The 56109-nt window shown below is 63.7% G+C and carries 55 protein-coding genes and 1 tRNA gene (2 of these 56 only partly in view); 21 read left to right on the top strand and 35 right to left on the bottom strand.

The window, feature by feature from the left end:
- From DMR_RS25010 to DMR_RS03405, 9 genes are all read left to right on the top strand, one after another.
- Positions 1-20, top strand: partial view of a hypothetical protein gene (locus tag DMR_RS25010; protein ID WP_012750282.1) — the end only. Its footprint begins 121 nt before the window's first position; the window shows 20 of its 141 coding nt (coding positions 122-141); the start codon falls outside the window, past its left edge; it ends in the stop codon at positions 18-20.
- 253 nt (positions 21-273) lie between these two features.
- Positions 274-489 (top strand): hypothetical protein, encoded by a 216-nt coding sequence (locus DMR_RS03435; protein WP_043599993.1) that lies wholly within the window; start codon positions 274-276, stop codon positions 487-489.
- Positions 482-751 (top strand): hypothetical protein, encoded by a 270-nt coding sequence (locus DMR_RS03430; RefSeq protein ID WP_012750281.1) that lies wholly within the window; start codon positions 482-484, stop codon positions 749-751. Before DMR_RS03435 ends, DMR_RS03430 begins: the two co-directional genes overlap by 8 nt.
- Before the next feature lie 201 nt (positions 752-952).
- Entirely contained in the window at positions 953-1210 is a 258-nt protein-coding gene (locus DMR_RS03425; protein ID WP_043599991.1) for a hypothetical protein, read from the top strand.
- Positions 1211-1602: 392 nt separating this feature from the next.
- Positions 1603-1899, top strand: coding sequence for a hypothetical protein (locus DMR_RS03420; protein WP_043599989.1), 297 nt, complete (start codon positions 1603-1605; stop codon positions 1897-1899).
- 198 nt (positions 1900-2097) lie between these two features.
- Positions 2098-4404: an AAA family ATPase gene (locus tag DMR_RS03415; protein WP_158304237.1), complete on the top strand. Its 2307-nt coding sequence runs from the start codon at positions 2098-2100 to the stop codon at positions 4402-4404.
- A gap of 359 nt (positions 4405-4763) precedes the next feature.
- Positions 4764-5165 carry a hypothetical protein gene (locus DMR_RS03410; protein ID WP_012750279.1) on the top strand — a complete coding sequence of 134 codons (402 nt, stop codon included), beginning with the start codon at positions 4764-4766 and terminating at the stop codon, positions 5163-5165.
- A 1-nt stretch (position 5166) separates the two neighbouring features.
- Positions 5167-5454: a hypothetical protein gene (locus DMR_RS24215; protein ID WP_148208347.1), complete on the top strand. Its 288-nt coding sequence runs from the start codon at positions 5167-5169 to the stop codon at positions 5452-5454.
- 17 nt (positions 5455-5471) lie between these two features.
- The gene (locus DMR_RS03405; RefSeq protein ID WP_043599983.1) at positions 5472-5921 is read left to right on the top strand and encodes a hypothetical protein; all 450 of its coding nucleotides are present in this window, start codon (positions 5472-5474) and stop codon (positions 5919-5921) included.
- Between the two features lie 378 nt (positions 5922-6299).
- Here the strand turns inward: DMR_RS03405 and DMR_RS03400 are convergent, their stop codons facing one another.
- The 4 genes from DMR_RS03400 to DMR_RS03390 form a co-directional block, all read right to left on the bottom strand.
- Positions 6300-6512, bottom strand: coding sequence for a hypothetical protein (locus tag DMR_RS03400; RefSeq protein WP_012750278.1), 213 nt, complete (start codon positions 6510-6512; stop codon positions 6300-6302).
- A gap of 307 nt (positions 6513-6819) precedes the next feature.
- Positions 6820-7038 (bottom strand): hypothetical protein, encoded by a 219-nt coding sequence (locus DMR_RS25190; protein WP_012750277.1) that lies wholly within the window; start codon positions 7036-7038, stop codon positions 6820-6822.
- 85 nt (positions 7039-7123) lie between these two features.
- Positions 7124-7297, bottom strand: coding sequence for a hypothetical protein (locus DMR_RS25005; protein ID WP_012750276.1), 174 nt, complete (start codon positions 7295-7297; stop codon positions 7124-7126).
- Positions 7298-7300: 3 nt separating this feature from the next.
- Positions 7301-7513 (bottom strand): hypothetical protein, encoded by a 213-nt coding sequence (locus DMR_RS03390; RefSeq protein WP_012750275.1) that lies wholly within the window; start codon positions 7511-7513, stop codon positions 7301-7303.
- 143 nt (positions 7514-7656) lie between these two features.
- Between DMR_RS03390 and DMR_RS03385 the strand changes: the two genes are divergently transcribed.
- On the top strand, positions 7657-7836 hold the full coding sequence (locus DMR_RS03385; RefSeq protein WP_148208346.1) for a hypothetical protein: 180 nt from the start codon (positions 7657-7659) through the stop codon (positions 7834-7836).
- 648 nt (positions 7837-8484) lie between these two features.
- On the opposite strand, the gene DMR_RS03380 is transcribed toward DMR_RS03385, so the two are convergent.
- The 4 genes from DMR_RS03380 to DMR_RS03365 all read right to left on the bottom strand — a co-directional run bounded on the left by DMR_RS03380 (position 8485) and on the right by DMR_RS03365 (position 9696).
- Positions 8485-8667: a hypothetical protein gene (locus tag DMR_RS03380; protein WP_012750274.1), complete on the bottom strand. Its 183-nt coding sequence runs from the start codon at positions 8665-8667 to the stop codon at positions 8485-8487.
- A 4-nt stretch (positions 8668-8671) separates the two neighbouring features.
- Positions 8672-8878 (bottom strand): hypothetical protein, encoded by a 207-nt coding sequence (locus DMR_RS03375; protein WP_012750273.1) that lies wholly within the window; start codon positions 8876-8878, stop codon positions 8672-8674.
- A gap of 87 nt (positions 8879-8965) precedes the next feature.
- Positions 8966-9367 carry a bacteriohemerythrin gene (locus tag DMR_RS03370; protein WP_012750272.1) on the bottom strand — a complete coding sequence of 134 codons (402 nt, stop codon included), beginning with the start codon at positions 9365-9367 and terminating at the stop codon, positions 8966-8968.
- 242 nt (positions 9368-9609) lie between these two features.
- A tRNA-Leu gene (locus tag DMR_RS03365) sits at positions 9610-9696 on the bottom strand.
- 218 nt (positions 9697-9914) lie between these two features.
- Between DMR_RS03365 and DMR_RS03360 the strand changes: the two genes are divergently transcribed.
- The 7 genes from DMR_RS03360 (at position 9915) to DMR_RS03335 (ending at position 18745) form a co-directional block, all read left to right on the top strand.
- Positions 9915-11234 carry an alkaline phosphatase family protein gene (locus tag DMR_RS03360; protein WP_012750271.1) on the top strand — a complete coding sequence of 440 codons (1320 nt, stop codon included), beginning with the start codon at positions 9915-9917 and terminating at the stop codon, positions 11232-11234.
- A 48-nt stretch (positions 11235-11282) separates the two neighbouring features.
- Positions 11283-12551 (top strand): glycosyltransferase family 87 protein, encoded by a 1269-nt coding sequence (locus tag DMR_RS03355; RefSeq protein ID WP_012750270.1) that lies wholly within the window; start codon positions 11283-11285, stop codon positions 12549-12551.
- Positions 12552-12736: 185 nt separating this feature from the next.
- Positions 12737-14956, top strand: a complete 2220-nt coding sequence (locus tag DMR_RS03350) for an ATP-dependent helicase (RefSeq protein ID WP_012750269.1) — start codon at positions 12737-12739, stop codon at positions 14954-14956.
- A gap of 129 nt (positions 14957-15085) precedes the next feature.
- The gene (locus tag DMR_RS25540; protein WP_012750268.1) at positions 15086-17275 is read left to right on the top strand and encodes a SpoIIE family protein phosphatase; all 2190 of its coding nucleotides are present in this window, start codon (positions 15086-15088) and stop codon (positions 17273-17275) included.
- Between the two features lie 14 nt (positions 17276-17289).
- Positions 17290-17466: a hypothetical protein gene (locus tag DMR_RS25000; RefSeq protein ID WP_173362473.1), complete on the top strand. Its 177-nt coding sequence runs from the start codon at positions 17290-17292 to the stop codon at positions 17464-17466.
- Positions 17467-17582: 116 nt separating this feature from the next.
- Positions 17583-18011, top strand: coding sequence for a response regulator (locus tag DMR_RS03340; protein ID WP_012750267.1), 429 nt, complete (start codon positions 17583-17585; stop codon positions 18009-18011).
- Entirely contained in the window at positions 18008-18745 is a 738-nt protein-coding gene (locus DMR_RS03335; protein WP_012750266.1) for a DUF2231 domain-containing protein, read from the top strand. Before DMR_RS03340 ends, DMR_RS03335 begins: the two co-directional genes overlap by 4 nt.
- Before the next feature lie 370 nt (positions 18746-19115).
- Here DMR_RS03335 and DMR_RS03330 read toward each other — a convergent pair whose 3' ends face one another.
- The 7 genes from DMR_RS03330 to DMR_RS03300 form a co-directional block, all read right to left on the bottom strand.
- Entirely contained in the window at positions 19116-21221 is a 2106-nt protein-coding gene (locus DMR_RS03330) for a PAS domain-containing sensor histidine kinase (RefSeq protein WP_012750265.1), read from the bottom strand.
- Between the two features lie 87 nt (positions 21222-21308).
- Positions 21309-22253: a UbiA family prenyltransferase gene (locus DMR_RS03325; RefSeq protein WP_012750264.1), complete on the bottom strand. Its 945-nt coding sequence runs from the start codon at positions 22251-22253 to the stop codon at positions 21309-21311.
- Between the two features lie 4 nt (positions 22254-22257).
- Positions 22258-23256 carry a cytochrome d ubiquinol oxidase subunit II gene (gene cydB / locus DMR_RS03320; RefSeq protein ID WP_232502870.1) on the bottom strand — a complete coding sequence of 333 codons (999 nt, stop codon included), beginning with the start codon at positions 23254-23256 and terminating at the stop codon, positions 22258-22260.
- A gap of 64 nt (positions 23257-23320) precedes the next feature.
- On the bottom strand, positions 23321-24706 hold the full coding sequence (locus DMR_RS03315) for a cytochrome ubiquinol oxidase subunit I (protein WP_012750262.1): 1386 nt from the start codon (positions 24704-24706) through the stop codon (positions 23321-23323).
- Between the two features lie 129 nt (positions 24707-24835).
- Entirely contained in the window at positions 24836-25438 is a 603-nt protein-coding gene (locus DMR_RS03310) for a class I SAM-dependent methyltransferase (RefSeq protein ID WP_012750261.1), read from the bottom strand.
- Positions 25439-25524: 86 nt separating this feature from the next.
- Positions 25525-26214 (bottom strand): ubiquinone/menaquinone biosynthesis methyltransferase, encoded by a 690-nt coding sequence (locus DMR_RS03305; RefSeq protein ID WP_043599971.1) that lies wholly within the window; start codon positions 26212-26214, stop codon positions 25525-25527.
- 119 nt (positions 26215-26333) lie between these two features.
- Positions 26334-27716: an MATE family efflux transporter gene (locus DMR_RS03300; protein WP_043599969.1), complete on the bottom strand. Its 1383-nt coding sequence runs from the start codon at positions 27714-27716 to the stop codon at positions 26334-26336.
- Between the two features lie 150 nt (positions 27717-27866).
- Here DMR_RS03300 and DMR_RS03295 point away from each other — a divergent pair, with 150 nt between their 5' ends.
- The 3 genes from DMR_RS03295 to DMR_RS22885 all read left to right on the top strand — a co-directional run bounded on the left by DMR_RS03295 (position 27867) and on the right by DMR_RS22885 (position 30731).
- On the top strand, positions 27867-28286 hold the full coding sequence (locus DMR_RS03295; protein ID WP_043599966.1) for a hypothetical protein: 420 nt from the start codon (positions 27867-27869) through the stop codon (positions 28284-28286).
- A 3-nt stretch (positions 28287-28289) separates the two neighbouring features.
- Positions 28290-29570, top strand: coding sequence for a ParA family protein (locus tag DMR_RS03290; RefSeq protein ID WP_012750258.1), 1281 nt, complete (start codon positions 28290-28292; stop codon positions 29568-29570).
- A 216-nt stretch (positions 29571-29786) separates the two neighbouring features.
- On the top strand, positions 29787-30731 hold the full coding sequence (locus tag DMR_RS22885; RefSeq protein ID WP_173362472.1) for an IS110 family transposase: 945 nt from the start codon (positions 29787-29789) through the stop codon (positions 30729-30731).
- Positions 30732-31119: 388 nt separating this feature from the next.
- Here DMR_RS22885 and DMR_RS03280 read toward each other — a convergent pair whose 3' ends face one another.
- The 11 genes from DMR_RS03280 to DMR_RS03230 form a co-directional block, all read right to left on the bottom strand.
- Positions 31120-31965, bottom strand: coding sequence for a polysaccharide deacetylase family protein (locus DMR_RS03280; protein WP_012750256.1), 846 nt, complete (start codon positions 31963-31965; stop codon positions 31120-31122).
- Between the two features lie 75 nt (positions 31966-32040).
- Positions 32041-33183, bottom strand: coding sequence for a lytic murein transglycosylase (locus DMR_RS03275; RefSeq protein ID WP_012750255.1), 1143 nt, complete (start codon positions 33181-33183; stop codon positions 32041-32043).
- A 12-nt stretch (positions 33184-33195) separates the two neighbouring features.
- Complete coding sequence (locus tag DMR_RS03270) at positions 33196-34149, bottom strand: nucleoside recognition domain-containing protein (protein ID WP_012750254.1); 954 nt, start codon at positions 34147-34149, stop codon at positions 33196-33198.
- A gap of 115 nt (positions 34150-34264) precedes the next feature.
- A complete protein-coding gene (locus DMR_RS03265) occupies positions 34265-34750 on the bottom strand; it encodes a hypothetical protein (protein WP_043599963.1) in 486 nt (161 codons plus the stop codon).
- A 96-nt stretch (positions 34751-34846) separates the two neighbouring features.
- Complete coding sequence (locus DMR_RS03260; protein ID WP_012750252.1) at positions 34847-35191, bottom strand: carboxymuconolactone decarboxylase family protein; 345 nt, start codon at positions 35189-35191, stop codon at positions 34847-34849.
- A 187-nt stretch (positions 35192-35378) separates the two neighbouring features.
- Positions 35379-35930, bottom strand: a complete 552-nt coding sequence (locus tag DMR_RS03255) for a lytic transglycosylase domain-containing protein (protein WP_012750251.1) — start codon at positions 35928-35930, stop codon at positions 35379-35381.
- 41 nt (positions 35931-35971) lie between these two features.
- The gene (locus DMR_RS03250) at positions 35972-37372 is read right to left on the bottom strand and encodes a hypothetical protein (RefSeq protein ID WP_012750250.1); all 1401 of its coding nucleotides are present in this window, start codon (positions 37370-37372) and stop codon (positions 35972-35974) included.
- A gap of 159 nt (positions 37373-37531) precedes the next feature.
- Positions 37532-39100: a hypothetical protein gene (locus tag DMR_RS03245; protein WP_012750249.1), complete on the bottom strand. Its 1569-nt coding sequence runs from the start codon at positions 39098-39100 to the stop codon at positions 37532-37534.
- A 17-nt stretch (positions 39101-39117) separates the two neighbouring features.
- Entirely contained in the window at positions 39118-39618 is a 501-nt protein-coding gene (locus tag DMR_RS03240) for a type II secretion system protein (RefSeq protein ID WP_043599959.1), read from the bottom strand.
- Positions 39615-40034 (bottom strand): type II secretion system protein, encoded by a 420-nt coding sequence (locus DMR_RS03235; RefSeq protein ID WP_043599956.1) that lies wholly within the window; start codon positions 40032-40034, stop codon positions 39615-39617. The genes DMR_RS03240 and DMR_RS03235 overlap by 4 nt, the downstream gene beginning before the upstream one ends.
- Positions 40035-40042: 8 nt before the next feature.
- Positions 40043-40618, bottom strand: coding sequence for a prepilin-type N-terminal cleavage/methylation domain-containing protein (locus tag DMR_RS03230; RefSeq protein ID WP_012750247.1), 576 nt, complete (start codon positions 40616-40618; stop codon positions 40043-40045).
- A gap of 79 nt (positions 40619-40697) precedes the next feature.
- On the opposite strand from DMR_RS03230, the gene DMR_RS03225 reads away from it, so the two are divergent.
- The gene (locus tag DMR_RS03225; RefSeq protein ID WP_012750246.1) at positions 40698-42911 is read left to right on the top strand and encodes a tetratricopeptide repeat protein; all 2214 of its coding nucleotides are present in this window, start codon (positions 40698-40700) and stop codon (positions 42909-42911) included.
- 205 nt (positions 42912-43116) lie between these two features.
- Here the strand turns inward: DMR_RS03225 and DMR_RS03220 are convergent, their stop codons facing one another.
- From DMR_RS03220 to DMR_RS22260, 9 genes are all read right to left on the bottom strand, one after another.
- Positions 43117-43524, bottom strand: a complete 408-nt coding sequence (locus tag DMR_RS03220) for a pilin (protein WP_012750245.1) — start codon at positions 43522-43524, stop codon at positions 43117-43119.
- Between the two features lie 192 nt (positions 43525-43716).
- Entirely contained in the window at positions 43717-45042 is a 1326-nt protein-coding gene (locus DMR_RS03215; protein WP_232502869.1) for a sigma-54 interaction domain-containing protein, read from the bottom strand.
- Between the two features lie 25 nt (positions 45043-45067).
- Positions 45068-46297 (bottom strand): type II secretion system F family protein, encoded by a 1230-nt coding sequence (locus tag DMR_RS03210; protein ID WP_012750243.1) that lies wholly within the window; start codon positions 46295-46297, stop codon positions 45068-45070.
- A gap of 207 nt (positions 46298-46504) precedes the next feature.
- Positions 46505-48214, bottom strand: coding sequence for a GspE/PulE family protein (locus DMR_RS03205; RefSeq protein WP_012750242.1), 1710 nt, complete (start codon positions 48212-48214; stop codon positions 46505-46507).
- 31 nt (positions 48215-48245) lie between these two features.
- The gene (locus DMR_RS03200; RefSeq protein ID WP_012750241.1) at positions 48246-50204 is read right to left on the bottom strand and encodes an ExeA family protein; all 1959 of its coding nucleotides are present in this window, start codon (positions 50202-50204) and stop codon (positions 48246-48248) included.
- Positions 50205-50294: 90 nt separating this feature from the next.
- Positions 50295-52385 carry a secretin N-terminal domain-containing protein gene (locus DMR_RS03195; RefSeq protein ID WP_043601475.1) on the bottom strand — a complete coding sequence of 697 codons (2091 nt, stop codon included), beginning with the start codon at positions 52383-52385 and terminating at the stop codon, positions 50295-50297.
- A gap of 29 nt (positions 52386-52414) precedes the next feature.
- Complete coding sequence (locus tag DMR_RS03190; RefSeq protein WP_012750239.1) at positions 52415-52924, bottom strand: hypothetical protein; 510 nt, start codon at positions 52922-52924, stop codon at positions 52415-52417.
- Between the two features lie 28 nt (positions 52925-52952).
- Positions 52953-53486, bottom strand: a complete 534-nt coding sequence (locus tag DMR_RS03185) for a hypothetical protein (RefSeq protein ID WP_012750238.1) — start codon at positions 53484-53486, stop codon at positions 52953-52955.
- On the bottom strand, positions 53483-56109 hold the 3' portion of the coding sequence (locus DMR_RS22260; RefSeq protein WP_012750237.1) for a hypothetical protein. It continues 523 nt past the right edge of the window; 2627 of the gene's 3150 nt are visible here — the last part of the coding sequence; its start codon lies beyond the right edge, outside the window — the gene reads right to left on this strand; its stop codon occupies positions 53483-53485. Before DMR_RS22260 ends, DMR_RS03185 begins: the two co-directional genes overlap by 4 nt.

Here is a 56109-nt window from a genome sequence, read left to right as displayed (position 1 = left end):
AAGATAAGCGAGATAAATAAGCAATTTCACCATGCTGGGCAGACAGAAAGAGCAGTATGGCCGTATTGCCCACAGAAGGCCTCCTGGCGCGTTTTTGTCCACAGGGTGACCGAACTATGGGCCGAGGCCCAAAAGCCCGCCAGCGGGCAGCGTGTAGCGTCGGATTTGATTGAGAGGCCGCCGAATGGCGGCGGCACAGATAAAAAACGGCCAAGCCGTGGGAACGCGATTCCCACAGCCCGGCCTAACCCTTCAGACCCCAGGAGGTCCGAAATGGCTGACCAAGTCTTAAACCCGATCCATCCCGTCTGCCAACCCGTATTCGACCGCGTCACCGACCTGACCGCGACCGTGCAGATCCTGCGCCTCTTGGCCGAAACGGATGACGAGCAGGACGCCCACCGTGCCGCCAGATATCTCGGGGCCGCTGTCGCCATGGCCGCCGAGGACATCAGCGCCATGACCCGCCAGGAGGCCGCCAATGTCTAGCGCCATCACCCTCGACGCCGATCAGGCCCGGAAGCTTCGCCGCAAGCTCGACAGCGCCATGTACCGAGTAGACGCCGCCCAGCGGGCCATCATGGGCCTTGGGGCGCTGCTGAAAACGGCCTTGCCCGATCCTACCGGCGACGGGTTGCGGGTGCTCCTCGACCTGTTGGCCGACGATCTGGACGGGGCTGAGCACCAGCTGGATCTCGTTTTCGAGGGCGTCGGCGGCCAGCATACCGAAGAAGGCTACCGCCTCAGTTAAGCCAGGACCGCACCTACGACATGAACGCCAGGGGGCGGTGCCGGCCATGCGGTCGGTGCCGCCCTTTTTCGTTGCGCGTTGCGCAAGCCAACAAAAAACTTTCCCCCGACGGGCGGCTGACCAGTACCATTCGCAGGCGTTTGGGTGCTAGGTTCTCCAGGCCACCCACGTGAAGGGCTGTGCGACCAAGGAGAAACACAAATGAATCCCGATAGCTCCGACGATTTCTTTGCGACTGCCCGCCGTGAATGGCCACCGGTATTCGGCGTGGCCGCGCTCCGAGAACTTGCGCCAGGGATCATCGCACCGGGCTCGGTGCACAACGCAATCTCGCTGGGCATCGGACCGCCCAACCGCAAGGTCAACTCCCGCGTCATTTTGGAGCGCGACAGCTTTCTGTCGTGGCTGCTCAACCGCCCGCGCGTCAGCAAGCGCGGCGGCAAGAACGCTGGCGAGTAATCGTGAACGCTCAAAAGATGGACGCCGCCTATTGCCCCCGCCCAGGCGGCGTCCATCGAAGCAGTCAGTTTCGCCGCCGATAGCCGAACACCGCCCCGCCGTCTCCTCCACACCGACCGTCCGCAGCTTCCAAGTCAAGTCCCTGCTACTCTTACGCCCCATCGGCAAACTCTTGCTCAGCTGAAAATTTCCGCAACACGAGAAATATCTCTCGCGCTGCGGGCCGTCTCTGTTCACGAATTACCCATTTGAAATGAAAGGGAAACTGAAGGCCGGAAGAGGCGACAAGCGGCGTGAAGGCGGAACTAAAACGCCGATAAATAACGATTTTTCACGGCAGTTGACTCTTTGGCTGTCTCGTCGGATTACTCGGGCCAGAGGAGGAGAAAACGATGCGGAACGAGATCAATGTGCGGTTGGCACAGGCAAAGGCGCACCCGATAAAGCAGCTTTTACGGAAGAGCGGTGTGCCACAATACCAGTTTGCTCTGGCGCTTGGCTGGTCGGAAACAAAGACTTGGAGAAAGCTTGCTGGATACCTGCCGTTCACGGCTGAGGAAGAGCAACGCGCATATCGTTTAATTTCTGGTGATGTGTCCAGAGCAGCAGAGACAAATGACCGCAACGTCCAAAAGTACGGCGATGTTTGCCAGGACCAACAGATCCACGCCGACCGCGTGGCCAGCTAAATGAAAAAGCCCCCGGTCGCACATACCGGGGGCTTCAAAAATGGGGCGGGTACAACCACCAGACGCAAGGTGAATGTACCTGCTCCAAGACACAGAGTCAAGGAGCAAAACATGTTGAATTGTGAATCCAGCCAGGACGTTACAGAAATCGAAATCACAACAGCGAGCACATGCCGAGAGTGGAACTGGACTCGGCGTATGAAGATGAGACCCGATCAACTCGGCAAGGTCTTAACCACAAGCAAGGTCGGCACCAAGGATGGCGACTGCTTCATCTTAGGCACTCTGTCAGGGTCTAAACGAACCGCTGCCAACATCGAGATGATGTATTGCGCCGGAAAGGACTTCGACAGTGGCGACCGCTTCGCCGATGGAGTCGCTGCTGCCGAAAGAGTTGGTGCCCAATGCTGGGTCTACACCACCCACTCGAACAAAAAGACAGAAACCGAAGTAAACCTTGAGGCCTGGGATAAGTTCCTTAAGTCCCGTCCTGGCGCTACAGTGTCCGAATTCCTCCGCGAGCATCACGGCCTGCGCCCTTGGGTCGTTGAAGGCGCGGAGTTCATCGGGGATGAAATCGCCGCGCCTGATGGACGCCGCACCCGGATTGCCCGGCACCAGCCATGCGAAAAATTCCGGCTGGTGTGGCCGCTGGCCAAGCCTTGGCGTCGGTCTGACTACAGCACCCTGGCCGAGGCGAAGGCGTCTTGGAAAGCCATCCACGCAGGGCTGACCCAGGCGCTGGGACTCGAGGATGACCCCACCGGCTGGGAACTGGCGCGCCTTTTTTACCCCCCGCGCCGGCCGGCAGAGGACTCGCCTTTCGAGTGCCGCGGGCTACCCGGGCCGGGTCTCGACGTGGCCAGCCTGCCTGTCGTGGAAGTGAAGGTGGAAACCGAGGTCGAACCGGAGTTCACCCCGAGCGGCGAGGCGTCGGACTACCAGCGGGCCGAGGCCCAGCGGATCTTGACGCTCGCCTGCGCCAGGATCGCGGAAAGCGCCCCCGGCCAGCAGCACAGTACCCGACTCCGCGAAGCGCGACTGGTCGGCGGCTACCTCTGGGCACTCGATCCCAACGAGGCCGTGGAGGCGCTGCAATCAGCGGTCATCGAGAGCGGTGCCGGGGATGTCGATGCCGCCATGCGGACCGTCAAGGACGGTCTGCGCTACGGACAGGCCAAGCTCCTGCCCATCGAAGACGAACTTTCCCCTGCGGAGCGCCACGCCGCCGCCATCGAGGCCTTCAAGGAAATCCTCGAGCAGATCGAAGCCGAGGGGGCCAAGGAAACCGGGCCTGACGATTCCTTGGTGAAACTGACCAAGGACAGGCTCCGCGCCGGGCGCTTTCTGGACGCCGCCCCACCACCGCTGAAATTCATCGTCGACGGTGTCCCCGAGAACGCCGTAGCCATCCTGGGCGGTCCGGAAGCCAGCCTGAAAACGGCCTTTGCCGTCAGTCTCGGCCTCGCCGTGGCGACAGGGCTACCGCTCACGAAGGGCATCCTCGAACCCATGACCCAAGGCCCGGTGCTTTTCATCGTGGCCGAAGACTCCGAGGCAGTAGTTCACAACAAGCTGCACGCCCTTTTCGAGGCTCAGCGGGCTGCCACTGTTGGCTTCGATGACGACCCGGCCCTGTCGGGCTGGCCGGAATATGAGAGGCGCTTTCGCGAAGACGTTTACGTCATGACCCGAGCTGATGTTGGCGGGCCGATCCACCTGGGCCTTCCCGAGAAAAACGACGTGCTCAAGGCCACGCCGCTTTTCGACCAGATATTGCGGGTGTCCAAGAGCATCGAAGGCCTGAAGCTGGTCGTGATCGACACGAGAAGCCGGGCTTGGCCTGGGGAGGAAAACTCGAACACCTTGGCCGCTCAGGTGATTTCCCAGGCCGAGCGCATCTGCGACGCCACCGGGGCGGCTGTCGTCCTGATACACCACGTTTCCAAGGCAGCCCTCCCTAGCCCGAACAGAAGAAGCGACAACAAGGACTCGTGGAAAGCGGCCCTGGACACTGCTGCTTTGCGCGGAGGAGTCGCCTTGGTGAACAACTCCCGGGGCGGCATCATGATGGCAAAGGTGCCGGCGGCCGTGGCCAAACGCCTGGGTCACGCCGGGGATCAGCCCCTGGCCTGCCTGCGGGTCGACAAAAACAGCTACGGCGTCGAGGGCTGGGAGGTCTTCATGGCCAGGACCGAGGGCGGCGGTGTGCGACACTTCCAACCGGCCAAAGGTGGGGCCGATCCGGGTGCTGTCGAGCAGGCCATAAATGTTGTGGTGGATGACATCCGGCAGTGCCAGCAGGAAGGCCGCCGTTTTACCAGCCGCGAACTCAAGCGCGACCGCGCGGCTATTTACAAAGAAAAACTCGGAAAGGCGACCCAGGCCGTTATTCAGTCCGCTCTCGCTGAGGCCATCCATCGAGGCCTGCTTGTCGAGGAAGCCGGCGTCGGTGGCAATGGACACAAGACAAAATATCTCACGGCGGTGGAGGTGACCGCCTGATGAAACTGCGCGCGGACACCTCATGCGAGGTGCTTCAGCGCCAAAACAGCGCCAGAGTTAGTAGCGCCACTCTGGCGCTGTTTTTAAAATTGGCGCTGTATCTTCAGTTATTTCGGAATGTTACGAAGCGCCAGAAATTTAGCGCCAAAAAAGGGCCTGGCGCTAAAAAGTTCAATGATTTCAGTCAGCGCGCAGCGCCAAAAATTCTCCCCTACGGGGAAGCCCCTTCGGCTGGCGCTGCTCGCGCCGCGCGGCCTTCGCTCCCTGGGTCGGTCCCAACGGGGAAATGTTTCTAGGGATCTTCTTGAACCGAGGGCTGACCAGACTGAGGCCGCCCGCAAAACGCCAAGGAGGGCAAAATGCCGACCACAATCCTGCAAGCCAACGTCATCGAGCGTGCGCTCAACGAAGCCGCCCGGCCATTCTTCTCCCATACGAGCCGGGACATCGACCCAACGAAATTCAAAAAGTCGGATGTCCCACATTGGGAGGGAGGCGCTATCAGTTGGGAAGAACTGGTCGAGATCGAACCGGATCTGCGCTGGATGCTTCAAGCCATCAAATTGATCCGCCGCCCCAAAGCACCGGCGTCATTTTGTGCCAACAGAATTTGGTACTGTTGTTTCAAGCCCCGGCTGTTGCAGCTTGTCGGCCACTCCTGCCGCCGCAAGAACTCGGCCCTGCGCTCCAGCGCGGCATACGACACCGCCTACCAAAAGCTCTACAACGCCTTGCCCGACTGCCGGAATTGCGGGTGTTGACATGGATAAGAAGGCGAAAGAAATCCAAGTCATCATGTCTTATCGCAACGCCGCCCTGATGAAAGCCGGTGTTAAAGATATTTTCTGCGGGGAATGCATCTATTTCCGGAATGGTGGTGATCAATACGGCGGTTGTGTCCGCAGACCTCCAGATCGTGAAGGCTGGCCGACTGTAAGGCGTTCTGATCGTTGTGGCGAATGGGAGCAGAAAATCTACACAGACTGCCCGTGTACGGATGATTACTACCAGAGATACGAGCAGACCGAGTTAACTGCTGAAGACTTGTAGGCCAAAGGAGGTTCTGTATGGCTGCCAAGACCAAGAATAAGCCCGCCGTGCCTGGATTCGACGGCCCGAGGAAGACCGCGCTGGAATCCATCCGCCTGCATTGCGTCCAGTGCCAGGGCGGATCGTTTGCCCTGGTCGCGGATTGCTCGTCCAAGGATTGCCTGTTTTACCCGTACCGGTCAGGATCAATCGAACCGGGCGCGTCCAGGCGGTTGCTCAAGGTCATCAGGAGCTATTGCGACACATGCGCCCCGGGCGGGAATGTGGCCGGCTGCACGGCGGGCCGGTGCTATTTGGACTTGTCGGCGTGCCCGATTTGGCCTTTCCGGTCTGGCCGGTCCCCGTACTACTCCGCCGAGGTCCGGGAGCAACGACGGGCGCGGGCTATTTCCCTCTTCGGCAACACCACACAGGAGGGCGATAGCGCCCCGAATTTCAACGAAAACACCCCGACCCATACTTCGTAGCCAGCCGGTCGCCATAGGCTGATAAAAAAGGAGCTATTGGCATGGCGTCAGAAGAGGCCGAAAAATACTTTCTAAAACAAACAGTTTGCCAAACTAAGTATTTTCGGTTTCGGCCCGGTCTCATTGCGGCCAGGACGGCATTGACGGCGATAATTATCTCCTCTGGTCGTTACTTATCGCCAAGTAGCGATATTTATCTCTCCTCCCCACAGTGGCCTAAACGCTTGGGACTCTTTGAGAAGATAATATCTTTGCGGGTGAGATAAATAACTTTTGGACCGGCGGCAAAGTTGAGAAATCTCGACTTTCGAGGATCATTCGCGTCATGCGCCTTAAGCCTGTTTTCTGTTCCGCTGCTCCCCAAACCCCAGACACTATCTATCTGGCCACCCGGCGCTCTGCGAACTCTTCCGCCCACTCAAGTGCTTCTTCGCGGGTGATCGGGTCGCCTGACGAACAGACCTTGGTGAAGCTGGAAAAGGTCTTGGGCGAGAGTTCTTCCATCTTGTCGCCCACCATGAGGAACAACTTAAACGCCTTCCTGTCGAAAGCGAAAGCCTTGTCGGCCCACTCCAAGTATTCAATTGCCATGATCGCACCTCCTTCCAGGGCTGTGTCTGGACGCCGCCCGGCACTGCAAGCGCCCGGAATTACTCAAAGCTAACGAATCGTTAGGTTTGGAAGTGCCGCCTCGCGGGCGCTCCTTGGCTTCAGCGAGGTGGTATTCCAGCGCCCTGGCTGCGACCATGCTCCGCTGCGCCTCCTGGCGTCATTATTTATCTTTCCTCCCCACAGTGGCCTAACGGCCTGGGACAATTTGAGAAGATAATTTCTTTGCGGGGTGAGATAAATAACTTTTAGCCCGGCGGCAAAGTTCAGAATCGTGAACTTTCGAGGATCAGCCACGTCCTCGCCTACAGGACTCCAGATCCACGTCCAGATATTCCCCGATCAACGCCAGCATGTCGTGCCAGGACGGCACGTCCATGCCGCGTTGCCGCAGTTCCCGGGCGTGATCCTCGAGGCCGGCTTTCCGCAAGGCGACGACGGCAGCAAGGTGCAGGTCGTACATGCTGGCGAACTGGCCGATGTGGATGGAGAAGATGGGCTTAGTCATGGTCGGAACCATCTCCTACGGGCCATGATGGCCAAGCCGATCAGCATGACGATGCCCTGGCAGAGGTAGGCAAGTGCCCGGCGCATCAATGCCATTGGGTCCGGTCGAGCAGGCCGCGCCGGCTGAGCTCACCTTCCTTGTGCCGGTCAAAGCGGAAGTCGCCATGGACGCTGCCGGGCCTGTGTTTGGCCTTCATGACGAAGATCGCCGCCGCGGCCAGGACAGCCCCCGCCAGGGCGGCAGCGATAATCCATTCCATGGTCTACTCAACCTTCCCGAAGATCGCTTCGACCAGGATGTCGGCTTCAACTTCGCGGTAAATGGCGTCGATGGCTTCGTCTGGGAAGTAGTCGAGGCCAGCCTCCCATTGCTCCCGGCTCAGACCGGACTTGGCCCAAGGGCGTTTTGCTTCGTACTGCTTGCGCGTCATGCGAAGCCTTGCCCAGGGCTTCTCTTTCTTCAACTGCTCGAACATGGCGACGCAGTATCACTGCGGCCTGTTGCGTTCAAGCCCTGTCTTTCGTAGGCAAGGCCATAGCCACGATGTTCGACCCGTTATCCTGGTTGGCGTCAAAGGGCGCAGTCGCCACCCTGGATGACGCCGGGGAAGTCCGGCTCTTGTTCGAACAGTACATGCCCAGGCCGATGCGGGAGCGGATCAGGCGCGTGGTCACGCCCTACATGGCCCTGCTCAAACTTCAGCTGGACGTGCCGCCGGGGACGCGGCCGAGGACCGTGCAGCAATTGGTGGCGGCTGGGCGGCTGAAGCTCGTGGCCGGGCAGTATCGGTTGGGGTGAGGTGGAGCCCGGTTTTCGATCACGGCCTGCGGCTTGCGTCCACAGCGGTGGTGCGGCCTCTCCGCGTGCGCTCTTCATTTAATAAACCGGAGGGCGCGGTGGTGGCGGCGGCCCCATGGGCACACACTCCCCAAATCGCCAAGCCATGTACGGCGGGCAAAGGGGCGGCACACGAGGGTCATTCGGCCAGCACCCACGCGGCCCCTCCCAGTGGTAACCCATCGGGCAAGGCGGCGGACCTCCCGGCCCAGGGCCATAGCCAGGACCGGGAAAAGGTTGCGCAAGCCCTAAGCCCGTCGAGGTACATACGAACGCTACCGACGCCAGGATCATCATGAAGACACTGCGCGGCATGAGCGAACCCCTTGCTGGTTAAGATGGTGACGCTACCCTATGAGCACTTCCACAAAAGCCATGATGTGCCGAACAGAGTCCTCGTCTGTTGTGGCGGACATCAACCTCGAATTTAACTCCATAGCGTTCGAATAATCGCCAGAGGCAAGTAATGCGTCCAGGGCATCGGACGCCAATTGATTCACCTTAGTTCCGTCAGCGGCGCGCACAACGGGTTTTTCCATGCTTGCGACGGTATCATATTGTCGAGGAGTCGCAAGGATGAGTTTGGATTTTGCCTGGGCCTCGGCCCTATCAATGCCACTTCGTCCGGTCGATGAGGCCGCGCTTGCCCAACTCACTTTCCTTGTAGCCGTCGGAGTCGAAACGCCCAGCCACCGGCGGCGACCTCCTGCGCTTGGCTCGAAGGATCGTGACGGTCACAGCCGCGCCGATGACGATGCCGGCGATGATGACGCCAAGGGTGAAGAGGTCCATGCGGCTATCCTCGAATGGTGATGTCCAGATCAACGTACTCGGCCACCAGCAGGGCCAAGGACCGCCAGCACGTCACACCGTGGCCCCGGCGCAGCAGTTCCCGCGCCTGGGTGTTTTGCCCTGCCCGGCGAAGGACGGCGGCGGCAGCCAGGAGAAAGCGCCGTTCGCGTTGGTCGGCATGAAGGCGAATCGCCAGGACGGGTTTGGTCATGCTCCACGATAACAGGCCCGCGCTGTCCTCGCCACCGTGGGGAAGCAAAATCACGACAGGCGCAGAGGCTTGTGACGTGGCTTAAGTCTACGAGTCACGAGAAAGGCACTGCCCGATCATTTTATCTTTGATTGAGATGTGGGTCACAAGCCACGAGGACAACCAATTGAGAATTTCAATATCAAGGGCTGACGTATCTTCTCGCGCTTTTATGGCAAGGGCGTCGAGGGTCGCGACAAACTTCTCATGCTCGTGCTTATGGTCATTGTAGTGAGGGAAGTTGTGCTTTCGCATCAGTACTTCCTCTTCATCAAAGTGAAACAAAGTATATTTGTATAGGTCAAGGAGCAAGAGCTTCAAATTTGCCTTGTCCCCACTGCCTAGGGCGATGTCGTAAAGTTTGGTTGTCAATTCGAAAAGCCGTTTATGTTGTGTGTCGATCAGATCGTGGCCGATGCAAAGATCGTTGTCCCATTGGATGACCGACATAAATTCTCCACTGCTTTGCGCGTTGCGCTATTCGGATGGCAATCTCCATTCAATATAGCACGAGAGAGCTTTTGGCGTCCATGGCCTGGAAGCGGTAGAAGCGGGGGCGCGGGCCTCGACTCGTTGTCCCCCACGGAGGAGTAGGTTTTGATAAGTGGGGAGAGAGTGGGGAGAAAACAACCTCCCAAAAAACAAAAGGTCGCGTCCGGCCGTCTTCAACCGTCGCAACCTCTTGGTTTTATTGGTGCCCGAGGCCGGAATCGAACCGGCACGTCCCGAAGAACAAGGGATTTTAAGTCCCTGGCGTCTACCAGTTCCGCCACTCGGGCACTGAAACCCGTTTCTTGCCCCGAATCCCGCGCCGCGTCAATTCCGACGCCACGCCGCCCACGACAATCACCCGACCACGGCCTTCCCGGCCGTTCGCCCAAGGCCAAAGCCTCGCCGCACGCAACAACCGCAGACCAGCAGGACATTGCCCGCCGCTGCTTGGCAGACCCCTCTCGCGCGTAGCCAGCCGGCCCCTTTCCTGCTACACCTCCCCACCATGTCGCAGCCACGCAAACGCACGGTCGTCCTCGGTCTCGACGGGCTTCCCCGCACCCTGGCCCAAAGCCTGGCCGCCACCGGCCGGCTGCCCAACCTCGCCCGCCTGCTCGCCATCGACGCGGCAAGCATCGAGGCCGAACTGCCCGAACTCTCGCCCGTCAACTGGACGAGCTTTTTGACCGCCGCCAATCCCGGCCGCCACGGCGTCTATGGCTTTGTCGGCATCGACCCGGCCAGCTATCGCCTGGGGCCCGTGGACGCCTCAACCATTGCCGCGCCCACTCTCATGACCCGCGCCACCCAGGCCGGACTGGTCGCCAAGCTGGTCAACATCCCCTGCGCCGCGCCGGTTTCGCCGCTGCGCGGGGCCATCATCGCCGGCTTTCCCGAGATCGACCTCGGCCGGGCCGTGTATCCGCCGGAGCTGGCGCAAAATCTGAAACTGGCCGGCTACCGCATCGAGGCCGACACCACCAAGGGCGCGGCCGATTTCGATACACTTGCCCGGGAACTGCGGACCACCCTGGCCTCGCGCCGGGCCGCCCTGGAAATGCTCTGGACCGGCGGCGACTTCGATCTGTTCATGATCGTCTTGACCGAAACCGACCGGCTGTTCCATTTCTTCTTCCCGGCCGTGGCCCGGCCCGAGCATCGCCTTCACGGCCCGGCCCTGGATCTCCTGGCCGACTGGGACAAGGTGATCGGGCTGGTTCTGGACCGCTACGAAGCCCTGCCCGAACCCAAGCGTTTTTTCGCCCTGGCCGACCACGGCTTCACTGAACTCGAAACCGAGTTCGACCTCAACGTCTGGCTGGCCGGCAAGGGGCTTTTGCGCCTCGAACCCGGGGCCACCGGCGAATACGACGCCCGCATCGTGCCCCACCACACCGCCGCCTTCGCCCTGGACCCGGGGCGGGTCTATATCAATATCAAAGAGCGCTTCGCCCGGGGCGTTTTCCACGAACACGTGGCCGAAAAGCTGGCCGAGGACCTGCGCGGCGAACTGCTGGCCATCGTCCACGACGGCCGTCCATTGATGGAAGCCGTGCGCCTGCGCGGCGAGATCTACGCCGGCCCGCAAGTCCGCCGCGCCCCGGACGTCGTGTGCGTGCCCCGGCCGGGCGTCAGCCTCACGGCCAAATTCAACCGCGCCGAGCTGACCGGGCACTACGGCCGGTTTGGCTGCCACAGCCCGCACGACGCGCTGTGGTGCGACTCCGAAGGCTCCCGCCCGCAGCGCACCTCCGACGCCGGGGCCGTGGTCGCCGCTTCCCTCGGTCTGCCCCTGAACGATCTTGAGGCAATGAGGCCCATTTAACCACCCGGCCGCACATCCTCTCTTCCCGAAGTCAAATGGACCGCATGCATGCAATTTGAGCGAAAAATAACCCTCGTCAATTTTAAAAATGCTTTCCTCATTTTTGTCTTGGCATACTTAACGATTCACACGTTATCTTTCATGGTCAACAGGTGGCAATGCAACGATTTCAATCACTACTACACATCAAGCCTCATGCTGAGCCAGGGCGTAAACCCATATGTGACACCGCTGAAACCCCTTATGGATCTCCTCAAGATGTACCACGACAGCGGTATCCCCTACGCCACGAATCCACCCCCCCTCATCTATTTGTTCATGCCCTTTGCACAATACGACCCATTGGCGGCGTTCAATTTATGGTCTACCCTACAACTCCTTTGTTTCGCGGCAAACCTGTACCTCGTAAGAAAAATCATCAACAACAAGTATTTCAATTCGATATTTCTGGAATTCACATGTCTCTTCGCCGCCTCCTTCCCTGTTTTCCTGCACTTCATCTCTGCGCAAGTTCAATTCCTCATTCTGCTTTTCATTTATCTGGCCTACCTTCTCTTTACGCAAAAAAAATACGCTCTCACGTTTCTTTTGCTCGCCACGGCGGGAGCGATAAAAATCTATCCGCTTTTCCTTGCCCCATGGTTCCTGCTCCGCGCCCAGTGCACGCTCTCTCGAAAAGCTCTCCATGCCCTCCTGATGGTTTCGTGGATCGCCTTTTTAGGCTACCTGACTGACCTTAATTTGTGGCGTGATTTTTTTCAATTTTCCACGCCGATCATCAAAAACTACATCATCGGCAAGGGCTGGAACTACGGCATCCCTTCATTCATTGGACATCTTGGCGTTTTTTTTGAATTCAACAAACTATTCAACTCCAACATCGACAAATTGACCACCACGGCAGATGTATTTGGCATATTAGCTCTCGCACTTTGCTTTATTTACATTTTGCGAAATAAACTTTCTCTCGTCACAGAATTTTCACTTGTTTTAATTTTTATGCTCTTGGCAACACCGAGCTGTTGGGCGCATTACGTCGTCGCCGCGATGCTTCCCATCGCTGTCATCATCACAAACATTCACCGCAACGGATCTTTTTCGCAAAAATGCGCACTAGGCCTCGCCCTGTTTTTCCTACTCATCGATGTCAGCGTATATGCGACAAAAAGCAGCATGATCGCCTACTTCACCTGCCTTCACATGCCTCTCTTTTCAATGCTCGCATTAGCCTATCTTCTCATAAGAACAGATTCGCCTGCGTTGCATGACACTGATTGTCCTCACATGCCCTCTTTCGCTAAGGCATGCGCACCCTAAACAAACTGATCACCACCTGTTGCAGGGATCTGGAAATCGGCATGCGCCGACCTCCCCCGGACATACCGCGACCAGCGCCCTAACGCGACAGCCACATAGCCACATGGCCAGCCTGCTCCGCGACACACGATCAGCGGCCAAACAGCCGCCGCAGGCGGGAACCTCGTACCCCAACAACGAAAATCATGGACTGCACAAACGAACTGAACCCCGCCCAGCTTGAGGCCGTCAGCACCACCGAAGGGCCGGTCCTGGTCATCGCCGGCGCCGGCAGCGGCAAGACCCGCACCATTGTCTACCGTCTGGCCCATCTGGTGCTCAAGGGCGTGGAGCCGGCCTCCATCCTGCTTTTGACCTTTACCCGCAAGGCCGCCCAGGAGATGCTGACCCGGGCCGGGCTGCTCTTGGCCCTTGGGGCCCAAGGCATCTCGGGCGTGGCCGGCGGCACCTTCCACGCCTTTGCCTTTGCCGCGCTGCGCCGCTACAGCGAGGCCGCCGGTTTTCCCGGCGGCTTCACCTGCCTCGACGCCGCCGACTGCGAGGACATCCTCGGCCAGTGCAAGGACCGGCTGGGCCTGGGCAAGGGCGACCGGTCGTTTCCCCGCAAATCGGCCATCCTGGGCCTGCTCTCCAAGGCCCGCAACAAGGAGTTGGAAGTCGGCGACGTCATCGCCCGGGAAGCCTTTCACCTGCTGCCCTACGCCGAGGCCATCACGAGCCTTGGACAGGCCTACGGCGCGTTCAAGGCCGAGCACAATCTCCTCGACTACGACGACCTGCTCTTCACCCTGGAGCGGCTCCTGGCCGACCCCGCCGGCCCCGGCGCGCTCATTCGCGCCCGTCACAGCCATGTCATGGTCGATGAGTATCAGGACACCAACAAGGTCCAGGCCAGGCTTACGCGCCTTCTTGCCCCGGAAGGCGGCAACGTCATGGCCGTGGGCGACGATGCCCAATCCATCTACGCCTTTCGCGGCGCGTCGGTGGACAACATCCTGGATTTCCCGAGCCTGTTCCCGGGCACCAAGCTCATCAAGCTGGAACGCAACTACCGCTCCACCCAGCCCATTTTGAATCTCACCAACGCCGTGCTGGCCGGAGCCGGACGCAAGTTCGAAAAACATCTCTTCACCACCCGCGAGGACGGCCCCCAGCCCCAGTGCATGCGGCCCTTTTCCGACCTCACCCAGGCGTCCATGGTGGCGGCCAAGGTCAAGGAACTCTCGGCCACCTTCCCGCTGCATGAGATCGCCGTGCTGTTTAGGGCCGGCTACCAGTCCTACGCCCTGGAAGTGGAGCTCGGCAAAGCCGGCATCCCCTTCCAGAAGTACGGCGGCCAGAAATTCTCCGAAGCCGCTCACATCAAGGACGTGCTGGCCTACCTGCGTCTGGCCCGCAACACGGCCGACTTTCCGGCCTGGTCCCGGGTGCTGGCCTTCGTGCCGGGCATCGGCCCCAAAACGGCCACCAGGATCTTCGAGGCCATCCGGGCCGGCGACCGGGCGATGCTCGGCAAGATGGCGGCCAAATCGGGCGAATTCAAGGCGCTGATCGAATTTCTCGACGCCCTGCGCGCCCTGCCGCCCTCGCCCCAGGAGCTGCTCTCCAAGGTCATTGAGGCCTATGCCCCGCTTTTGACCGAAAGATACCCCGACGACTATCCGCGCCGCCAGGCCGGCCTAGACCAGCTCGAACAGATCGCCGCCGCCTACGCCGACCTCGACGCCTTCCTGGCCGACCTTGTCCTGGAAAACCCGGACGAGGACCGCAAAAAGGCCCGCGAAGGCCATCTGGTGCTGTCCACGGTCCACTCCTCCAAGGGCCTGGAATGGTCGGCCGTGCTCATTATCGATCTGGTGGACGAACGTTTCCCCTCGCGCCACGCCCTGTCCCGGGCCGAGGACCTGGAAGAGGAACGCCGGCTGCTCTACGTGGCCTGCACCCGCGCCCGGGACTATCTCGGGCTTTTTTCCCCGGAGACGCTTTACCAGCGCCAGGGAGGCGGCTGCGCCCCAGCCATGCCGAGCATTTTTCTGCGCGAACTGCCCCAGGGCTTGCTGGCCGAGCGCCGCGAACGCCTGGGGGGCTCCGGCGCGGCCAGCTTTGCCTGCCCCGCGCCCACGGCCGCCAGTTCCTCCGCCCAATCCTTCACGCGCCAGCCCATGCGCCGGGCCACCTCGGCCCCGCTCTCGGCCCGGCTGCCGGCCCGGGAGGACGCCCCGGCCCCGCGCCCGGCCCCGGACCCGTCGACGCTGGGCTATTGCCGCCACAAGATTTTCGGGCGCGGCAAGGTCATCGGCGTCCTGGACGACGGCAAATACCGGGTCAATTTTCCCAATTTCGGCCCCAAGGTGATCCTGGCCGCCTTTTTGGAAATGGAGGGCGCCGCCTCCCCCGAGGCCTGACCGTCCGCGTAGTGTCGCGTCCGCGAAAAGCGTATAGGATATTTTGTAGTCAACGAGCTAAAACCATTTTTTTCTTAAAAAATACTCTCGTATTTTTTAAGGAACGCGACACTAGCCCCCGGAGTCGCCGTGCGCATCCGCTGGAAGCTCTTCTGGCTGCTGGCCGCCCTGTCGCTGGTCCCGTTGATCGTCCTTCGCGTCAACAGCCAGCTGGCCTTGTCGCGTCTGGCCGAACGCCTGTCGAGCCGGGTCGGGGCGCATCTGGTGGCCGAGGCCAAGACGCGCCTGGGCCGCACCGTGGAAGACCACGCCCGGCTGCTGGCCGCCCGCCGCCAGACCCTGGCCCTGGCCGCGGCCCTCCAGGCCGACGCCGTGGCCCAGGCCCTGGCCGCGCCGCCGGACAAGACCCTGGACCCTCACAAACAGGCCGTCATCACCACCGCCCTGCCGGCCATGCCCATGAACATGGGCATGGGCCGCGCCGACCACCCCGACCACGAAGGCTTTGTCGAAACGCCGGGCTATTACCGTGTCGATCTCGAAGGCCGCCGCCTGCCCCTGCCCATCGATCCCGGCCGGGTGCTCCTGCGTCTGCCGCCCGAAGCCAGCGCCGAAGCCCTCCCGCCGGACGCCGCCGCCCTGGCCGGCCTCGCCCGGCCGCTTAAGCGCATTGCCGCCCTGGTCGGCCCCCTGGCCCATTTTCAGGACACTATCCTGGCCGACGGCACGGTGGCCGTCTATCCGGCCGTGCCGGGCTGGCCCCGGCGGGCCAGTCCGTTAAGCGCCCCCTGGTATCAGGCCGCCATCGCCGCCGACGCGCCGGTCTGGGGGCAGCCCCAGGGCGAACCCGGCACCGGACGCGTGTCCGTGGTGGTGGCCGCCCCGGTGCGTCGCCCGGACGGCGGCGTCATCGGGGCCACGGCCATCTTCACCCCGCTGTCCGACCTGCTCGCCTCGGTCAGCAGCCCCGGCCACATTGCCCCGGACATCGAAAGCCTGCTCGTCGTGGCCGCGCCGGACGACAAGGGCGCGCCGCGCCTTCTGGTCGAGGCCGGCGAGGTGGTGCGCGCCGCCCGGGGCGGCCACGGCTGGCAGGCCTTTGTCCACCCCGCGCCCCTGGCCTCGCCGGACGAAGCCACCCTGGCCGTCATGGCCCTGGACGTGGCCGCCGGAACCTCCGGCGTGGTCCGCCTGCCCTACAACGGCCGCGAGGTTTTGGCCGCCTACGCCAAAACCGGCGAAAACGAAGCCCTGCTGCAGCTCGCCCCGGTGGACGACGTCCTGGCCGAGGCCGCGGCCGTGGCCGGCGACGTGGACACGAGCATCCGCCGCCTCTACATCATAGGCTCGTTTATCGCCGGCGCGGTCATGCTCGGCCTGGCCTTCGTCTCCCTGGCCGCCTCCCGGGTCGTCACCCGGCCCATCCTCGTGCTCACGGACATGGCCCGCCGCCTGGCCGCCCGCGACTTCACCGCCCGGGTTCCGGTCAAAGGTCACGATGAGATCGCCGAACTCGGCCGGGTCTTCAACGAGCTCGCCCCCACCCTCGACGCCCACGTGCGCCTGTGCGAATCCGTGGCCCTGGCCAGCGAGATCCAGCGCAGCCTGCTGCCCGGCCAGCCACCGGACATCGACGGCCTGGCCCTGGGGGCCGCCTGCCGCTACTGCGACGCCACGGGCGGCGACTATTACGACATCCTGCCCTTCGACGGTCCCAAAGCCGGCCTCGTCGGCCTGGCCGTGGGCGACGTCACCGGCCATGGCCTGGAAGCCGCCCTGCTCATGACCACCGCCCGGGCGCTGCTGCGGCCGCGCGCCGCCGCCCCGGGCACACCCGGCGAGATACTGACCGACGTCAACCGAGAGCTGGCCCGCGACACCATGGGCACCGGCCGCTTCATGACGCTCTTTTACCTGGAGATCGACCCGGCCGGCCGTCGCGCCGCCTTTGCCCGTGCCGGCCACGACCCGGCCCTGGTCCACGATCCGGCCACCGGCCAGACCTCGGAACTGTCCTGCAAGGGCCTGATCCTCGGGGCCATGGACGACGCCGTCTACGCCACCGGGCATATCGCCGACCTCGCCCCGGGCACGATCATCCTCATCGGCTCCGACGGCCTCTGGGAAGCCCGCAACGCCGAAGACGAGATGTTCGGCAAGGATCGCACCCGGGCCGTGCTGGCGAAATCCGCCCCCTTCGGCCCCCAGGCCGTCTGCCAGGCCCTCATGGACGCCCTCGACGCCTTCCGGGGCGAAACGCCGCTGGCCGACGACGTCACCCTGCTGGCTGCGGCCCTGAACTCCAAAACCCCAACCTGACCAAGGAAACCGCCATGCTCGTCAACGAAAACGACGCCAAGTTCAAGTTCTGTCCGCTGCTTAAAACCCACGACGACAAGATGAAATTCTGCCAGGGGAGCATGTGCATGATGTGGCGGACCACGGGCGGCGAGTCCGGCTACTGCGGCCTGGCCGGACACCCCGCGGCCGCCGCCGCGTTCGCGTCCTGAGCCATTAACGAAGCGCTGGCGTCGATAATCGCCCCCGGCTGTTGACGCCGAAGGCGTTTCTGGTAGGCTTCGGGGCCGGCTTTCGCCGAGCTCTGACCGCTTTATCGGGATATACCATGCTGCGCGCGCTCATCATCGACGACGACCCCGTGACCAAACGCTTCCTGGCGGAAATCCTTGCCCCGTTCGCGGCCTGCGAACTGGCCGCCAACGGCCGTGAAGGCCTCGACGCCTTCGCCCAGGCCCTTCGCGCCGGCACGCCCTACGACGTCATCTTCATCGACGTCATGATGCCGGCCATGGACGGACACCAGGCCCTGGAAGCCATGCGCCACCTGGAACACGAGCAGCACGTCGGCCCGGCCGACGCCGCCAAGGTCATCATGGTCTCCGCCGCCGACGACTCCAGAAACGTCTACCGGGCCTTCTTCCAAGGCCAGGCCCTGTCGTTTCTCCCCAAACCCTTCACCAGCGACGCCGTCCTGGCCGAACTGCGCAAGTTCGACATCATCGACCAGCCCGCCCTCCAAAGGAGCACCGCATGAGCCAGAACCCGGAAAAACGCTTCACGCCCCAGGAATTGGCCGCCTTCGACGGAACCGACGGCAAACCCACCTACCTCGCCTACAACGGCGTGGTCTACGACGTCTCCGCCAGCCGCCTGTGGAAAGCCGGCAAACACATGAACCGCCACCACGCCGGCGGCGACATGGGCCTCGAACTCTCCCAGGCCCCCCACAGCCCCGACGTGCTGGAACGCTTCCCCCGGGTCGGCCTCCTCGACGCCCCGGCCCTTAAGCCCGAGTCCGCCGCCGACCGCGTGCCGCCCTGGCTGGCCAAGTGCATGAAGCGCTTCCCCATGCTCAAGCGCCACCCCCACCCCATGACCGTCCACTTCCCCATCGCCTTTTGCACCGCCGCCCCCCTGTGCCTGCTGCTGGCGCTTATCACCGGCAAACAAGCCTTCGCCGCCGCCCTGCCCGTGCTGCTCGGCCTGGGCCTGGTCTTCACGCCCGTGGCCATCGTCACTGGCCTGTTCACCTGGTGGCTCAACTACGCCAGCGCCCGGGTAACCCCCATCATGATCAAACTCGCCGCCACGCCCGTGCTGTTCCTGGCCCTGCTGTGGACGTTTATTGAAAGCGTCAAGACCCCCGACATCATGGCCGAAGCCGGCAGCCACATCGGCTTCGTGCTGGTCGTGCTGGCGCTTTTGCCCATCGTCTCCGTCATCGGCTGGTTCGGCGCGGCTTTGACCTTCCCGCCCCACGACGATTAGTTAGGAAGTAGTAGAAGAGGAAGAAGAAAAAGAAGAAGATGCCTCCGGCGGCCGGGAGGCTCAGCCCCCCGGACCCCCGACATGGGGATGGTCGGTTGGTTGGTTCGGCGGACGGCACGCCAGCGAAGCGGCCGGATCGGCGCGATCAAAGCCTCGCGCCGATCCGGCCGCTTCGCCATGTCTTGCGCTTGATCAACAGGAGGGGACCGATATGCCCCTCTCGGCGGTCTTTCGCCAAAAGGGGTCTGCTCTCAGGCCTCTAGTGCAACCGGCCTGCCCCTTGCCGCGCCCATTCGGGGTTTCCAAAGGGGGTCACCCCCTTTGGCCGCCGGAAGCATTCTTCGCCTTCCACCCCCCTCATAACCCACCATCACTCCAAAGGAAACGTTACGCAAAACGTCGTTCCCTGGCCGGGTTCGGAGGCGAAGCGGATGTCGCCTTTGTGTTTCTGGACGATGGACAGAGCGATGGCCAGGCCTTGGCCGCCGCCTTTGCCGACGTCGCGGGTGGTGAAGAAGGGGTCGAAGATCTTGTCTTGGAGTTCGGCCGGGATGCCTTTGCCGGTGTCGGCTACGGTGATGGCGATGGCTTGGCCTTGGCGGCGGCTGACGATGTCGATGCGGCCGTTGGCATCGGGCTTGGGTTCGATGGCCTGGGCGGCGTTTATTAGCAGGCACAGCAGGAGCTGGTTGAAGTCGCCGGGCACGCAGGGCAGCGGCGGCAGGTCGTTAGCCAGGTCCGTGCACATGGTGATGGGGTATTCCTGGGCGCTTTTGGCGACTTCGACGGTGGCCCGGATGGCTTCGTTGACGTCGATGGCCCGGCGGCCGACGGATTCGGTCTGGGCGAAGCGTTTGATGGAGCGCACGAAAGCGGCCACGCGCTCGGCCCCGTGGCGGCTTTCGGCCAGGGCCTGGGGCAGCTCGGCCAGCAGCATTTCCAGGTCGTTGTCGCGGCGGAAGGCGTCGATGGCGGCCTTGGCCGCGTCCAGGCCGGGGCCGGCTTCAGCCTGGGCCAGGGCGGTTTCGTATTTGTCAAGCAGCGTCAGGACGTGGGCCAGGCCGTTTTGGGCGAAGTCGAGGTTGCCGGCCAGGTATTGCAGGGGGGTGTTGATTTCGTGGGCCACGCCGCCGGCGAGCTGACCGATGGCTTCCAGGCGTTTGGCCGTGGCGAGCTGGAGTTCGAGCTGGCGCAGCCGGGTGACGTCGGTAAAGACCTCAAGGGACCCCTGGTAGTCGCCGTCCGGCCCGACCAGGGGCGAGGGCGAGGCCATGATGACCACGGAGCGGCCGTCGGGCCGGCGCAGGCGCAACTCGTAGGGATCGGCCTGCCCCTGGGCCCGGGCGGCCAGGGATTCCATGAAGCGGCCGTGGTCTTCGGGGCGCAGGAAGGCGAATAATGGCTGGCTGATGACCGCGTCCATGGGCCGGCCAAGGAGGTCGCACAGGGTCTGGTTGGCGAAATCGACCCGGCCTTCGGGGGACAGCACGGCCACGCCCTGGTGCATGGCTTCCACCAGGGAGCGGTAGAGTTCCTCGCTACGGGCCAGGGCGTTCTCGGTGGCCCGGCGCTCGGTGACGTCACGGCAAAGGACCACCTTGCCGGCGAATTTGCCGGACACGTCGCGCAGGGTTTCGGCCACGACGCTGTAGTGGCGGTCCGCTTGGTCGATTTCCACGACGATCTCGACGGGCAGGCGGCTTGCCACCTGCCCGACCGGCGCGTCCAGGGCCGGGGCCAGCCAGGGAAGCAGCTCGGTCAGGGGCCGGCCGAGCAGTTCGGGGCAGGCGTCTTCGCCCTGGGGCGAGAAGCCGCCGTAATAGAGCGCGCCGCAGGCGGACTCCCGGCCGAGCAGGGCCAGGGCCAGGGCATTGGCGTTATCCAGCGCCCCGTCCGCGTCGAGGAGGAACAGGGCGTGGGGCACGGTCTCGAAGACGGTGAGGTATTTGTTCTTCTCGTTGGCCAGGGCGCGGTTTTCCCGGGCCAGGGCGTCGTGAAGGCCTTTTTCCGAGAGTTCCTCCCAGCGCAGGACAAAGGCGTATTCCATGCGCTCGAAGCAGGCGGCGACAAAGGATCGAGCCTGGGCCAGGCCCTCGCCCAGGACGTCGGCCCGGGCGTCCAGGAGTTCCAGATAGGCCTGCCGGTAATATTTGAGCAGCCCCCAGAACATGGCCAGGGAGATGCCGCGCTGGCGGTGCAGGGCGGCCTCGCGCACGGCAAAGGCGGTGACGGGATCGTCGGGATTGGAGGCGTCAGCCGGGTAGTCGGCCAGACGACAAGGGTCGCCGGCCAGAGCAGCGGCCACGGCGGCGGACAGTCCGGCCACGGACACGCGCCAGGCTTCGACCAGGGTGGAGGTGTAGGCCGTGTAGCCCTGGGCCTTGGCATGGACCAGGACGCGCTCCATGAGCCAAGGTTCTTCCCGGGCGAGCAACGGGGGCAACAGTTCGGTCCAGGCGGCGGATTCGGGCGGCATGGGCGCTCCCGGAACAGCGGGCAAGGGTTTGACCTTGCGACACTCTTGCTGAAACGCCCAGGTTCGTCAATCGCCGAACCGCATGGGTCAGCGCGTCAGCAGATGGAGCACCAGCATGGCCAGGACCAGGGCGGGGTAGGCGCTGGCCCGGTTGAAAAGCGATGCTGCCTGGGCGTCGTCGAGGCTGGCGGCCAGGGAGACGGCCGGCGGCAGCATGAGCCAGGCCCCGCCCAGGACGGCGGCCAGCACTAGCGGCGCGGACACGGCCAGGGGGGAAAGGGCCAGAAGCGGCGCGGAAACAATCAGGCTGATCCCGAGCATGACCACGGCCAGCCGGCTGGCCCGGCGGCCGCCCAGGACCACGGGCACGGTGCGCGCGCCAAAGATGGCGTCGCGCCGGGCGTCGTGCCAGTCGGCCGGGATGTTCTGGCCGCCGATCTCCCAGGCAAACACCCAGGCGCACAGGCCGGCCAGGAACCAGGGCGACGGCTCCGGGACCACGGCGTAGGCGGCGGCCAGGGGGCCAAGGGACTTGACCACGCCGTTAATAAGCGCCCGCAGGTGGGTGACGGTCAAAAGCAGGCAATAGGCGGTTTCGAGCAGGCAGCCGACGATCAAAAGGACGGCACAGACCGGATTGAGGGCATAGGCCCCGGCAAAGGCGACCACGGCCCAGCAGACGAACCAGACAACGGCCCCGGGCAGGGACAGGCAGCCCCGGGCCAGGGGATGGCGGATAAAGGCCGCGTCGAGGTAGTTGACGCGCTCGTCCTCGCCGCTGCCTTCGAGCTGGAGCTTGTCGGAGCGGTAGTCCACGATGTCGTTTAGGGCATAGACGGCGGTGTAGCCGGCAAAGACCGTGACGATGCCCAGGATGACCACGGAGACGGGCGGCAGCCCGCCCCGGCACAGCAGGGCGGCGCAAAACGGGCCGGCCAGGTCGAGCAGGCCGTGGGGCGTGCGCGACAGGGCCAGATAGACGGTAAGGGCCAGCCCCCGGTGCTCGGGGGCGGGGCAGACAGGGGCGTTCAAGCGGCTAGGCCTCTTCCCCGGGCACGGCCTTGCCGCGAAAAACCCGGTATTGGTAGGCGTTGTAGAAAAGGACCACGGGCATGAGCCCGCCAATGACATAGAGCATGACCCGCAGCATGTCGTCGGGCGCGGCGGCCGAGGCGGCGGTGACGGCCGGCGGCACGATAAGCGGGAACAGGTTCAGGCCAAAGGCCAAAAAGACAAAGGCCAGCATGGCGGCGCAGTACATGAGCGGGCGATGCTCCCAGCCCTTGCCCAGGGCCCGGAAATACAGCGCCGCGTTGAGCACGGCCACGACCAGCAGCAGCACGAAAAGCGGCGACAGCCCGCCCTGCCCCGGCCGGCCGACCAGATGGCCCAGAGAGCCGTCCAGGGCAATGTAGCCGACAAGCAAGACCAGGCAGGCCACGGCGGCCGAGCCGAAACGGATACCCCACAACCGGGCCGCGTCCTGAAGCTCGCCCTCGGTCTTGAGCACCAGCCAGGCGGCGGCGAACATGGGATAGAGGCAAAGCAGCGTCACAGCCACCAGGATGGGGAACGGGGCCAGCCAGTCCAGGGGGCCGCCCAGGTAGCGCAGGCCGTCAAAGGGCATGCCCTGGAGGATGGCCCCCAGGAGCAGGCCGTGGGCCACGGTGACGGCCACGCTGCCCCAGCCGAAGACCTGGCTCCAGAACCGGGGATCGTCGGTTTCCGGGCGGTACTCGATGCCCATGCCCCGGGTCATGAGCGCAAAAAGCAGAAACCCGGCCGGCAGATAGAGCGCGGCCAGCACCGTGCCGTAGACCAGGGGAAACGCGCCGAAAAGCACGCCCCCGAGCATGACCAGCCAGGTCTGGTTGGCGTGCCACACCCCTTCCACGGTTTCGATCATGACGCTGCGGCGCGGTTCGTTTTGCTCCACCAGACACAGGATGCCGACCCCGAGGTCGAAGCCGTCGGTGAAGACGTAGAGCCACAGGAGCAAGGCCAGTATCCAGTACCAGACGTCGGCGAGGGTCACGGGTGCCTCCATCGGCGCGGACGGCGCGGTTTAAAATCGCAAATACGGCAACAAAGCCGGCAATTTAGCCAACAGCCGGCTTCGGCCGGTGGGCCGGGGGCGGCAGCTCGTCCAAGTCCGGTCCCCGGCGCAGGCGTTTGCCCATGAAATGGATGAAAAGCCCGAAGAGCAGGGTGTAGGCGACGCAAAATCCGGCCAAGGAGAGCCCGACCTCGCCGGCCGACAAGGCCGAATGGCCGTTTTCGGTGCGGATGAGTCCATAGGCCAGCCAGGGCTGGCGGCCGACCTCCCGGGTGACCCAGCCCATGATCACGGCCACGTAGGCCCCAGGGGCCATAAGCGCCCATGACAGGAAGAGCAGCCGGTTTTGCCCGGCCCGTTCCACGGTGAGCCGGCCCCCGCGCCACAAGAGGATCGTCCAGGCCATGACCGCGATCATGGCCGTGCCCACGCCCACCATCAGCCGGAAGGAGTAAAACGGCAGCACGATGGGCGGCCGGTCCTGCTTGGGAAAATCCTTGAGCCCGGGCACAATGCCGGTGGGGTCGTGGGTGATGAGCAGGCTTAGGACATCGGGAATGGAAATGGCGAACACGTTGCGTTCGGCCTCGGGATCGGGCCAGGCGATGACGTGCCAGGCCGCGCCGGTCCCGGGTTTGTTGGTGTCCCAGTGGGATTCGATGGCCGCCACCTTGGCCGGCTGGATGCGGCCGATCTCCTGGCCGTTTAAGTCCCCGACCAGGGCTTGCAGCGGCGCGAGCACCACGGCGGCCAGAGCCGCGAACTTGAACGACCGCAGGAAAAAGGCGGTATGGCGGCCCCAAAGGACGTAGACGCCCGAGACTGCGCCCACGACAAAAGCCGTCAGCTCCAGGCAGGCCAGATACATGTGGGAAAAGGCCAGGGGCAGGTCCGGAGAGAAGATGGCGGCCAGGTAATCGGTGACCACGAACACGCCATTTGCGATATGGCCCCCGGACGGGGTCTGCATCCAGGAGTTGGCCACCAGAATCCAGAAGGCCGACAGCGAGGCGGCGAAGCAGACCATGATGGTGGCGAAAAAGTGCATCCTGGGGCCGACGCGCTTCCAGCCGAAAAGCATGATGTAGAGGAAGGCCGATTCCAGCATGAAGGCCATGGTGCCTTCAAACCCCAGCACCTGGCCGAAGAAGTTGCCGACCGTGGCGGAAAACGGCCCCCAGTTGGTGCCGAACTGGAATTCCAGCGGGATGCCCGAGACCACGCCCACGGCAAAATTGACGGCAAAAAGCCCGGACCAGAACCGGAACTGGCGGTAATAGGCCAGATCGCGGGTCCGCAGCCACAGGCCTTCCAGCACGACGAGATAGACGGCCAGACCGATGGTGAGCGGTGGGAACAGGATATGGAAGGCCGTGGTCAGGGCGAACTGCACCCGCGAAAGCAACAGCGCATCGGCGAGAAAATCCATGGCGGCTCCCAGGCCCGGCCAGGGCCATCACTTTAAAAATACACAGGTATTTTTAAGAACACTTCCCGCATTGCCCAAGTCGCCCGAAACGGCCCTTGCCGCCAACGGCCGCTCCCGAAGCCCCAGCCCTCAGGGCCGGCCGGTCTTTATGGCCACGCCCAGAATGAACAGACACGACTCATGGTAGCCCGGCAACAGGGTCAGGCCTTCCCGGGCCATGACGGCGCGAAATTCCGGGCCGTGGAACCGGTCTTCCCGGGGATGGGCCAGCATGACCCGGAACAGCGGATTGGCGTAGAGCGGCGGATAGATTTCCTCGAAATAGAACGCCCCGCCCGGCCGCAGCACCCGGGCCACCTCGGCCAGCCCCCGCCGCCAGTCGGGCAGGTGGTGGATGATGCCGAAATTGACCACCGCGTCAAAGGCCCCGTCGGCGTAGGGCAGCTTTTCGGCGTCGCCCAGGACAAACAGCCGCTTGTCCCAGTCCGGCCCCTTGCGCCGGCCGGCCGCCACCTTGACCATGGCCGGATCCACGTCCAGGCCGTGGTACAGGGACGGGGCGAAGCGTCTGGCGAAGATGGCCGCACCGCCGCCATCGCCGCAGCCGATCTCCAGGACCTTGGCCCCAGGCGGGATCGGATGGGTGGCGCGAAAAAAGCCCACCTCGCGCCATTGGGCGATCTTGCGGACAAAACTGCGACAGTAGAAACGCTCGGGCCAGTTGACTTCCATGACTTCCCCTCGGCTGCCGCTGCGGGCACTGTTCCATGTTGCACCAGACAGCCGGGGGCGCTGTCAAGGAAAATCTCTATTGCCGGCTAGAGCTTGCGTCCGCTGAACACCCGGGCCAGACCGCCGGTGAGGTCCGTTACGCGCCTTTCGGCAAACCCGGCCTCGCCCATCTGGGCCAGGAAGTCGTTGTCCGCCGGGAAGGCGTCCACGGACTCGACCAGATAGCTGTAGGCGTAGTCGGTGCGGGACAGGAAATTGCCCACCGGCGGCAGGATGCGGTCGAAATAGAAGCGGTAGAGCGCCTTGCCGAGCTCGAAACGCGGCATCCCGAACTCCATGACGTGCAGCTGTCCGCCCGGGCGCAGCACCCGGTGGAACTCGCGCATGACCGCCACCCGCTCGGCGATGTTGCGGATGCCGAAAGCCATGGTCACGGCGTCGACGCAGGCGTCGGTGAGCGGCACGTCGCGGCAGTCGGCAACGCCCAGGTGGTAGCCTGCGACCTGGGCCTTGGCCGCCTTGGCCCGGGCCACGTCCAGCATGGCCGGGGAGAAATCCAGGCCGATGACCGTCAGGCCCGGCCGGCGGCGGCGGATGGCCAGGGCCACCTCGCCGGTGCCGGTGGCCGCGTCGAGGACGGTCCCCTGGCGCGGCTCGATCATGGACACGAAGCACCGTCGCCACCAGATGTCGATGCCCAGGGACAGGGCGCTGTTTTGCATATCGTAGGAAAAGGCGATGTCCTCGAACATCCGCTTGACGGCGGTGTCGCGCATGGCTGGCTCCTTGATCCTGAGGCTTGCCGTGCAGCGCAACGACAGCCAGGAGGTGTTCTCTACAGCAACGTCGGATTGTTTCTTGTCGTATCGGTTTGGCTGGCCAAGGGGAATCGGCCTTAATGGCCATCCCCGGCCGGCCGGACCAGCCGCAAGGTTTGCCACGCCCCGCCCCGGCAACGCAACCACAAGACCACGGCCATGACCGCCGCGTAAAAGGCGAACACGCCCCAAAGGCCCACCACGCCGAAGGAAAAGGCCGTTACCGCCAGCCAGGCCGGGGCCACCAGTGCAAAGGCCGACACCAGGGCGGCGGCCACCATGAGATAGCGGGTGTCGCCGGCCCCGCGCAGCACGCCAAAGGCGGCGTGGATGACCACGTCGCAAAACCCCAGCACGACAACCCAGGCGAAAAGCGGCCGGCAATAGGCCAGGGCCGCGCCAAAGGAGGCGTCGGCTTCGTTGGGGCTAAATATCAGGGCCAGCTGGTCCGGGAAGCCCAGGAACACGGCGGCCATGATGACCATGTAGATGGCCATGATCCGCACAGCGCTGCCGGCGGCCCGCACGGCCTCGGCCGGTTTCCCCGCGCCCATGGATTGGCCCACGATGACGGCCAGGCCCTGGGACAGGCCGATGAGCGGCAAAAAGGCCGGGGTGTTGGCCGACAGCACGATGCTCGTGGCCGTCAGCTCCGCCTTGCCGATGCGCCCGGCCAGGGCAATGAACACCGTGGCCGCGAACACGTCCAGAAACACCTGCGCCCCGCCCGGCATGCCCAGGCGCACCAGACGGGCAAAAAGCGGCCGGTCAAAGGCCCGGCCCCGAAACACGCCGTACAGGCCGTCGTTGCGGCGGGTGAAGATGAGCAGGCCGTACGCGCCGGCCATGGCCGCCCAGGCCGTGACCGTGGCCAGGGCCGAGCCGGCCACGCCCAGGGACGGCAGGCCCCAGTTGCCGAAAATGAGCAGGTAGTTGAGCGGGATGTTGAGGATGGCCCCGCCGATGTTGACGCACATGACCACCCGGGTCAGCCCCCGGCCGCTGAAAAAGGCGGCCAGGGCGGCTTCCAGCACCATGAAGCCGGCCCCGAGCATGAGCACGCGGTAATAGGTCTCCTCCAGAGAGCGCACCTCGGCCGGATGGCCCATGGCGGCGAAAATCGGCCCGGCGGCCAGGGCCAGCAGGATCAGCGGCGCAAACGACGCCAAGGCGAACCACACGCCCTGCCAGACCACCCGGCCGACCTTGTCGGTCTGGCCGGCCCCGACGTGCTGGGCCACCAGCACTCCGGCGTAGCCGGCCGTGCCCAGGAAAAAAGAGGTGAGCAGAAAAAAGGTGGCGCCGGCCGGCAGCGAGGCGGCCAGGGCGTCCTGGGAATACCAGCCAAGGAAGATGCGATCGGTCAGGTGCATGGCCGTGATGGAACCCATGCCGGCCAGAAGGGGCAAACCGATGCGCAAAACGTGGGCGATGCCGCCCGGGCCATGCCAGCGTTGCATGAGACGTCTCCGCTGGTCTCCGACGATAGGAGGCCGGGTATTGCAGCCGGGGGGAATCCCCGGGCTTGGCGAGGGTGCGGGTTGTGGCAAAGTTTTTGCTTGGCGTCAAGACGCCGGCCCGACGTCCGGCGCCAAAACGAGGAGCCGCCCATGTCAGCCGCAACCCCAGCCGCCGTGGATATTCTGGACGCCCTGCTTCGGGCCGACGCCGACACGCCCTACCCCGGCGAACAGGACCTGGCCCGGCTCATCCGCCGCGCCGCCGCCCCCCTGCCGCGCACGCCGGCCGCCCCCACGCCCCCGCCCCTGGCCGCCGTCCCGGCCCAGCCCAAGCCGGCCGCGCCCCGCGCCCGCAAGCGCAAGGCCACCCACTATCTGGCCCCAAAGCTCGCCGACCGCCTGGACGCCGCCGCCCACGAACTGGCCACCCTGGCCGGCCAAGACGGGCAAGCGCCCCGCCGCATCGCCAAGTCCGCCGTGGTCGAGGCCGCCCTGGCCCTGGCCCTGGCCGATTTCGAAGCCCATGCCGCCGCCTCGCCCCTGGCCGGCCGGCTGCTCCAAAGGACGTAACCCATGGAGGCCGCCATGCTCGCCATCTGCCCGTTTTGCCGCGCCAGACACGAAATCGCCGAAGCCGAGGCGACCTCCGGCACGACCTGCTCCCACTGCCACCGCCGCTTTGCCGTGCGCCGCAAGGAACCGGCCCTGACCGGGGCTGACGTCGGGACATCGCTTTTACGCATCGAGCGCCCCCATGGCTTGTTCGAGCGTCCGGGGGTGGTGGAACGCCGGCTGACCGCCGTGCCCCGGCCGGCCCCCGCGCCCCAGCCCGCCCAGGCCGCATCCCTGGCGGCCCTGGCCCAGCCGTCCACCGACCTGCCGGACAACCGGCCGTTCCAGACGGCCCAGCCCGCTCGGGCCGCCGTCCTGGCCGCCGTGCCCGCCGTCGCCCCGGCCCCCCAGGCCTCCGACGACGAAGCCGCTTTTCCCATCCTGGCCGAACCCGACGCCGCCGCCGAGGAAGCCGCCGCCGCCGCGCTCTCGGCCATCAAAAGCCAACTGGCCGCCGAACCCGCGCCCTTGACACTGCCCGAACCGGGGACCGGCCGCGCCCGGCGCATCGGCGTCATGCTTAGCAAGGGCGGCGTGGGCAAGACCACCACCGCCGTCAATCTGGCCGCCGGCCTGGCAGCCCTTGGCAAACGCACGCTCCTCATCGACGCCGACACCCAAGGCCAGTGCGCCTACGCCCTGGGCGTCACGCCCGGCAAGGGACTGGCCGAATACGTGGACGGCTCGGTGAGCGCCGAGGACGCCCTGACGCCGGTGCGCGACAACCTCTGGCTGCTGGCCGGCGGCAAGGGCCTGGCCGGCCTCAAACGGCTTATCAGCCGCAAGGATTTCGGCGGCGAGCGCACCCTGGACGACGCCCTGTCCGGCCTTGACGACCGCTTCGACGTCATCGTGGTGGACAGCGCCCCGGGCTGGGACGCGCTCACCGTCAACGTGCTCTTCTACGTGCGCGAGCTGCTCGTGCCCGTGGCCCTGGAAGCCATGTCGCTGCAAGGATTTTCGGAATTTCTGCGCAGCTTCGCCGCCGTGTCGCGCTACCGGCCGCAGCTGGCCCTGCGCTACGTCGTGCCGACCTTCCTCGACAAGCGCGTGCGCGGACCGGCCGCCCTGGCCGAGGAACTGGCCGCCCTCTACCCCGACCGGATCTGCCCGGCCGTGCGCTACAACGCCAAGCTGTCCGAAGCGCCGGCCGAAGGCCGCACCATCTTCGAATACGCCCCGCGCTCGCCCGGCGCCAAGGACTACCAGACCCTGGCCGAACGCGTCGCGGCTGATGGGTGAGGGGTAATGAGGATAACAGGAAGAGAAGATTGAAGATGCCTTGTATGTTTCCCCATCGAGGTTAGCTTGATGGGGTCAAGGGGACGATAGGTCGAAATTGCCTTGAGTTTTAAGCTCGAGCCGGAGCCATGATCGTCGTCCCCTTCTTCCATGAAGCCCGAACCGTTGCTTGGGCTAAGAGCCCGTATCACAAGGCTGGGTACTGGAGGAATGTACATGGCTGCTGACTGTTTCATCGGAATTGATGTCTCTAAGGAAACTCTTGATGTCCACACGCTTCCTGACGGAAATGACTTTCAATTTGTTAACGACCCCGATGGTATAAAAGCTATCTGCAGGAAATTTTCAAAATTTCGTCCAAAGCTTATTATCATCGAGGCGACTGGCGGCCTTCAAATTCCTGTTGCCACGGCATTGAGTCTCAAGAAATTCCCCGTTGTAGTCATCAATCCCCGCCAGGCTCGGGATTTTGCGCGAGCTAAAGGACGGCTGGCTAAAACAGACAAGATTGACGCTGAGATTCTTGCTCTTTTTGGCAAGCAGATGGAGCCTGAAGTACGCCCTCTGAAGGACGAGCAAGCGCAAGAAATGAGTTCGCTAATGTCCAGGCGCAACCAACTCATTCGAATGCTTGTCATGGAAAAAAATCGTTTTACTCGTGCTTATGGCTCGGTAAGAGCAGATATAGAGAAGAATATTGACTGGCTTGAGGAACGATTGTCTGAGATCGACACGCATCTTGGCACAGTAGTACGAGCGAGTCCGATTTGGCGTGAGCGAGACAATTTGCTCCGGAGCGTCCCTGGAGTCGGAGATGTCCTATCAAGGTCGCTCCTTTCCAATCTGCCTGAGCTTGGAACGTTGAATCGTCGGGAGATCGCTGCTCTTGTTGGGGTTGCCCCTTTGAATTGTGACAGCGGAAAGCGTCGAGGAAAACGTCGTGTATGGGGAGGTCGAAGTGATGTTCGATCTGTATTATATATGGCTGTCTTGTCAGCTAAAAAATACAATCCCGTCATACGTGATTTTTACAATCGCCTCAAGGAAGCCGGCAAACCACATAAAGTCGCCGCAGTTGCTTCGATGCGAAAGTTGATAACGATTTTGAATGCAATGGTGCGATCCGGGCAACCGTGGGGACAGTACGCACACGCGGCGTAGATCCCTGATTATCGGTTGACTCAGAACACCGTTGCTCCGGCGGCCGGGAGGGGCTAAGCCCCTCCCGGACCCTCCCTGACAGGGGGTAAAGGGGGCTGGAGTTGCCGAGTTGGGGGGGTGGCAAAGGGGACAAGAAAACCAGTTGATGGGCCTAGCCGCCTGGCCGCCAGGCCGGGAGCGACGCTCCCAAGGGCCTCGGGCGGCCTTGAAGCGCAATGCGACGCCCGCCAGACGCCGCAAAACAAAAAAGTTTCAAAAATAGTTGCGCGCCCCGAAAATGCCGGACGGCCGCCCCACGAAACGTGGAATGCGGCCGTCCGGTTCGCTTTTTTGGCGAAGGAAGTAAAAAGTGTGGTTCTCTGACGCGTTGCGCGCTGGCCGACCTGCCCTACTCCACGGCTCGTGGACTGGGGTCGGCCGGGGCGGCGCTGGCCAGGGTGGGGTCGGGGCCGGGAGCAGGCGCGGCGGCGGCCGGAGCCGGGGTCGCCTTGGCCTTGGCCATCAGCACGGCATGGTTGCGCAGCACCGAAGCCAACACATTGACCGAAAGCCTGTTGGCGGCGATGCGCGGAATGGCCGTGACCTTGGTGGTGGCCGAAACCGGACTGTCGCCGGTGACGAACAGATATTCGTAGCCGGCCTCGCGCAGGGCCCGGGTGTAGGATTCGCTGACCGCGCCGTACGGATAGGCGAAATACTTGGTGTCAAAACCCAACACCTGGCGGAACCGCTCGCGGCTTTTGCGCACGTCCTCGCGGGCGAACTCCTCGCTCTTGGCCAGCTTGGGCGAATGGCTAAACGAGTGGTCGGCGAAAACGACCTTGGGATAGGCCCGTAACTTGTCGATGTCCGCCTGGGACAGCGTGACCTTGCAATACGGATTGGCCGTGTAGGCCATGGGCAGAAACACGACAAAGGGCAGATTGCGGCGCTTTAAGACCTCGAAGGCGGCCATGACCGTGGCCCAGCCGTCGTCAATGGCGATGACCACCGCGCCGTCCGGGGGATTTTTCCCGGCCGCGATGGTGGCGACCAGTTCATCGACGCCGATGACCTTGTTGCCGTTTTTTTCCAGGAAATCCAGCTGGGCCTCAAAGGCCGGCAGCGAGATGGACATGGAGGAGCGCACGCCGAAACTGTGGTAGACGAGAATGGTGGCGGCCCGGGCCGGCAAGGCGTCGAGAAAAAGGCCGATGACCGCAAAAACGGCGCAGCACAAGGCTTTGGCGCGCATAGGCACCCCCGATCAGACGGCCCGGCGGACGCGCAATCCGCCGACCCCACGCCGGCGGCGCGAGGCGGGGCCGCATTATGGTTTGGTCGTACCAGAGCCGGACGCGTCACGCAAACGTCTTGCCGCGTCCATGATCGTGTTCACGTAAACCTGGCTGTGGTTGTAGCCGTAAAACACCTTGCGCATGGCCTCCTCGGACATGGGTTCCCGCCAGCCCATGGCCCGCAGGATGTTGCCCAGGCTGGCCACGGCGTCGTCGGGATCAAAGAGATCAGCCTTGCCGTCGCCGTTGCCGTCCACGGCGTACTTGAGGGCATTGGACGGCATGAACTGGCAGATGCCGATGGCCCCGTAGATGGACCCGGGGATGGACAGCGGATCAATGCCCTGGGCGTCGGCGTAGCGCAACAGCGCCCGCAGCTCGCCGTAGGCCCATTCGCCTTTCTCCGTGGCCTTGGCCTTGATCCAGGCCAGGCGGTCCGGGGCCGGCTTTTCGTAGGCAAAAGCCCGGGGCAAGCGCGAGACGTCCTCGCCGGCAACCAGGCTGGCCAGATTGACCACCGCCACCTCGTCGCCGAGATAGCGCCCCACCCGCGTCTCCACGGCCAACAGCGCCACCATGTACTCTTCGGGCACGCCGAACCGCTCCCGGGCCCGGGCCAGGGCGGCCCGGTTGCGCTGGTAGAATTCCCGGGCCTCGGCCAGCCGCTCGGGCGTGAGCACGATGTCGTGGACCTCGGCCTTGGGAAACTGGGGGAAGGCCAGGTCGGCCGGGGCGTGCTTGGGCGAGGCGCTCAGTTCGGCCAGGAGCGTTTCCGTGGCCGTGCCGAGCTGGGGCAGGCCCTCGGCGGCCTGATAGGCCTTGATGGACCAGCGGGTCATGCGGTCGAGCTTGCCGTCGGCCGGCCCGGGATACCAGCCCAGGGCGGCAAGGCGCGTCTGGATGTCGGCCACAAGCCGCAGGCCGTACTTGCGCATGTACAGGGCCGTCAGCTTGTCGGACATGGCCTTGGGAGAAAAGGCCATCTCGGCCCGGGAAAACAGCCGGCGGACTTTCGCCTCGGGCAGACCATCGGCGGCCAGACGGGAAACCAGCGCCTCAAAGGCCGGGTCCACGGTGGAGGCGGCCACCGCCCCGCCAAGGGCCAGCGCCGCCGCTCCCAGGCCCACGGCCAGGGCCAGCCAGGCGAGATATCGCCCCATCGCCGGTTTCGTCATGGCCACCGCGCCTCAGGCCAGCCGGGGCCGGGCCAAACCGGCCGTCAGACGAGAAAGCGCCGCCACCACCAGCAGCGAAAAGAGCAGCCGTCCGACAAAGGTGCCCCACATGGTGGCCCCGATGAGGTACATTAAAAGCGTGTCCTCAATGATGGCGTGGGACAGGCTCATGAGGCTGATGGCCGGAAACACGTCGCGCCGGTCCACCTTGCCCTTGTGGACGTCGTGCATGATGAGCCCGCCGCCGTAGGCCAGGCCCATGACCAGGCCGATGACCGTGATGGTGGCCGCGCCGCCGCCGATGCCCATGAGCTTTAAAAAGGGCATGAGCGCCGCCTCGAAAAGGCGGGTGACGCCCAGGGCGTCAAGGGCCCGCATGAGCCCGACCAGACAGGCGATGACCACGTAGATCATGCCGAGGTTTTTGACTTCGCCAACGGCCCAGGTGACGAGGCTGCCATCATCGGCGGCCGGGGTGAAAAGCAGCGGCGCGGGGGCGGTGAAAAGCCCAAAGGCGCTGAAAACGGCGTTGAGGAGCATGCCGCAGGCCATGGCGCAGACAAGGCGCAGCCCGGCCTGCCCCCAGAAGCCCACGCCGCAGCGCTTGGCGATGGCCCCCTCGACAAAGAGGTTGTGGGCGATGAGCATCATGGTGGCGATGACCGTGGCCTGGGCGATGGTCAGCGGCGACATGTCCGGCACCAGGGCGGCGTGGACGGCCAGGGCGGCGTAAAGATTGTTGGCAATGGCCGTGGCCCAGGTCAGCCCGCATTCCGGCGGCAGCCCGACCAGGCTCATCAGCGGAGCCAGCGGCTTGGCCAGATAGGTGATCCAGCCGAGTTCCTTGAGGATTTTGACGCCTATCAGGATCGGCACCATGACCTTGAACAGGTCCAGGCAGATCTTGGCGGCGTCAAGGGCAATGGTGCGCGCGGCGCGCGGCAGGGAGGAAAGCGCGATGTCCATGAAGCAAACGTCCTGCTGCAGCTCGTGTCGTCTCCCCGAAAAGGCCTTTCGCGGACAACACGCTCAAATTATAAATTTTCCTGAAAAAATACTCGCGTACATCCAGGGCGCGACCTTAGGGCAGCACCTTGCCGCCCCGGGCCATGTCGACGTAGGCGGCGTAAGCGGCCTCGGTCATGATGCCCGAGCCGACGTAGACGGCGTGCCAATCTTCGGTGGAAAGGCTCGTGCCTTCCATGGCCGTCTGGAGCTGGATGTCGTAGACCATGATGGTGAGGTAGTCCCGGGCGGCCTGATTGCCGGCCTTGGCCTGGGCCAGGGCGACTTCGGTGGTGGCGGCGGCGTTGTGGCCGGCGGCCCAGGGCGCGACGTAGACGGTCCGGGCCAGCCGGACGTAGTCGTCACGGGTTTCGGCCCGGGGAGCCTTGGCCTTGGCTCCGGCCACGGCGGCGCGCACCATGGACACGTTGTCGACGTTCAAAGGCATGGCTGCCGAAGCCTTGGCCATGTCTTCGGCCTTGCCCTGGCCGAAGCCGGCGCAACCGCCAAGGGACAGGGAAAGGATGAGCATAAGGGCGGCAAACACCGAGTGGGCCTTCATTCTCGCCTCCGAATGTGAAGGCCGAGACAAAACCATGTTCCGGTCCGTTTGTCCATGGCGGCGGCCCGCCGCAGCGGGCCGCCGCCGGGGCTGCGCCTATTTTTTTGAGAACGTGTCGTAGGCTTCGAGGATGCGCGACGAATAGACGAAGGCCGCGCCGGTGTTGAGGGTGATGGCCACGGCCAGGGCTTCGAGGAGTTCCTCGCGGGACGCGCCGGCCTCGGCGGCGGCCTTGGCGTGCACGGCGATGCAGGTGTCGCAGCGGGTCGTGGCGGCCACGGCCAGACTGATGAGCTCACGCGTCTTGAGGTCCAAAGCGCCATGGGCGCTGCCGGCGCCGTCCAGGGCTTTATATCCGTCCATGATGCCGGGATTGCCCTTGGCCAGCGCGCCAAGCGCCTTGACGGCCTCGCCCAGGGATTCCTGCCAATTCACAACCATTACAGCCTCCTGAAGTTTGCCGCCGAGGCGGCGTTGCCGGCGGCGCGGACCCCTCCGCTACCGGATGCTTCCTTGGTGGCCGAGTTCGGGCCGCCGGTCAAGGGCGCGGCGGCGGCGCGCACTCTCCCTGGGGCGAGGCGCTTTGTCTGGCAGGATGCAAGCCGCCGCGCGGTTGTCGCCTTGGGCGCTACCGCGCGCCGCGCCGGGCCAGGACCTTCTCCACGTAGGCCTGGGTCTCGGGAATGTCCGGCACGGTTCCGCCCTTTTTGACCCGCCCGGGGCCGGCGTTGTAGGCGGCCAGGGCCAGGCGTACGTCGCCGTAGGCGTCCATCAGGGCGCGCATGTAGCGGATGCCGGCTTCCAGGTTGTTCGCGCCGTCAAAGGCGTCGGCCAGCCCCAGATCGCGCCCGGTCCCGGGCATGATCTGCATGAGTCCGGCCGCGCCCTTAGGCGACACGGCGCGCACGGCAAAGCCCGACTCCACCTCCACCATGGCCCGCACCAGCTCGGGGTCCAGGCCGTGGCGGCGGCAGTAGTAACGGATGAACGGATAGATCTTGGACTGGTCCGTGCCGGCCGGCAGGCGCATGTAGTCAAAGGGCTGAAACTTGTCGTCGAGCTTGCGGTTGCTCAGGTGGATCGCACCCTTGGCGTCGCGATACTGATAGATGGCGTCGCCGGCCCGGGCCTGGCCGGACAGACAGCACAGCAGCAGCAACGCGGCAAACAGGACTGGCATGGGCCGATTGTGCGCACTCTGGCGGCGTTTGGCAACCCGCGTCAGCGCCGGAAGTCCAGGGAAAAATCGTAGACCGCCACCGTCTGGACCGCGCCGCCCGTGCCTTCGGTCCAGCCGAATCGAATGACGTCCAGGCCGGTGTTGTATCGGCCGGCAAGGGTCGTGGTGTGGTCCAGAAGCGGCGATTCGGCGGCATAATCGGCGGTGACGTCGTCTCGGCCGGAAGCCTTGGGATCGACCCACACCTTGACGCGGTACGTGCCGCTGGCCGCGCCCTCGCCAGTGCGATGCAGCTCCAGGCGCAGGGCATGGGCTTCGCCATCCTCCAGCCAGTTGGGGCCGGAAGCGGCCTTGGCCTTGGCGACGTAGCCGGTCGAGCCCGCGGTCGGGTTATCGCCGACACCGTGGGCATTGTCGTCGTAGCTGGCGTTTCGCCCAAAATCGTCGCCCCAGTAGACCACGGCGACATGGTTTTCGTTTCCAGCATCATGGCGGTTGCCGGTTTCGGTCTCTTTGCCATTCCCCTTGTTGGGGTAGGTGTCCACCTCGACGGCCAGTTTTGGCGGGGCAATGCCTGTGCCCGAGGGGCCGGGTCCGGCGTAGCCGAGCAGTTCGCCCAAGGACCCTGAAGCCGGGCCGCCGGAAGCTGTCGCCGCATTGTTGCCGGCGGATATGACGGCAAAGGTGTAGCCGTCAGCGCAGGACGTGGAATCGACGGAACCGTCATAGCAGGAAAATGTGAAGCGGAAAAAGGCGCGCAGCCCTTTGCCCAAGGTGCAAGCGCCGTCCCTGCAAGCGCCGCTTTGGCAAGGGGTCGCCGAACAGGCGCCGTAATCGCCGCCATACCAGATGGCGCCGTTGGTGTCGGTGGCATTGCCCCCCAGCCGCACCCAGCCGCCGGCATAGCGATTGGCGTTGGCGGTCCACAGCGTGGCCCACTCCGCTTCAGACCAGCCGCTTTGGGCGTCGGGCATGTCCTTGTCAAAGACCAGGACGGCGTATTTGGAATTGGCGGTTTTGCCGAAAACCGGCAGAATGAAGTCTTTGATGTCGTCGTCGAAGGTGATGGGCTTGGTGGATTGGCGTTTGGCGGTCAGGCGGCAATTGGCGTTATCGGCAGTGCGTCCCAGGCTGGTGACAGTGTAAAAGCCCTGGGCGTCTGGCCCGGACTGGGCAAGGGTAAACGTGCCGCCGGTTAAGGAGTAGGTGCCTGTTTTCCCGGCTGACCAGAAATTCAGGCCGGACAGCGCAAGGTAATAGGCGCGAATGTCTTGAACGCCGGCAAGGGAGGTGGAAAGCGTGCTGGAATAGAACTTGGCGACGGAGGCAGACAGGGCGGCGAGGAGCGTTATGGCGAGGATGACATAAAGAAGGGAGCCGCCGGTTTCAGGATACTGACCAGCACGTGTCCGAAAAATATGTCCAGGGGCTTGAAACGCCAAGCTGCATCACCCCAGGCGGCTTGGCTCACCAGATCACAAATACGACAGGAAAGCCGCCTTATTTCCGATGCAGCACTCTACATAATTTATCGTATTTCGCAATATAATACATTTGCCGCTACATAGAATAGCCTATCTCATCAATATACACACCTCTATTTATCTAAAAGACATACTTATGTTTCGAAATTCTATTTGCTGGGCAGCCACGCCCGACCCGCTAGTAAAGCCCCAGAGAAAGTTTGAAAAAGCCGTTGCTTCGCTTGTGGTGAACGTCATACTGTCAGAGACCGTCACACCGGTCAGATTTTGCGATGATGCTATATTGGCATAACTGAAATCCGTTTTAGTATCGCTTAGCGTTCCTGTATGATTTGCCGTGGTTGTTCCATAGACTTCATTGACGCAGCTTGTATTCAAGTCATTGCCTTTACACGTGCCGACAAAGCTTTTGATCGTGGCCGTCGCGCCGGACTTAAGCACGTCCATTCTTAAAAAATACGTCCGCCCGACGACGAAATCGTCGATGTATTGCATCTGGCTGTTGGGACTATTCGGCGCGTTGTCCTCTGACCCATGTCTTACATCTGTATAGCGTTTGACGTTACCCTTGAAGCCGTCCCCCGGGCCGGGGCATGTCTTCCGCAGATAGGCGGTGTCGTCCCCCCAATACATGATGCCCACGTGGTGTTTTTTGGAACCATAGGTCAAATCGTTCATAAAAGCATTATCGTCAGTGCAACTGGCTTTCTTCGCCGAGGGGTTCCACTTGCTGTCGTCCGACTTGTTTGTATAGGTATCTATTTCAACGGCAAACTTTGGAGGATTCAAACCCTTAGCATAACCGCTCTTGTCAACATATTCGAGTATCGTTGAAGCAAATCCGCCATCGTTGGAATTATAGACGCGAGAATCCCCGGCATATCCCAGCAAGCCGCCTTCCGCAGAGTCGCCTCCTGACGACAAATAATTATTCTGAGAGCCATTTAAAATAGCTACAGTGAAACCATCGCCAACAGTCGTCAAAAATTTAAACGTCAAGAACATGCGTATTCCCTTGCCAAATGAACTGACGCCATCAACGCTGTAGCCGGTATTGGTGCCGGCAAACCACACATTCCCGAAACCGTAATAATAGTCTTTTCCGACAACAATATTTCGAGTGATGATGTCGCCCGTATCCGTCCCTGTGGGATAGGTGCGCTTGTCATCAGCAGCATAGGCGGCATAATTGGGCCGATTGGAAGGGTTGACGAAGTTATAGCTGCCAAGATTCGGAGGAGTTTCTGGAGGTGTCGGCGGCACCCAGGAATAGGTCTTTGTGGTTTTCAAAATACAATTTGTCTGCTTTGAAGAACCTGAAGTGAGCATAATCCCGCGAGATTGAATATTATAATCTGTCCCACTACCCTTTGTTATTGCCAGTTCAAATTGCTGCCCGGCATTAATAGTGTATGTCCCGTTAAGACTTAACAAATTCCAACCTGAAGCTTCGGGATCATTCATTGCCGACGTTATTCTTGCGGCCACATAGTTTATCCCGGAAATAGCGGCGTAATAGGCATCATCAATCCTATTCTCCTGAACTTCCGTCCCTGTTCCGGCCCCTTGCAACCGTGACATTGCCGCGCCAATGACGCTCATCACGACAATCGCGCCGATCACCACGAACAGCACACTGCCGCGAAGCTTGACGTCGCGACCAAGCGGACCTTTGCGAAAAACCATGCCTCCCTCCTCGATACCTACAGGTTCTTGAGGGTGAATTGAGAACTTAACATCTGCGACTTGGAACCAACCGTGATCGTCAGCTTCGTCGTGACATAGCTGAGGTTGGCAACGCCAGTAGCTGAATCATCCTTCTGCATTAAGAAGGCCGAAACATTTTCGCACAAAGGGACGCTATTCAAGCTCAATATTTTGGTCGAAGAATCGTAGGAGACGACATTATCCACTCCGGCCGAGCCATCCAGCGAGGTAAATTTATAGGGTGTCGAGTAGGCCGTAGCTGCGCTGGTATCCAGCACAAACGGCTTGGCCGTCGCTGTCGTGTCGATGGTCGTCACCTCGGTAAAGAGGCGATTCATGGCGATTTGCCCTTGCTGGATCGCCACATCAACGTCTTTGATGGACGAATAGAGTCGGATGAATCGAACATACCCAACAGACGCAAACGCGCCGAGGATGCCCAGGATCACAAGGACGCAGATGATTTCAACAAGGGAAAATCCGTGATTATTTTTCATGATCTTACAGTGCCAGAGGTGAAAAGCATGGACAAAGTTTCTCCTGTACCGGAATTTTTTAGCGTTAGAAGATAATAATTCCCACTTGTCAGCGTCGTATCCACAGTGAATGTTGTCCCGGAAATCGTGCAAAACCCAGTCTTCGTAGAATCAATGACAAACCCCGTCGTCAAATCATTCGCTTGGACGGCGTTCTTAAAATCTGCAAATTTTTGCGTTGAGTCTGCCTGCCACCGAGCAATGGCTTTCTCCATAGTTGACTGCAACGTCACTTCATTGCTCAAATTCTGCAAGGCCGTCGCATTCCCCTTGATCGCGCCGGAGAGCATCGGCCCGGCCAGGGACGCGAGCAGTCCGGCCAGGACCAGGGCAATGACAATCTCAATAAGCGTAAAACCGTCCTTGGCTCGACGCATGGACAACCTCATTGGGCAAAGCCCGTTTTGGCGTATATCGTCATGGATTTTCCGGTATCGCCGGTGAACGTCACGGTCACGTTAGTGCCCAGAACCGCCAAAGGGGCGGTCTTCAAGTACTCCGTGCCGGCCGAAGTGTTCGAACCGCCGGACGCGGCCAGACGACCGCGATAGTCGAAAATGATCTCGCTTTTGCCGCCATTGCTGACGGCGTTGCTCACCGACATGGTCACGCCGCTGGCCAAAACCCGCGTGTTCGCGCCCACGCCCGGCAGGATCGGATTCGTTTTGAGATCGGGATTGTTGGTGAAAAGCGAGTAGGAAAGGCCGTCAGCGGCGATGCTGAGGCCCCAGGTGGAGATGTCGCCCATGGCGCGCTGCTGGGCATAGCGCAGGCTGGCCTTGAAAACGTCAGCCTCGGTGGCGGCCGTGATGTTGTTCGTCGAGTATTTGCTGATGGCGACGGCGGATAAGATGCCAAGCAGCAGCAAAACGACAATAATTTCGATCAGGGTGAACCCACGCTGGTTCGCGGACCGACTCCTTCGAGCCGGCCGTTTCAGGCCAACGCTTTGACAAATCATGCTTTCTCCGCCATGCTGCAAGATGCCTCGGACAACAATTCCAGCAAACTTAACTGAGCTATAACCATTTCCGGGTCCTATGCAAATTGAAAAGAATCCGCTCTGGCGGGCCGGGAAACACCCGCTCCTCTGGGGCTGCCTGCTGCTGACCGCCGTCACCGTCCTCAACAACTGGCCCATGGCCTCCTTCGGCTTCGCCTGGGACGACCACGGCTATGTGATCCGCAACTATGCCATACAAGATCCCGTCTCGCTCAAAACCATCCTGTGGTGCCTGACCGCCTTTGCCGAAGCCAACTGGCACCCCATGACCTGGCTGGCGCTGCACCTGCAATTCCAGTTTTTCGGCCTCAATCCCGGCGGCTACCACGTCACCAATCTGCTCCTGCACATCGCCAACACGCTGCTGCTCTACGCCCTGCTCTACCGCACCACCCGCGCCGTGGGCAAAAGCCTGTTCGTGGCCGCGCTTTTTTCCGTACATCCCCTGCACATCGAATCCGTTGCCTGGATTTCCGAAATAAAAGACGTGCTGAGCACCTTCTTCTTTCTGCTCACGCTTCATGCCTACGCCAGTTACGCCCGTCGCCCGGAGCTGTGGCGCTATGGCCTTGTCGGCCTGCTGCTGGCCCTGGGTCTCGCCTCCAAGCCCATGCTGGTCACCGCGCCGTTCGTCATGCTGCTGCTCGACTACTGGCCCCTTGGCCGCTGGACCGGCGGCCCGGAGGCGGCTTTCCCGGGCGCGGCCGGCCCGCGCTTCCCGAACCGCCGGCTTATCCTGGAGAAACTGCCGTTTTTCGCCATGGTCGCCGTGGTCTGCGTCCTGACCTTCCTGGCCCAACGAGAAGGGGGGGCGGTGGTGCATCTGGGCGCCATCTCCCTTGCCCTGCGCCTGGGCAACGTGGCCAATTCCTACGTCCTGTATCTCTGGCGGATGCTGTGGCCGTGGCCACTGTCCTTTTTCTACCCCTACACCCCGGTGCCGCCCTGGCGCATCGTCCTGTGCTTGTGCGGCCTGGTCGCCCTGAGCCTTGTGGCCTGGCGCAACAGACGCCGCGCCCCCTATGTCCTGTGCGGCTGGCTCTGGTATCTTGGAACCCTGGTCCCGGTCATCGGCCTCGTGCAGGTCGGCTCCCAGGCCATGGCCGACCGCTATACCTACATCCCTTCCATAGGCGTGTTCGTCGCCGCGGCCTGGCTCCTGGACGCCCTGCGCACGCGTCTGCGCGTCAGCGTCCTGTTGCCGGCGGCGCTGGCCGGCGCGACCATTTTCATGGCCATGTCCGCCAGCCTGGATTATTTGCTCAAATGGATCAATGAAGAAGAACTGTACCAGCACGGATTGAACATTTATCCCGATAATGCCATCGCGCTCAACAATTACGGCATTTATCTCGTCGAGAGGCAAAAAAACGACAGGGCGTTGCAACACTTCAAAAAGGAAATGGAAATCAACCCCCAGGCCGCGCGGGGCCTGATCAATCTGGGCAGCCTGGCCTTATTGGAAAGAAAATACCCCGAAGCGCTCCAGCATCTGGTCGCAGCCCTGCGAGTAAACCCCAAAAACGGGATGATCTATTACTTATTGGGGCAAGTTTTTTTAAAGATTCATGACTATACCGTGGCGGAAGCGCTTTTCCGCCACGCCTTGCACTCCAAACAAAGCGTCTCGCGAGCCGCGGCGGCCTTGGCCGATCTCTATGTCACGCAGGGACGCCATGACGAGGCCCTGGACGTCGCCGCAGCCTTCCTGCCGAATCTCTACGACAAAGACCCGCCAAAAGCCCTGCTCCTGTGGAACGCCAGCCGGGCGCACCGGCTCAAGGGCGACACTGCAAAGGCGCGAGAAGTCGCCGCCGAGGCGCTCAGGCTTCAACCCGTCTTTCCCAACGCCTCTCGGGAGCTGGCGCTCCTGGCCCTTGGCGACGGAGCACTGGACGCTGCCGTCAGCCTGCTCAAGGAGTCGCACCAACAAACGCCCTGGGAACCCGAAAACTGGGCCTTGCTCGGCCAGCTTTACCTCCGCCAGGGAAAATACAGCCGGGCTTACGAGCAATTTCGCCGCGCCCTGACCCGCAGCCAGGAACTGCACGCCACAACGGAAACCGAGATCCACCTGGCCCTGGCCGCCCTGCTGCAACGCTTCGGCCGTCCGGACATCGCCGCCCTCCACGTCGCCCGGGCCCACGATCTGCGCATCCTGTGCAGCCCGAAGGACGCTCCGGCATTTCGCAGCCGCTTGGAAGAAGCCGCCCCGGCGGTTTCCCCGCCCATCCAGGGCTCGCCCCAGTAAGCGCCCGGGCCAAGCCGCCCCAGGAGCCGCCGCCCCGGGCAAGTCCCACCGCCCGGACCCCAAGACCGGGCTGGAGAGCCAGGTGCGCGGGCTGCCCCCGGCGTCGGGAGCCTGTTGGCCGCCAAGGTCCATCCGACGTTCCGGGCATTCAAAACAAGGATGCCCCGCGCAAACACCGTTGCGCGGGGCATCCGACGCGTCGCATCTATTCCAGAGTGAACTTGTAGGTCATGATCGATGCCGAACCGGACACGTTGCTCCACCAAGCCGCCGGACCGGTCCCGGTGACCGCGCCAGTAACATAGGCCGTCACCACGCCACCGGTGGCATTATAGGAACCAATGAAATCCGTCACGTTTCCAGACCGTGAGTTGGAAAAGTTGCTGGCGTTGCTGCCCGGGTTTGACATCATGAAGGAATGATAGTCGTTGGTGGCCATGGTCACGACGGCCGGCAGCGCGCCCATGGCGGTTTTGATCTGCGCCTGTTTCTGCAGATCGTTATATTTGGGGATGGCCACGGCGGCCAGGATGCCGAGAATGACCAGCACGGCGATGATTTCAATAAGCGTGAAGCCCTGTTCGCCGTGCCGCAATGTCCTTGCCTTTTCCATCTGTCTCCTCCTGTTGTTTCGCCTTGCGGCGCTTTCAGCCAAGCACAAACCATGCCCAGTTCCGATTCGTCAGCCAATGGCCAGCATTCGAAACGATCCAGGCCCGGAAAATCGTTGTCGGGCCTATCTTCCACGGTCCTATACTCCAAAAAATGATGCCTTGCCCTACAAAATTTGAAGGCCGGCAGTCCCTCAGCCGCCCTGGCCGCGGAAAGGCCCGACAGCGATGCCAAGCTTTTTGACCCGATGCCACAGGCTGCGCTCTTTAATCCCCAAAAGCGCCGCCGCCCTGGACTGGACGCCGCCAGTACGCGACAAGGCCGCTTCAATGAGCGTTCGTTCATAGGCGGCCAGACGACTGTCCAGGTCCGCCGCCTCGTCGCCAGCCGTGGCCTCGGCCGGCCCCTGGCCGGAAAGCCCTGGCAAATGGCGCGGCGCGATTTCGTCCCCGCCGGCCAGCACCGTGGCTCGTTCCAGCACGTTTTTGAGTTCCCGCACATTGCCAGGCCAGTCGTGGGCCAACAGCCGCTGCAGGGCCTCGACGGAAAGCCGCGCGCCAGGGCGAAAACCTTCCAGAAAACGGCCGGCCAGGAGGGGAATGTCCTCCCGGCGGTCCCGAAGCGGCGGCAGGCGCACCGGGAAAACGTTCAGGCGATGATAAAGATCTTCCCGAAACCGTCCCTGGCGGATCATTTCCGGCAGGTCGCGGTGGGTGGCCGCCACCACCCGGACGTCCAGGCGCAAGGGCTTGCCGCCACCCACCCGCTCGAACTGGCGCGATTCAATGGCGCGCAAAATCTTGGCCTGGGTTTCCGGCGGCATATCGCCGATCTCGTCAAGAAACAGCGTCCCTTGGGCGGCTTTTTCGAATTTGCCGATCTTGCGCGCCACCGCACCGGTAAAGGCGCCCCGCTCATGGCCGAAAAGCTCGCTTTCCAGCAATCCCTCGGGAATGGCCGCGCAGTTGACCGCCACGAACGGCCCCTTGGCCCGGCCGCTTTTTTCGTGAAGGCTTAAGGCCGCCAACTCCTTGCCGACGCCGGATTCACCCAGCAGCAGCACCGTGGCATCCGTGGCCGCAACCTTGAGCAGCTGCGAGAAAACCGCCCGCATGGCCCGGCTCTCGCCCACCATGTTCGGGAAAAGCGCCCGGGCGTCCATGGCGCTTAAAAGCTCCACAACCTGGTCGAAAACCCCCTCAAGCCGGTCCAGCTCGTCACGCGAACGCGCCGCCGGAGCCGGCGTCTGGGCCAGGACGTCTATCTGGCGGGTTGAATGCAAAAACCGCCGGATGGGCCGGCGCACCCACAGGAGCAGCCCGGTGGCCGCCAGATAGACCGCGCCGCCGGACAGGAGACTGAGGATTTCGGCATGTCGCCACCAGAAAAGCCCCGGCCACAAGGAACCGGCCGTCAGGATGGGCAAAGCGGCCACCCCGCCCAGGATGCCGGGCACCAAAATGAGCAGGCTGCCCCCGACAAGGGGCGAATCCCTTTTGCGCGGAGAGTCCTGTTCCATGGGCTTTGGCGCGGCCACCGGCCCCTCACATCTTGGTTTGCGCCTGGGTCAGATCCCACATGGGCATGAAGATGGCCAGGGCGAAAAACCCGACCACGCCGGCCAGTCCCACGATGAGCACCGGCCCCAGGGCGTCGGACAGGCGCTTGACGGCAAAAGCCACCTCGGCGTCGTAGTGCTCGCTTATGGCCGAAAGCATTTCGTCAAGGTTGCCGGATTCCTCGCCCACGGCCACCATGGTCACCACCATGGGCGTAAAATATTTGGCCCGGGACAACGGCCCGGCCAAGCCCTGGCCGGACTTGATCATCTCCTGGATGCGGCGGAATTCCTTGGCAATGGCCGCGTTGCCGATGGTGCCGACCAGGATGTCGATGGTGGTCAGCACCGGCACGCCGCTGGCCTGCAGGATGGAAAAAATGGCGGCGAACCGCGACATGGCCGCCTTGCGCAACAGCATCCCGACGATGGGGATGTGCAGAAAAAAGGCGTCCCGGGTCACCTTACCGTTTTCCGTGCGAAACCACAAATAAAGCACAATCAAGACACTCAGAAAAATGCTAAGCGTGATGTACCAATATTCTCCGACAACGGTGTGCATCTGCATGGCCATGCGGGTTGGCCAGGGCAACTCGATCTTGGCGTTGGCGAAGATACCGGCAAAGGTCGGTACCACGAACTTGAGCAGAAAGAAAAACGCGCCGACCAGCGCGATGACGACCGTGATGGGATATTGCAGGGCGGACTTGATGTCCGTGCGTACCTGATGTTCGTGGGAAATAATGTAGGTCAGCCGCTCCAGCACCGCCGGCAGCGCGCCGGCCGATTCGCCGGCCCGCACCATGCTGATGTAGAGTTCGTTAAAAACGCCCTTCTGGGCGGCCATGGCCGCCGAGATCGACGAACCCTTTTTCACCTGATCCGACATGCGGGAACATACCCGACGCAGCTTGGGGTTTTCCGACTGCTGCTCCAGCACCCGCAGGATCTCGAGCATGGACAGGCCGGCCCCGAGCATGGTGCGCAGCTGTTTGGTGAAAAGGATCATCTCCTGGGCGCTGATGCGCGTCAGCGCGTCTTCCAAGGACTCGCCAAAGCCGCCGCTCGCCGCCGCCGCCACGCCCTTGCGCACGGCCACGGGGATGTAGCCCATGCCCAGAAGCCGGGTACGCACCGCGTCGGCAGTCTCGGCCTCAAGGACGCCCTTGATCGGATTGCCGGCCTCGTTGATGGCTTCGTAGGCGAATTGCGGCACCGTCGTCTCCTCAAGTCCCGGGCGCTGTCCGATCCGGCTTGAAAGCCCGGGACGGCTGGCGGTATTTCTTTTTGTGCGACAAATGCACGCCGGCCGTCAAGACGGGATTACCGGGCCCGTTCAAGCAACAAGCCTGGCCCACGGACGCGGACCACCATCGCGGCATGGCGAGCTTCCTCGGCAAGACAGTGCGAGGTGGCGGCAGCACTAGACGAGCACGGCCGAAGAGGCTTCCTCGAAAGTGGTCTTGCCTTCCAGTATCTTCAAGCGCGCGTCGTCCTGCAAAAGCTTGAGCCGTCCCGAATCCGCCGCGAAACGGGTAATCTCCCGGGAAGTGGCCCGGCGCGCCACCATTTCCTGGATTTCCTCGTCCATGACCAGGATCTCGAACAGTCCAAGACGCCCCCTGAAGCCCGAGTCGCCGCACATGAAACAGCCCCGGCCGCGCATGAAGACCGAACCGGCCGTGTCCTCAAGGTTCCAGAAACGCAGCACTTCCGGGCGCGGGGTATAGGGTTCGGCACAGTTGGGGCACACCCGGCGCACCAGACGCTGGGCGATGGAGACCATGAGGGTGGAGGAAACGAGAAACGGCTCGATGCCCATGTCCATGAGCCGCATGACCGCGCCGGCGGCGTCGTTGGTGTGGACAGTGGAGAGCACCTTGTGGCCGGTGAGCGCGGCCTGGGTGGCGATGGCTGCCGTTTCGGCGTCGCGGATTTCGCCCACAAGCACCACGTCCGGGTCCTGGCGCAGGGTGGAGCGCAGGGCGCTGGCGAAGGTCATGCCGGCCTTGCGGTTGAGCTGCACCTGGCGCACGCCTTCCATGCGGTATTCGACCGGGTCTTCCAGGGTGATGATGTTGATGTCGGGCCGGCTTATTTCGCGAAGCAAGGCAAAAAGCGTGGTGGACTTGCCCGAGCCGGTGGGGCCGGTGGACAGGAACATGCCGTAGGGCTTGTCCACGACCAGCTTGATCTTGGCCAGGTCGTCGGCGGAAAGACCGAGGTCGTGCAGGAAAAGCCCGCCGCCGCTCATGTCGAGCAGGCGCAACACGAGGTTTTCGCCATAGATGGTCGGCAGCGTGGAGACGCGGATGTTGATCTCCTTGCGGTCGATGGCCACGGAGAACCGGCCGTCCTGCGGGATGCGGCTGACGGCGATGTCGAGGTTGCCCAGGATTTTGATACGCGAAATGATGGGCAGGATCATGGGCTTGGGCGGCGAGGGCACGGCCTTGAGCTTGCCGTCGATGCGCATGCGAATCTGCACCTGGTCGCGCTCGGGGCTGATGTGCACGTCGCTAGCTCCTTCGCGCACGGCCTGGGACAGCAGCGAATTGACAAAGCGCACCACCGGCGCTTCCCCGGCCCGGTCCTCCAGGGAACTGAGCTGCATTTCGTCGCTGACCGCGACCGAGGGCGTTTCCTCGCCGTCGCGCATGGATTCGATGCTGTCGAGCACGCCCTCGCTGCCAAGGCCCATGCCGTAGACGGCGCTGGTCAGGTAGCCAAGCTCGCGCTCGGTGCAGATCACCGGCTCGATCTCGCAGTTTTTGTAGATCTCGATGTCTTCAATGGTGGTGATGTCCAAGGGATCGGGCATGGCCACGCGGATGAGGTTGCCGGCCTTGGACAGGGGCACGAGCTTGGAGCGCAGGGCCATCTCGGCCGGCAAGAGTTCGGCGAGGTCGGAGGTGACCGGGTAGCGCTCGGGCGTGTACTTGGCCAGCCCCATCTGGCGGCTGATGAGATCGACGATGTCGGCTTCCTTGACGGTGCCCTCGCGCACGAGCTGTTGCCCCAGACGCAGGCCGCTGCGTTTGCCGGCGGCCAAAGCCTGGCGCAACTGGTCCTCGGTGACAAGCCCGGCGGCAACGAGCATCTCGCCCAGGCGCAAACGTCTTCTTGGCTCCATGATCCGTGTATCCGTATGGTTATGGGCGCGATTAGGGCCGGGCGGCCTCGGAGACGACCATGCGCTGCTTGGTGTCCTGGCTGCCGCCGGCCGGTCCGGCCATCTTGGGGCCGCCCCGTAACCCCGGCCAGGGGCCGAGGTCCGTGAAGGCCACGGCGTCCGGGCCGTAACCGGAGACGATGGAGGCCCGGGAAGCCAGTTCGCGCGGCAGTTCGGCCAGGGCGGCCTCGGCCGAGGCCCGGTCGCCAAACAGGGAGCCGAGCACGATGTCGTAGCGCAGCCCGGTTGCCGGAGCATAGGTGCAATACAGGGAAAGGTTCATGTCGGCCCCGGCATGGCGGCCAAGATAGGCAAAGCCCTCGTCGAGGCTGGCCACGGCGGCCACCTTGACCAGACATTGCCCCGCTTCCAGGGGAGCGGCCGGAATGGCCGGGAAAACCAGGGTGTCGCCGGCGCGCACCCGGTCGAAATTGACCCCCGGATTGGCCTTGGCCAGCCTGGCCATGACGGCCCGGCCGCCGTTGCCGTAAAGCCGCGCGGCCTGGCGGGTGACGGCCCAGCCCGAACGGACCACGGACTGGCCCAGGGTCTCGGGCGCGGCAGGGGCGACGGCGCTGGTCTTGACCGCGGCGGCCGTGGCCGGCGCGGCGGTTTCCAGGGCCACGGCGCGGCCGATGCGTGTGGTCTCGGCCGCGGCCGGCTCGGCCGGCAGGGCGGCGGCGGACAAGGCCAGGGACGCGCCAAGCCCTTCCAACGCCGTCGGATTGGCCGGCGGCGCATGGACCACCGAAGCGGCCCGGGGAGCCAAGGGGGCGCTCACGGCCGGCACGGCCGCGACGTCGGCGGCCGGACTGGCCGGACTCTCGGGACGGGCCGGAACCTGAGGCTCGGTGGAAACGACGCCGGCCAGTTCGGGCGCGTAGAGGGCCTGGGCCTGCGGGGCCGAAGGCGAGGACGGGGCGGCAGGCGGCGTCGGCGCGGCCAACAGGGCGTCCAGGCGGCTTACGGCATCCTGGGCCAAGCGGGACAGATCGGGCAAAGCGGGCAAGCCAGGCAGGCCAGGAGCAGCCAGGGACAACACCAGGACCAGGCCGGCGCAGGCCGCGCCGGCGACAGCCAGGCGGGGCGCTCGGGGCCATCGGGGCAGCCGGGACAGCAGGGATCGACCGCCGGCCGCCTCGCGCTCGGCCCGGCCCACCAGCCACCAGCTGACCCGGGCTTTGCCGAAGCCCACGGCTAAAAGCATGGACAGATGGCACAACCGCACGATCTTGCGCGGATGCCCGCCGGTACGGCGATGGATGCGGCGCAGGGCAGCCGGAGTGAACACGCCGGGCGTTTCCCCATCGGGAGCGCAACGAGCCAGGCGCGTCTCGATCATGCGCGCCGTCTCGGCGCGGTTCAAGCATTCCAGGCGGTAGCGGTAATTGACCCGATCATCGAGGTTGGGCCGGGCGGCAAGGGTCTCCTCAAATTCGGACTGGGCGAAGATGACGATCTGCAGAAGCTTATGCGTGGCCGTCTCGAAGTTGAGCAGTTCGCGCAACAGCTCCAGGCAGTCGGGGGTGATCTTTTGGCCTTCGTCGATAATTAGGGCCACGGTGCGCCCCTGCTCGCCGCTGCGCCGGGCCAGCTCGGCCTTGACCACTTCCTTGAGTATCATGGGATCGCGCCACATGGACGCGGCGTCGAGGCCGAAAAGCGTGAGGATCGAAAGCAGCAAGTCGGTGGTGGAGGCACAGGCCGGATCGTCCAGGAGATAGGCCTCGATGTCGCCGTCGGCCCCAAGGACACGCGTCAGTTCCCTGGCCAGGGTGGTCTTGCCCGCGCCCACGGCCCCGAGCACCACATTAAGCCCCCGGCGAAGCCGCACGCCGATCTCCATGTGCTGCAGGCACTCCAGATGCGTCCGTGACCGGTAGAGCATGTCGGGATCGGGGGAATTGGAAAAAGGTTCCCGCGTCAGTCCCATCGCCAGATAGTAGCTCATGGCCTTCTCCTCTCGTCTGCCGTCGCGGCCGCGACCGGCTTCTTGGCCGGGCCGGGGCATATTCCCGACGCGGCGTCTCCCTGTTGTCGCCTACTGGGTCAAAGACCCGATTTTATCCGTCTCGGCCGCGTCGGAAGGCCGGATCATGGCCACGGCCGGCGGCGGGGATATGGGCTTTTCCTTGAGGATGGTCGGCGTCACGAAGATGTAGATCTCTTCGCGTTTGATGCTCGACGCCTTGGTCTTAAACGCCCAGCCCAGGCCCGGAATGTCGCTGAGGTAGGGCACGCCGGCCTCGTTGTCGCCGACGGTGTCGCGGGTCAGCCCAGAGATGACGATGGTGTCGCCGTCCTCGACCACGAGGTTGGACTGGGTTTCGCGCTTGTAGATAAACGGGTTGCCCTGGACGGTGTTGGTGGTGTCCACTTGGTCGTCTTTCACCACGATCTTCATGCGTAGATTGGAGTTGTCCACCACGTGGGGCAGCATTTCGAGCTTGAGGGTGGCGTGGGCGAACTGGACGTTGGTGCCGTTTTGCGAGGTGGAGACGTAGGGCACGTCCATGCCGTTTTCCACGAAAGCGGAGTGGTTCTCCATGGTGGTGATGGTGGGGCTGGAGAGGATCTTCACCTTGTTGGACTCGGCCAGGGCGGTGAGCTGGGCTTCCAGCACGTTGCCGGCGATGTTGCCGAACAGGAAGTTGACGCCGGCCCCGGCCGCGCCCAGGCCCGAGGCGCTGGTCAAAGCGGAGGACAGCGCCGGGAAGTTGAGGCCAAAGCCCTGGCCCGAGGTGCCGCCGGCAAAGGCCGGCGAGGCTGTCGAGGCCAGGGTCGAGGAGCCCGAGGTGCTGTTGGACGAGGTACCGGTATTGGCGGCCAGCATGCTGGCGGCCAGGGCCGAGGCGGCGCTGGCCGCCAGGTTGGATACCGAACTGTCCGACGGGGACGAGGTGGAGGAGGTGGTGGTGGTGACCGTGCCGTCGGCGTTGACCGTGGTGGTGGTGGTGCTGTTGTTGGCGGTATTGGCAGCCAACGTGTTGTTCAGGGTGGTGCTGTTGTTGCCGCTAAGCGACGAATTGGTGGACGTGTTGCTGCCCACGGTGTTGCCGGAAGTGTTGCCGGTATTAAGCGTCGTGGTCGAGGTGCCGGTCTGGGCCGGAGAGATGCGCAGGTTGGAATTTTTGAGCAGCCCGCCCCACTGCACGCCGAGCTGGCGGCCGGTCTCGCGGTCGGTCTGGACGATAAACGCCTTGAGCTTGACCTGGGGACGGGGTTTGTCGAGTTCCTCAATAAGCGCCACCAGCCGTTCAGCGTCGTTGGGTGGCCCTTGGACGATGATGGAGTTGCTGTGCTGGTCGGGCACTACCGAGCAGTTGAGCTGACCGGGATTGCGCGCCCCGCTTTGCCCCTGGATGTTCATGGCGTCGCTGGTGGCGCTGGTGGGGGTGATGTCGCGCACGGTCTCGCCGGGCTTGGCCTGGTTGGCCTGGCCCTGGCCGCCGGCCAGTCCAGACTGGGCGGACCCGCCGCACATGGCCGACAGGGTGGCGTAGATCTTGGGCAGCTCGGCGAAGTTGATCTCCACCCGGGCCATGACGAAGGGCTCCAGCTCCTTGGCCTTGGTCTTTTCGGCCAGAAGTTTGTTGTGAGCTTCCTTGAGCTTGTTTTGCTGCTCCATGTCGGCCAGGGTCATGACGCGGATGATGTCGCCTTCCACGGCGTAGGCCAGGCCGTTGGCCGTAAGGATACTCGTGAAGGTCTCGTCCCAGGGGGCGTCGACCACGTTGACGTTGATACGCAGGGCCTTGTCGCCGCCGGCCGCGCCCGGGATGGACGAGGACAGCACCACGTTCTGGTTGGCCGCCCGGGCCATGGCCCGCACAACGGCCACCAGATCGGTGTCGTACATGCGCAGCGTCACCTTCTGCTTGGGCAGGGCCTTGACCGGCTTGGGCGCTTCCTTCTCGGGCTTGTCAGCCTTGATGGTCGCCTTGGAGAACTCCACCTTGCGCGGCCTGGCCACCGGGGAATAGCCCTCGGACTTGTTGGCCATGGTCTCCCAATGCTCGATGAAGGTATCTTTCTGGGGCTTTTTGACGCAGCCCACGGCCATGATCAGGATCATCCCCGCCGCCGTCGCCGCGAAGCCGCCCGGCCGTCTTTTGTTGCCCGTCACTTGCATGGTCTTCTCCCGTCCCGGCTTGCGCCGGTTCATCGCCCCAGGGCGTCCTGCCCGTCGTAGGGAATATCCAGACGTTGGCCGTTGGCCAGGCTTTCCAGCGTCACCTTGTCCGGGGACACGGCCAGCACCTTGTAGCCGCCGCCCTCCAGGGTGTCGCCGGCCTGGTATTCGTAGCCGTCGATGACGGCCAGCCGCCCCGAGCCCAACTCCACATAGCCCGTGAACCGGGGCACCACCGTCGGCCGGCCCGTCCCGCCCCGGGCTTCCAGGGGTTTGTCGTACAGGACGGCCACGCGCCACGGCTTGTCCAAGGCGGCCATCAGCGCCGTCTCGACGCCGCCAGGCGCAGCCTGGCGGACCAGGGCCTGGGCCGCTTCCCGGGCCTGGGCGGCGGCCTGGGTCTGGGCGGCGGCCTGGGCCTGCACTTGGCCCCCGGGCTGCGGCGCAACCGCCGGACCGGTGTCCAGCAACAGGTAGACCGCGGCAACCACGGCAACCACGCCGGTCACGGCCAATATGATCTTTTCCCGCCGGGTCATGCCCCGCTCTCCTTATGTCCGGGCCGGCCTAACGAACGGCCAGCCAGCACTTCAGGGTAAATTCGCGGCCTTCACGGCCATACATGGTCGCGGCCGACTCCACCTTGACCACGGGGCCGAAGCCGCCGAGGTCCAGCATGAACCGGCGGGCGGCCTCGGGCGTGCCAAGAAACGCCAGCCGCACGGCCAACAAACCCTCGCGGGTCACCGAGGCGGCGTCCGGGGAGACGGCCGACAGACGCAGGCCATGCGGTTTGGCCAGTGCATCGAAAATCGTGGTGAGCCGCTCCACATCGGCCAGCGGGAGCTTGTCCCGTCCGCCCACCGGCCCCACCTCGCGCACCTTGGCCTGGGTTTCGCCCAGGGCCTTGGCTACGGGTTCGAGCTGGCTGCGATCGTTGAGGGTTTCACGCATGGCGGCCGTGCGAACGGTCAACTGTTCGATCTCGCGGTATTCCGGCAGCAGGAAGACCGCCAGAAATCCCAGGGCCACGGCCGCGCCCACGGCCAGGGTGAGCAGGGTCCGAGGCGGCAGGGCGCCTCGCATTTCGGCCAGGGTCATGGTTTGCTCTCCGTGAGATTGGCCGCCAGCACAAACCGCAAGCCCGTGGCCCCGCCTTCCAGACCCTCCAGTTCGCTGCGCTTGACGGAAATTTCCTCCAACAGGGGCGAACCTTCCAGGGCGACCACGTAGCTGGCCAGCATGGAGTCGAACAACCGGGCGTCGCCAATGGCCACGCCCTCGATGATGAGCCTGGACACCGGGGCATTGGGGTCCTTACCGTCCTTGAGGTTCTTGGCGGCCTGGGCGGCGGCCTGGGCGGCGGCCTGGTCCAGGGGCTTGTCGGGCGGCCCGCACTCGGTGGTCATGGAGCCGATGCGCACGCCGTCTGGAGCCAGGGCCAGGGCTTCCTCCCATATCCCGACAATGCGGTTGCGGGAGGCGTAGCGCTGCATGGCCTCGATCTTGGTCCGCAGTTCCTCGGACTTGCGGGCCAGAGCAGCCGCGTCCAGGGAAGCGCCGTAGCCCGCCAGACGCTGGTTCAGGGCGTCGCGTTCCCTTTCCAGGGTTTGGCGCTTGGCCATGGCGGAAAACGACAACAAGGCCATGCCGGCCAGGACCGCCGCCAGTCCCACCAACGCCCCTTGTTCGAGCAGACGCGAAGCGCGTTTGGCGGCGCGCTCCTTGTAGGTGACGAAAGCGCTTGGCGTGTGGCCTTCGTCGGACAGAGCCAGTCCCAGGGCCTGGCTGAAAAGCGCACCCGGCAGCCGTCCGCCAATGGCCGTTCCCGCCGGCAGGGGGCGGCCGGCCAGGGGGTCCAGGGATTCGCAGGGCAATCCCACATGTTCCTGGATGAAATCCAAAAACAGCCGGCTGCCGCCCAGGGGGCCGGACACCGTCAGCCGGGTGACCTGATCCTGCCCCAGGGATTCGCGGTAGTGCTTCAGCGTCATTTCCACCTGCCGCACCAGGCGCGAGGCCACCGGGCGCAGCATGTCCATGACGTCGTCGAGTTCCAGCCCGTAGCCGGGGTGGCAGTCGTCCACGGACAGGCAGCCGTAAACCACGGAGTCAAGCAGTTCGCGGGCGTGGTCGGCTTCCAGCGGCCGGACGGTCTCGCCGGTTGACGGCTGCGGCGACGGGCCTTGCGGCTCCGGTTCGGGCGTAACCGGACTGGCCGGAGCGTCGAGGTCCAGGACGAGGCCAGCCTCGGCGGAGCCGGACAGGGCGTCGAGATCGAGTACCACTTCCTCGCGCGGCCCGGCGGCCCCGGGCGCTCCCGCCGGAGCCTTGGCCGGCTGGGCCGGGGCGGCCAGGCCCCGGGATTCCAGGGCGTCGTAGACAGCCTGTTCCATGCCCGACATGGAGGTCTTGATGACCCGCACGAACATGATGTCGCCGTTGCTGACAATCTCCAGGCGTGACCAGTTGCGGCCCACATGCAGGTTGGCCGTGGCCCCTTCGGTCGGGCCGTCCACGATGCGGCGGCGATAGAGATTCTGATGGGCGAAGGGTTCCAGGGTCAGACCGGCCAGGGGGAAGCCGGCCTGAGCGAAATCGTTTTGCAGGAGGCTTATGGCCTCGCGCGGCGTGGTATAGGCCATGGCCCCCAGCCGAACGGCCCCTTTTTCCGTGATCTCGCCCCGCCGTTCAAAATCGAAGATCACGTCGGCTTCGTCAAAGCCCATGTCCTTTTTGGCGGTCCAGTACACGGCGTTGTCCACCTGACGGGACGGCACTTTGGGAATGGTCAGGAACTGGATGTTGGACCGGGCGCTTTGGGCGGCCGCCCAGACCTTAGGCATCTGGCCGGGCAGGCACAGGCCGGACAGGGCGCGCCCCAGCAGGGCGGCGAATTCCGGCTGTCCCGGCTCCACGCCCTGGGGCACGGGCACGGCTTCCAGGCCCAAGACCTCGAAGTCGGCGTCCTGGCCGCGCACGGCCACGCACACGAGTTCCGTGGCCGAGATGTCCACGCCCACATGACAGATGCGCCCGCCAGGCAGCAGGGAGCGCCAGTTGAAGCCCCGTCGTTTTTTGGGGGTCCCCGCCGCCGTCTCCGAGACCATGCCGGCCGAAGCGGCCACGACCGCCAGATCGGCGGCGGCCACGGGAGCGGATTCGGCCATGGGGCCGGACGCATTGTCGGCGTCGTCCGCCTGGGGCGGCTCCTCAGCGTTGGCTGTGTCGCTCGGGGCTAAAGCGCCGGGCCCGTCGGCCGTCTCGGACGTCGCGGCCGTATCCGACGGGGCGGCGGCCACCGGGGCCGGAGTGAAAAACATGGTCGGCGCGGCGTCGAGGTCCAAAACGAGTTCCGGCAGGCCCCCGCCCGGGACAGCGGTCTCGGCTTGTGAGGTGGACCCAGCGGCCGGGGCCGGCGCGGCGTCGCGACCCAAAACAAGCTCGGGCTGGGCCTCGGCCGGGACGGATGGCGCATCTGGGATCTCGGCCAAGCCAAACGGGGCTGGTGCGGCGTCGAGATCCAACACGAGTTCGGGCAGGGCCTGGGCCAACCCCCCGGGCGCGACAGCGGCTTCGGTCGCGTCGGCCGGGGTCGCCTCGACAGCCAGATCAATGACGGGTTCCGGCAGGCCCTCGGCCAACACCCCGGGCGCGACAGCGGCTTCGGTCGCGTCAGCCGGGGTCGCCACATCGTCGAGATCCAAAACGAGTTCGGGCAGGG

Origin of the sequence: Solidesulfovibrio magneticus RS-1, from assembly GCF_000010665.1 — a bacterium.
Taxonomy (GTDB): domain Bacteria; phylum Desulfobacterota; class Desulfovibrionia; order Desulfovibrionales; family Desulfovibrionaceae; genus Solidesulfovibrio; species Solidesulfovibrio magneticus.
Note: the sequence above shows the minus strand (reverse complement) of the source record. Positions and strands in the feature narration are given on the sequence as shown.

What these genes read in the sequence shown, in the direction of transcription:
- DMR_RS03435 (WP_043599993.1), top strand. Translation starts at nt 274, where the DNA reads ATGGCTGACCAAGTCTTAAACCCGATCCATCCCGTCTGCCAACCCGTA.
- DMR_RS03430 (WP_012750281.1), top strand. Translation starts at nt 482, where the DNA reads ATGTCTAGCGCCATCACCCTCGACGCCGATCAGGCCCGGAAGCTTCGC.
- DMR_RS03425 (WP_043599991.1), top strand. Translation starts at nt 953, where the DNA reads ATGAATCCCGATAGCTCCGACGATTTCTTTGCGACTGCCCGCCGTGAA.
- DMR_RS03420 (WP_043599989.1), top strand. Translation starts at nt 1,603, where the DNA reads ATGCGGAACGAGATCAATGTGCGGTTGGCACAGGCAAAGGCGCACCCG.
- DMR_RS03415 (WP_158304237.1), top strand. Translation starts at nt 2,098, where the DNA reads ATGAAGATGAGACCCGATCAACTCGGCAAGGTCTTAACCACAAGCAAG.
- DMR_RS03410 (WP_012750279.1), top strand. Translation starts at nt 4,764, where the DNA reads ATGCCGACCACAATCCTGCAAGCCAACGTCATCGAGCGTGCGCTCAAC.
- DMR_RS24215 (WP_148208347.1), top strand. Translation starts at nt 5,167, where the DNA reads ATGGATAAGAAGGCGAAAGAAATCCAAGTCATCATGTCTTATCGCAAC.
- DMR_RS03405 (WP_043599983.1), top strand. Translation starts at nt 5,472, where the DNA reads ATGGCTGCCAAGACCAAGAATAAGCCCGCCGTGCCTGGATTCGACGGC.
- DMR_RS03400 (WP_012750278.1), bottom strand. Translation starts at nt 6,512, where the DNA reads ATGGCAATTGAATACTTGGAGTGGGCCGACAAGGCTTTCGCTTTCGAC.
- DMR_RS25190 (WP_012750277.1), bottom strand. Translation starts at nt 7,038, where the DNA reads ATGACTAAGCCCATCTTCTCCATCCACATCGGCCAGTTCGCCAGCATG.
- DMR_RS25005 (WP_012750276.1), bottom strand. Translation starts at nt 7,297, where the DNA reads ATGGAATGGATTATCGCTGCCGCCCTGGCGGGGGCTGTCCTGGCCGCG.
- DMR_RS03390 (WP_012750275.1), bottom strand. Translation starts at nt 7,513, where the DNA reads ATGTTCGAGCAGTTGAAGAAAGAGAAGCCCTGGGCAAGGCTTCGCATG.
- DMR_RS03380 (WP_012750274.1), bottom strand. Translation starts at nt 8,667, where the DNA reads ATGGACCTCTTCACCCTTGGCGTCATCATCGCCGGCATCGTCATCGGC.
- DMR_RS03375 (WP_012750273.1), bottom strand. Translation starts at nt 8,878, where the DNA reads ATGACCAAACCCGTCCTGGCGATTCGCCTTCATGCCGACCAACGCGAA.
- DMR_RS03370 (WP_012750272.1), bottom strand. Translation starts at nt 9,367, where the DNA reads ATGTCGGTCATCCAATGGGACAACGATCTTTGCATCGGCCACGATCTG.
- DMR_RS03360 (WP_012750271.1), top strand. Translation starts at nt 9,915, where the DNA reads ATGTCGCAGCCACGCAAACGCACGGTCGTCCTCGGTCTCGACGGGCTT.
- DMR_RS03355 (WP_012750270.1), top strand. Translation starts at nt 11,283, where the DNA reads ATGCAATTTGAGCGAAAAATAACCCTCGTCAATTTTAAAAATGCTTTC.
- DMR_RS03350 (WP_012750269.1), top strand. Translation starts at nt 12,737, where the DNA reads ATGGACTGCACAAACGAACTGAACCCCGCCCAGCTTGAGGCCGTCAGC.
- DMR_RS25000 (WP_173362473.1), top strand. Translation starts at nt 17,290, where the DNA reads ATGCTCGTCAACGAAAACGACGCCAAGTTCAAGTTCTGTCCGCTGCTT.
- DMR_RS03340 (WP_012750267.1), top strand. Translation starts at nt 17,583, where the DNA reads ATGCTGCGCGCGCTCATCATCGACGACGACCCCGTGACCAAACGCTTC.
- DMR_RS03335 (WP_012750266.1), top strand. Translation starts at nt 18,008, where the DNA reads ATGAGCCAGAACCCGGAAAAACGCTTCACGCCCCAGGAATTGGCCGCC.
- DMR_RS03330 (WP_012750265.1), bottom strand. Translation starts at nt 21,221, where the DNA reads ATGCCGCCCGAATCCGCCGCCTGGACCGAACTGTTGCCCCCGTTGCTC.
- DMR_RS03315 (WP_012750262.1), bottom strand. Translation starts at nt 24,706, where the DNA reads ATGGATTTTCTCGCCGATGCGCTGTTGCTTTCGCGGGTGCAGTTCGCC.
- DMR_RS03310 (WP_012750261.1), bottom strand. Translation starts at nt 25,438, where the DNA reads ATGGAAGTCAACTGGCCCGAGCGTTTCTACTGTCGCAGTTTTGTCCGC.
- DMR_RS03305 (WP_043599971.1), bottom strand. Translation starts at nt 26,214, where the DNA reads ATGCGCGACACCGCCGTCAAGCGGATGTTCGAGGACATCGCCTTTTCC.
- DMR_RS03300 (WP_043599969.1), bottom strand. Translation starts at nt 27,716, where the DNA reads ATGCAACGCTGGCATGGCCCGGGCGGCATCGCCCACGTTTTGCGCATC.
- DMR_RS03295 (WP_043599966.1), top strand. Translation starts at nt 27,867, where the DNA reads ATGTCAGCCGCAACCCCAGCCGCCGTGGATATTCTGGACGCCCTGCTT.
- DMR_RS03290 (WP_012750258.1), top strand. Translation starts at nt 28,290, where the DNA reads ATGGAGGCCGCCATGCTCGCCATCTGCCCGTTTTGCCGCGCCAGACAC.
- DMR_RS22885 (WP_173362472.1), top strand. Translation starts at nt 29,787, where the DNA reads ATGGCTGCTGACTGTTTCATCGGAATTGATGTCTCTAAGGAAACTCTT.
- DMR_RS03280 (WP_012750256.1), bottom strand. Translation starts at nt 31,965, where the DNA reads ATGCGCGCCAAAGCCTTGTGCTGCGCCGTTTTTGCGGTCATCGGCCTT.
- DMR_RS03275 (WP_012750255.1), bottom strand. Translation starts at nt 33,183, where the DNA reads ATGACGAAACCGGCGATGGGGCGATATCTCGCCTGGCTGGCCCTGGCC.
- DMR_RS03270 (WP_012750254.1), bottom strand. Translation starts at nt 34,149, where the DNA reads ATGGACATCGCGCTTTCCTCCCTGCCGCGCGCCGCGCGCACCATTGCC.
- DMR_RS03265 (WP_043599963.1), bottom strand. Translation starts at nt 34,750, where the DNA reads ATGAAGGCCCACTCGGTGTTTGCCGCCCTTATGCTCATCCTTTCCCTG.
- DMR_RS03260 (WP_012750252.1), bottom strand. Translation starts at nt 35,191, where the DNA reads ATGGTTGTGAATTGGCAGGAATCCCTGGGCGAGGCCGTCAAGGCGCTT.
- DMR_RS03255 (WP_012750251.1), bottom strand. Translation starts at nt 35,930, where the DNA reads ATGCCAGTCCTGTTTGCCGCGTTGCTGCTGCTGTGCTGTCTGTCCGGC.
- DMR_RS03245 (WP_012750249.1), bottom strand. Translation starts at nt 39,100, where the DNA reads ATGGTTTTTCGCAAAGGTCCGCTTGGTCGCGACGTCAAGCTTCGCGGC.
- DMR_RS03240 (WP_043599959.1), bottom strand. Translation starts at nt 39,618, where the DNA reads ATGAAAAATAATCACGGATTTTCCCTTGTTGAAATCATCTGCGTCCTT.
- DMR_RS03235 (WP_043599956.1), bottom strand. Translation starts at nt 40,034, where the DNA reads ATGCGTCGAGCCAAGGACGGTTTTACGCTTATTGAGATTGTCATTGCC.
- DMR_RS03230 (WP_012750247.1), bottom strand. Translation starts at nt 40,618, where the DNA reads ATGATTTGTCAAAGCGTTGGCCTGAAACGGCCGGCTCGAAGGAGTCGG.
- DMR_RS03225 (WP_012750246.1), top strand. Translation starts at nt 40,698, where the DNA reads ATGCAAATTGAAAAGAATCCGCTCTGGCGGGCCGGGAAACACCCGCTC.
- DMR_RS03220 (WP_012750245.1), bottom strand. Translation starts at nt 43,524, where the DNA reads ATGGAAAAGGCAAGGACATTGCGGCACGGCGAACAGGGCTTCACGCTT.
- DMR_RS03215 (WP_232502869.1), bottom strand. Translation starts at nt 45,042, where the DNA reads ATGGAACAGGACTCTCCGCGCAAAAGGGATTCGCCCCTTGTCGGGGGC.
- DMR_RS03205 (WP_012750242.1), bottom strand. Translation starts at nt 48,214, where the DNA reads ATGGAGCCAAGAAGACGTTTGCGCCTGGGCGAGATGCTCGTTGCCGCC.
- DMR_RS03200 (WP_012750241.1), bottom strand. Translation starts at nt 50,204, where the DNA reads ATGAGCTACTATCTGGCGATGGGACTGACGCGGGAACCTTTTTCCAAT.
- DMR_RS03195 (WP_043601475.1), bottom strand. Translation starts at nt 52,385, where the DNA reads ATGCAAGTGACGGGCAACAAAAGACGGCCGGGCGGCTTCGCGGCGACG.
- DMR_RS03190 (WP_012750239.1), bottom strand. Translation starts at nt 52,924, where the DNA reads ATGACCCGGCGGGAAAAGATCATATTGGCCGTGACCGGCGTGGTTGCC.
- DMR_RS03185 (WP_012750238.1), bottom strand. Translation starts at nt 53,486, where the DNA reads ATGACCCTGGCCGAAATGCGAGGCGCCCTGCCGCCTCGGACCCTGCTC.